The sequence below is a fragment of the Corynebacterium sp. H78 genome (assembly GCF_037572275.1).
In the GTDB taxonomy this organism is placed as follows: domain Bacteria; phylum Actinomycetota; class Actinomycetes; order Mycobacteriales; family Mycobacteriaceae; genus Corynebacterium.
Window position 1 is genome coordinate 112,818 of record NZ_JBBHKX010000003.1, and the last position, 57,334, is coordinate 170,151.

Annotated in this window: 54 protein-coding genes, 3 tRNA genes, 2 pseudogenes and 1 riboswitch (2 of these 60 only partly in view); of the genes and pseudogenes, 34 read left to right on the plus strand and 25 right to left on the minus strand. The window is 56.5% G+C overall.

Annotated features, from left to right (window positions below; translation table 11 throughout):
• Together WG934_RS07015 and WG934_RS07020 are read right to left on the minus strand one after the other, a co-directional pair.
• Positions 1–34, minus strand: partial view of a hypothetical protein gene (locus tag WG934_RS07015; protein ID WP_339989386.1) — the 5' portion only. Its footprint begins 1,637 nt before the window's first position; the window shows 34 of its 1,671 coding nt (coding positions 1–34); it begins with the start codon at positions 32–34; its stop codon lies off the left edge, out of view.
• Positions 13–366 (minus strand): hypothetical protein, encoded by a 354-nt coding sequence (locus WG934_RS07020; protein ID WP_339989388.1) that lies wholly within the window; start codon positions 364–366, stop codon positions 13–15. Before WG934_RS07020 ends, WG934_RS07015 begins: the two co-directional genes overlap by 22 nt.
• A gap of 632 nt (positions 367–998) precedes the next feature.
• Here WG934_RS07020 and WG934_RS07025 point away from each other — a divergent pair.
• From WG934_RS07025 to WG934_RS07035, 3 genes are all read left to right on the plus strand, one after another.
• A complete protein-coding gene (locus WG934_RS07025; RefSeq protein WP_339989391.1) occupies positions 999–1,535 on the plus strand; it encodes a hypothetical protein in 537 nt (178 codons plus the stop codon).
• Positions 1,536–1,705: 170 nt separating this feature from the next.
• Entirely contained in the window at positions 1,706–1,864 is a 159-nt protein-coding gene (locus WG934_RS07030; RefSeq protein ID WP_339979231.1) for a hypothetical protein, read from the plus strand.
• A gap of 77 nt (positions 1,865–1,941) precedes the next feature.
• Entirely contained in the window at positions 1,942–2,343 is a 402-nt protein-coding gene (locus tag WG934_RS07035; RefSeq protein ID WP_339989393.1) for a VOC family protein, read from the plus strand.
• Between the two features lie 46 nt (positions 2,344–2,389).
• On the opposite strand, the gene WG934_RS07040 is transcribed toward WG934_RS07035, so the two are convergent.
• Positions 2,390–3,265: a VOC family protein gene (locus tag WG934_RS07040; protein WP_339989396.1), complete on the minus strand. Its 876-nt coding sequence runs from the start codon at positions 3,263–3,265 to the stop codon at positions 2,390–2,392.
• Positions 3,262–4,278, minus strand: coding sequence for a zinc-dependent alcohol dehydrogenase family protein (locus WG934_RS07045; RefSeq protein ID WP_339989398.1), 1,017 nt, complete (start codon positions 4,276–4,278; stop codon positions 3,262–3,264). The genes WG934_RS07040 and WG934_RS07045 overlap by 4 nt, the downstream gene beginning before the upstream one ends.
• Positions 4,279–4,446: 168 nt before the next feature.
• Between WG934_RS07045 and WG934_RS07050 the strand changes: the two are divergent.
• Positions 4,447–5,367 (plus strand): annotated as a pseudogene (locus tag WG934_RS07050) (class C sortase); the annotation flags it as partial.
• Positions 5,368–5,808: 441 nt separating this feature from the next.
• On the opposite strand, the gene WG934_RS07055 reads toward WG934_RS07050, so the two are convergent.
• Together WG934_RS07055 and WG934_RS07060 are read right to left on the minus strand one after the other, a co-directional pair.
• Complete coding sequence (locus WG934_RS07055; protein WP_339989401.1) at positions 5,809–6,663, minus strand: GDSL-type esterase/lipase family protein; 855 nt, start codon at positions 6,661–6,663, stop codon at positions 5,809–5,811.
• Between the two features lie 132 nt (positions 6,664–6,795).
• Positions 6,796–7,368, minus strand: coding sequence for a PPA1309 family protein (locus WG934_RS07060; RefSeq protein ID WP_339989403.1), 573 nt, complete (start codon positions 7,366–7,368; stop codon positions 6,796–6,798).
• A gap of 187 nt (positions 7,369–7,555) precedes the next feature.
• On the opposite strand from WG934_RS07060, the gene WG934_RS07065 reads away from it, so the two are divergent.
• The 4 genes from WG934_RS07065 (at position 7,556) to WG934_RS07080 (ending at position 13,634) form a co-directional block, all read left to right on the plus strand.
• Positions 7,556–10,558 carry a UPF0182 family protein gene (locus WG934_RS07065; protein ID WP_445228215.1) on the plus strand — a complete coding sequence of 1,001 codons (3,003 nt, stop codon included), beginning with the start codon at positions 7,556–7,558 and terminating at the stop codon, positions 10,556–10,558.
• Positions 10,559–10,810: 252 nt separating this feature from the next.
• A tRNA-Met gene (locus WG934_RS07070) sits at positions 10,811–10,887 on the plus strand.
• Positions 10,888–11,604: 717 nt separating this feature from the next.
• Positions 11,605–12,537: a hypothetical protein gene (locus tag WG934_RS07075; protein WP_339989408.1), complete on the plus strand. Its 933-nt coding sequence runs from the start codon at positions 11,605–11,607 to the stop codon at positions 12,535–12,537.
• A 188-nt stretch (positions 12,538–12,725) separates the two neighbouring features.
• Positions 12,726–13,634 carry a trypsin gene (locus WG934_RS07080; RefSeq protein ID WP_339989410.1) on the plus strand — a complete coding sequence of 303 codons (909 nt, stop codon included), beginning with the start codon at positions 12,726–12,728 and terminating at the stop codon, positions 13,632–13,634.
• A gap of 9 nt (positions 13,635–13,643) precedes the next feature.
• On the opposite strand, the gene hisN is transcribed toward WG934_RS07080, so the two are convergent.
• The gene (gene hisN, locus WG934_RS07085) at positions 13,644–14,432 is read right to left on the minus strand and encodes a histidinol-phosphatase (protein WP_339989413.1); all 789 of its coding nucleotides are present in this window, start codon (positions 14,430–14,432) and stop codon (positions 13,644–13,646) included.
• Positions 14,433–14,436: 4 nt separating this feature from the next.
• Positions 14,437–15,285, minus strand: coding sequence for an inositol monophosphatase family protein (locus tag WG934_RS07090; RefSeq protein WP_445228216.1), 849 nt, complete (start codon positions 15,283–15,285; stop codon positions 14,437–14,439).
• A 69-nt stretch (positions 15,286–15,354) separates the two neighbouring features.
• Here WG934_RS07090 and prfB point away from each other — a divergent pair, with 69 nt between their 5' ends.
• The 5 genes from prfB to WG934_RS07115 all read left to right on the plus strand — a co-directional run bounded on the left by prfB (position 15,355) and on the right by WG934_RS07115 (position 20,369).
• Positions 15,355–16,497 (plus strand): peptide chain release factor 2, encoded by a 1,143-nt coding sequence (gene prfB / locus WG934_RS07095; RefSeq protein WP_339989415.1) that lies wholly within the window; start codon positions 15,355–15,357, stop codon positions 16,495–16,497.
• Positions 16,498–16,556: 59 nt separating this feature from the next.
• Positions 16,557–17,246: a cell division ATP-binding protein FtsE gene (gene ftsE, locus WG934_RS07100; protein ID WP_339979264.1), complete on the plus strand. Its 690-nt coding sequence runs from the start codon at positions 16,557–16,559 to the stop codon at positions 17,244–17,246.
• A gap of 30 nt (positions 17,247–17,276) precedes the next feature.
• Complete coding sequence (gene ftsX, locus WG934_RS07105) at positions 17,277–18,179, plus strand: permease-like cell division protein FtsX (RefSeq protein ID WP_339979266.1); 903 nt, start codon at positions 17,277–17,279, stop codon at positions 18,177–18,179.
• Between the two features lie 72 nt (positions 18,180–18,251).
• Positions 18,252–19,169: a polyphosphate kinase 2 gene (gene ppk2 / locus WG934_RS07110; RefSeq protein ID WP_339979268.1), complete on the plus strand. Its 918-nt coding sequence runs from the start codon at positions 18,252–18,254 to the stop codon at positions 19,167–19,169.
• Between the two features lie 84 nt (positions 19,170–19,253).
• Positions 19,254–20,369 (plus strand): enoyl-CoA hydratase/isomerase family protein, encoded by a 1,116-nt coding sequence (locus tag WG934_RS07115; protein WP_339979270.1) that lies wholly within the window; start codon positions 19,254–19,256, stop codon positions 20,367–20,369.
• A gap of 37 nt (positions 20,370–20,406) precedes the next feature.
• On the opposite strand, the gene WG934_RS07120 is transcribed toward WG934_RS07115, so the two are convergent.
• Entirely contained in the window at positions 20,407–21,288 is an 882-nt protein-coding gene (locus WG934_RS07120; protein WP_339989418.1) for a YwiC-like family protein, read from the minus strand.
• A 179-nt stretch (positions 21,289–21,467) separates the two neighbouring features.
• Positions 21,468–21,667: riboswitch (FMN riboswitch) on the plus strand.
• Between the two features lie 19 nt (positions 21,668–21,686).
• On the opposite strand from WG934_RS07120, the gene pnuC reads away from it, so the two are divergent.
• Positions 21,687–22,433, plus strand: coding sequence for a nicotinamide riboside transporter PnuC (gene pnuC, locus WG934_RS07125; protein ID WP_339989627.1), 747 nt, complete (start codon positions 21,687–21,689; stop codon positions 22,431–22,433).
• Here the strand turns inward: pnuC and WG934_RS07130 are convergent.
• A pseudogene (locus WG934_RS07130) lies at positions 22,376–22,888 on the minus strand (nucleosidase); the annotation flags it as partial. The gene pnuC and the pseudogene WG934_RS07130 overlap by 58 nt on opposite strands.
• A gap of 43 nt (positions 22,889–22,931) precedes the next feature.
• On the opposite strand from WG934_RS07130, the gene WG934_RS07135 reads away from it, so the two are divergent.
• On the plus strand, positions 22,932–23,639 hold the full coding sequence (locus tag WG934_RS07135) for a hypothetical protein (RefSeq protein WP_339989420.1): 708 nt from the start codon (positions 22,932–22,934) through the stop codon (positions 23,637–23,639).
• 56 nt (positions 23,640–23,695) lie between these two features.
• Here the strand turns inward: WG934_RS07135 and WG934_RS07140 are convergent, their stop codons facing one another.
• Positions 23,696–24,028: an ArsR/SmtB family transcription factor gene (locus tag WG934_RS07140; protein WP_339989423.1), complete on the minus strand. Its 333-nt coding sequence runs from the start codon at positions 24,026–24,028 to the stop codon at positions 23,696–23,698.
• A 147-nt stretch (positions 24,029–24,175) separates the two neighbouring features.
• Between WG934_RS07140 and arsB the strand changes: the two genes are divergently transcribed.
• The gene (arsB, locus tag WG934_RS07145; protein WP_339979643.1) at positions 24,176–25,222 is read left to right on the plus strand and encodes an ACR3 family arsenite efflux transporter; all 1,047 of its coding nucleotides are present in this window, start codon (positions 24,176–24,178) and stop codon (positions 25,220–25,222) included.
• Here the strand turns inward: arsB and WG934_RS07150 are convergent.
• The 3 genes from WG934_RS07150 to WG934_RS07160 all read right to left on the minus strand — a co-directional run bounded on the left by WG934_RS07150 (position 25,219) and on the right by WG934_RS07160 (position 28,784).
• Positions 25,219–26,865 carry a peptide chain release factor 3 gene (locus WG934_RS07150; protein WP_339979283.1) on the minus strand — a complete coding sequence of 549 codons (1,647 nt, stop codon included), beginning with the start codon at positions 26,863–26,865 and terminating at the stop codon, positions 25,219–25,221. The two genes, arsB and WG934_RS07150, sit on opposite strands and share 4 nt — an antisense overlap.
• Before the next feature lie 74 nt (positions 26,866–26,939).
• Positions 26,940–27,875 carry an SDR family NAD(P)-dependent oxidoreductase gene (locus tag WG934_RS07155; protein WP_339989425.1) on the minus strand — a complete coding sequence of 312 codons (936 nt, stop codon included), beginning with the start codon at positions 27,873–27,875 and terminating at the stop codon, positions 26,940–26,942.
• 9 nt (positions 27,876–27,884) lie between these two features.
• On the minus strand, positions 27,885–28,784 hold the full coding sequence (locus WG934_RS07160; protein WP_339989428.1) for an HAD-IIB family hydrolase: 900 nt from the start codon (positions 28,782–28,784) through the stop codon (positions 27,885–27,887).
• A gap of 243 nt (positions 28,785–29,027) precedes the next feature.
• Here WG934_RS07160 and WG934_RS07165 point away from each other — a divergent pair, with 243 nt between their 5' ends.
• The gene (locus WG934_RS07165) at positions 29,028–30,479 is read left to right on the plus strand and encodes a glyceraldehyde-3-phosphate dehydrogenase (protein ID WP_339989430.1); all 1,452 of its coding nucleotides are present in this window, start codon (positions 29,028–29,030) and stop codon (positions 30,477–30,479) included.
• A 134-nt stretch (positions 30,480–30,613) separates the two neighbouring features.
• Here WG934_RS07165 and pth read toward each other — a convergent pair whose 3' ends face one another.
• The 6 genes from pth to WG934_RS07195 form a co-directional block, all read right to left on the minus strand.
• On the minus strand, positions 30,614–31,234 hold the full coding sequence (gene pth, locus WG934_RS07170) for an aminoacyl-tRNA hydrolase (RefSeq protein WP_339989432.1): 621 nt from the start codon (positions 31,232–31,234) through the stop codon (positions 30,614–30,616).
• Positions 31,235–31,388: 154 nt separating this feature from the next.
• Positions 31,389–32,021: a 50S ribosomal protein L25/general stress protein Ctc gene (locus WG934_RS07175; protein WP_339989435.1), complete on the minus strand. Its 633-nt coding sequence runs from the start codon at positions 32,019–32,021 to the stop codon at positions 31,389–31,391.
• A gap of 13 nt (positions 32,022–32,034) precedes the next feature.
• Entirely contained in the window at positions 32,035–32,184 is a 150-nt protein-coding gene (locus WG934_RS07180; RefSeq protein ID WP_339989437.1) for a hypothetical protein, read from the minus strand.
• Positions 32,185–32,444: 260 nt separating this feature from the next.
• On the minus strand, positions 32,445–33,422 hold the full coding sequence (locus WG934_RS07185; RefSeq protein WP_339979300.1) for a ribose-phosphate diphosphokinase: 978 nt from the start codon (positions 33,420–33,422) through the stop codon (positions 32,445–32,447).
• Positions 33,423–33,430: 8 nt separating this feature from the next.
• Positions 33,431–34,900, minus strand: a complete 1,470-nt coding sequence (gene glmU / locus WG934_RS07190; RefSeq protein ID WP_339979303.1) for a bifunctional UDP-N-acetylglucosamine diphosphorylase/glucosamine-1-phosphate N-acetyltransferase GlmU — start codon at positions 34,898–34,900, stop codon at positions 33,431–33,433.
• 86 nt (positions 34,901–34,986) lie between these two features.
• Positions 34,987–35,057: transfer RNA gene (locus WG934_RS07195), tRNA-Gln, on the minus strand.
• 58 nt (positions 35,058–35,115) lie between these two features.
• Here WG934_RS07195 and WG934_RS07200 point away from each other — a divergent pair.
• The 9 genes from WG934_RS07200 to WG934_RS07240 all read left to right on the plus strand — a co-directional run bounded on the left by WG934_RS07200 (position 35,116) and on the right by WG934_RS07240 (position 45,877).
• Positions 35,116–35,814, plus strand: coding sequence for a TetR/AcrR family transcriptional regulator (locus WG934_RS07200; RefSeq protein ID WP_339989440.1), 699 nt, complete (start codon positions 35,116–35,118; stop codon positions 35,812–35,814).
• Positions 35,815–35,885: 71 nt separating this feature from the next.
• Complete coding sequence (gene mfd, locus WG934_RS07205) at positions 35,886–39,503, plus strand: transcription-repair coupling factor (RefSeq protein WP_339989442.1); 3,618 nt, start codon at positions 35,886–35,888, stop codon at positions 39,501–39,503.
• 29 nt (positions 39,504–39,532) lie between these two features.
• Positions 39,533–40,690 carry a MazG nucleotide pyrophosphohydrolase domain-containing protein gene (locus WG934_RS07210; RefSeq protein WP_339989445.1) on the plus strand — a complete coding sequence of 386 codons (1,158 nt, stop codon included), beginning with the start codon at positions 39,533–39,535 and terminating at the stop codon, positions 40,688–40,690.
• A gap of 194 nt (positions 40,691–40,884) precedes the next feature.
• Positions 40,885–41,727: a lytic transglycosylase domain-containing protein gene (locus WG934_RS07215; protein ID WP_445228217.1), complete on the plus strand. Its 843-nt coding sequence runs from the start codon at positions 40,885–40,887 to the stop codon at positions 41,725–41,727.
• Between the two features lie 123 nt (positions 41,728–41,850).
• Positions 41,851–43,125 (plus strand): phosphopyruvate hydratase, encoded by a 1,275-nt coding sequence (gene eno / locus WG934_RS07220; protein WP_339979314.1) that lies wholly within the window; start codon positions 41,851–41,853, stop codon positions 43,123–43,125.
• A gap of 159 nt (positions 43,126–43,284) precedes the next feature.
• Complete coding sequence (locus WG934_RS07225) at positions 43,285–43,908, plus strand: FtsB family cell division protein (protein WP_339989448.1); 624 nt, start codon at positions 43,285–43,287, stop codon at positions 43,906–43,908.
• A gap of 144 nt (positions 43,909–44,052) precedes the next feature.
• Positions 44,053–44,700 (plus strand): DUF501 domain-containing protein, encoded by a 648-nt coding sequence (locus WG934_RS07230; RefSeq protein WP_445228218.1) that lies wholly within the window; start codon positions 44,053–44,055, stop codon positions 44,698–44,700.
• Entirely contained in the window at positions 44,693–45,688 is a 996-nt protein-coding gene (locus tag WG934_RS07235; RefSeq protein ID WP_339989452.1) for a Ppx/GppA phosphatase family protein, read from the plus strand. The genes WG934_RS07230 and WG934_RS07235 overlap by 8 nt, the downstream gene beginning before the upstream one ends.
• Before the next feature lie 115 nt (positions 45,689–45,803).
• Positions 45,804–45,877 (plus strand) — tRNA-Leu (locus tag WG934_RS07240).
• Positions 45,878–46,242: 365 nt separating this feature from the next.
• Here WG934_RS07240 and WG934_RS07245 read toward each other — a convergent pair.
• A complete protein-coding gene (locus WG934_RS07245; RefSeq protein ID WP_339989455.1) occupies positions 46,243–47,859 on the minus strand; it encodes a succinic semialdehyde dehydrogenase in 1,617 nt (538 codons plus the stop codon).
• Between the two features lie 72 nt (positions 47,860–47,931).
• Positions 47,932–48,255, minus strand: a complete 324-nt coding sequence (locus tag WG934_RS07250) for a hypothetical protein (RefSeq protein ID WP_339979323.1) — start codon at positions 48,253–48,255, stop codon at positions 47,932–47,934.
• 362 nt (positions 48,256–48,617) lie between these two features.
• On the opposite strand from WG934_RS07250, the gene WG934_RS07255 reads away from it, so the two are divergent.
• From WG934_RS07255 to WG934_RS07265, 3 genes are all read left to right on the plus strand, one after another.
• A complete protein-coding gene (locus tag WG934_RS07255; protein WP_339979326.1) occupies positions 48,618–49,448 on the plus strand; it encodes a Bax inhibitor-1/YccA family protein in 831 nt (276 codons plus the stop codon).
• Positions 49,449–49,755: 307 nt separating this feature from the next.
• Positions 49,756–51,231 carry an NAD(P)/FAD-dependent oxidoreductase gene (locus WG934_RS07260; protein ID WP_339989458.1) on the plus strand — a complete coding sequence of 492 codons (1,476 nt, stop codon included), beginning with the start codon at positions 49,756–49,758 and terminating at the stop codon, positions 51,229–51,231.
• Positions 51,232–51,265: 34 nt separating this feature from the next.
• Positions 51,266–51,442: a hypothetical protein gene (locus tag WG934_RS07265; RefSeq protein ID WP_339979332.1), complete on the plus strand. Its 177-nt coding sequence runs from the start codon at positions 51,266–51,268 to the stop codon at positions 51,440–51,442.
• Between the two features lie 160 nt (positions 51,443–51,602).
• On the opposite strand, the gene greA is transcribed toward WG934_RS07265, so the two are convergent.
• Positions 51,603–52,109, minus strand: coding sequence for a transcription elongation factor GreA (gene greA / locus WG934_RS07270; RefSeq protein ID WP_339979335.1), 507 nt, complete (start codon positions 52,107–52,109; stop codon positions 51,603–51,605).
• Positions 52,110–52,264: 155 nt separating this feature from the next.
• On the minus strand, positions 52,265–52,708 hold the full coding sequence (locus tag WG934_RS07275) for a DUF4307 domain-containing protein (RefSeq protein ID WP_339989460.1): 444 nt from the start codon (positions 52,706–52,708) through the stop codon (positions 52,265–52,267).
• A gap of 151 nt (positions 52,709–52,859) precedes the next feature.
• On the opposite strand from WG934_RS07275, the gene mca reads away from it, so the two are divergent.
• From mca to WG934_RS07300, 5 genes are all read left to right on the plus strand, one after another.
• Positions 52,860–53,723: a mycothiol conjugate amidase Mca gene (gene mca / locus WG934_RS07280; RefSeq protein WP_339989461.1), complete on the plus strand. Its 864-nt coding sequence runs from the start codon at positions 52,860–52,862 to the stop codon at positions 53,721–53,723.
• 103 nt (positions 53,724–53,826) lie between these two features.
• The gene (locus WG934_RS07285) at positions 53,827–54,108 is read left to right on the plus strand and encodes a hypothetical protein (RefSeq protein ID WP_339989463.1); all 282 of its coding nucleotides are present in this window, start codon (positions 53,827–53,829) and stop codon (positions 54,106–54,108) included.
• Between the two features lie 239 nt (positions 54,109–54,347).
• Positions 54,348–55,430 (plus strand): 3-deoxy-7-phosphoheptulonate synthase, encoded by a 1,083-nt coding sequence (locus WG934_RS07290; RefSeq protein ID WP_339989465.1) that lies wholly within the window; start codon positions 54,348–54,350, stop codon positions 55,428–55,430.
• A gap of 71 nt (positions 55,431–55,501) precedes the next feature.
• Positions 55,502–56,287 carry an isoprenyl transferase gene (locus tag WG934_RS07295; protein ID WP_339989466.1) on the plus strand — a complete coding sequence of 262 codons (786 nt, stop codon included), beginning with the start codon at positions 55,502–55,504 and terminating at the stop codon, positions 56,285–56,287.
• Positions 56,288–56,380: 93 nt separating this feature from the next.
• Entirely contained in the window at positions 56,381–56,923 is a 543-nt protein-coding gene (locus WG934_RS07300; protein WP_339989467.1) for a flavodoxin domain-containing protein, read from the plus strand.
• A 15-nt stretch (positions 56,924–56,938) separates the two neighbouring features.
• Here the strand turns inward: WG934_RS07300 and coaA are convergent, their stop codons facing one another.
• Positions 56,939–57,334, minus strand: the 3' portion of a protein-coding gene (gene coaA / locus WG934_RS07305; protein WP_339979349.1) for a type I pantothenate kinase. 531 nt of this gene lie beyond the right edge of the window; only the last 396 of its 927 coding nucleotides appear in the window; its start codon lies off the right edge, out of view; its stop codon occupies positions 56,939–56,941.

Here is a 57,334-nt window from a genome sequence, read left to right on the forward strand (position 1 = left end):
CGTCGGTGACGATCAGCGACTTGATCGTAGGCACGCCAACGCCTCCTCGACCCGCGAGACCAGCGTCCCCTGAGACTCCACAGCCGTGGTCAGCCCAGCCAGCTTCCGGCCCACCGCAGCAACCGCGTCGGAGTCCACGACACGACCGGTATTGCCGAGCTTCACCATCTGGTTGTGGTTGTTGCCGATCTTCTGATTCTGAAAGCTCAGCGACCGGTACGCCGCGGCCAACTCGGTGACTGCATCGACCAGCTCACCCAGCACGTCCGCATCGACAGAAACCGTCGTCGGACGACGCGCGGCCACAGCCTTCGACAGACGTTGCTCGACGGCCCCCAGCGACGGCGAGGCGAGAGCCTCATCCACCACCTCGATGGCGCTACGGATCGCGTCCGAACGGCTGCCCCCAAGTGCCGCACGCACCCGCCCCAGGGCAGCCACATGCGCCGACGCGAGCCTCACCGTCACCATCTCGGTGGAGCCGCCGTCCTTCGCGCTTCGCACTCCGGCCGCCGAGTCGACGACTCCGTGACGGGCACCAAGCCCGTGACCTCGGCCAGCCGTCCAAGAGCCTGCTCGTGAACCGCAGGGGCGATGCCGGGGGGCAGCGAACGAGGGGGGGGAGAGCACGGCGATACGGTCGCCGGTGCAAGGCTTGGGGGTTGAATGAGCATGGCTCATTCAACCATGGCGACTACTGGTACCGGCTCGGCACCTCGGCGCGAGCTGTGACAGCCCCGCACGATCGCCTCAGGCCGCCAGTGGAGGCGTCATCAGCGGGAAGAGCCGGTCTAGGCTTGGGCAAAGAGATAACCCCGGAGACTTGCAAGCAGAGGCCTTCCGGGGTCTTCAAGAGCAATCTTAGCACAGGGGGCTGGGTGGTGTTCTCGCAGGAGCGGGTGGTAGCTGTGCTGTCCTCCGAGCGGTTTCGGCCCTACCTCGATGCGTGCGAGGGCGATCCTGAGGCAGCCCTGCACCTGTATGAGTGGAACCTGGCGATGACGGGGGCCATGTACGAGTTGATCGGCATGTGTGAGATCGCGCTGCGCAACACGATGGAGAGCCAACTCGCTGTCCTGCACCAGGACTCGTCCATGGAGTGGTTCGATGACCCCGGCCATCTGCTTCAGCACCGCGCCCACGCCGACATCGCCACGGCGAGACAACGAGCTACCCGAGGCGGCCGGTCGGAGACGCGGGGGAGAGTCGTGGCTGAGTTGACGTTTGGGTTCTGGCGTTACTTGCTGGCCAGTCGCTACGAAGCAACGCTGTGGACGCCGGCTCTTCGTCACGGATTCCCCAACCTGCAGCCGCAGAGTCGCCAGAAGGTTGATCGTGTGGTCGCGTCCATGCATGCCCTGCGCAACCGTCTTGCTCACCATGAGCCCATTCATGGGCGCAATCTGGCGAGGGATGTCGAGGACTGTCTCAAGCTCTTGGGGTGGATCGACACGGATGTGCAGGCGTGGGCGTCCAGTGTTGAGCGCGCGGGAGCGGTGCTGGCGTCGCGCCCTGACCAGGGGCTTCTAGGCTGATTGCTCACGCCGCAACCACCCAATGACCGGCCAGCACCAGGTGCTGGCCAACCACCAATAGTTCGACACGTGCCCCCTCAGCTCCACTGAAAGCGGAAAACCCCCTACCTGTTAGTGCAGGTCAGGGGGATTTTTCTTTGGAGTTTGAGAGTTCTCGTACTATTCAATCTATGAAACTCGTGCCGTATCTCATTTCCATTCTGCTCGTAGGTCTAGGCGCGTTTGTCGTCTACCTTGGCGAACAAGATGATTCTCCAGGCCTGGGCGGGATTGGGCTGATCATCATGGTGGTGGCCGCTATCATCGCGATTCGGCAGATGCGAAAGTAGACCGCATTCCGTGCCGACAACTCCACCCCGCCACCACACCTATTGCACCTGCACAAACACAGGTCTACTTTTAGGACATGATCAACGCGACGCCATACATTGGCTTCACTGGCCAGGCCGAAGAAGCACTGAACTTCTACGCATCCGTTTTCGGCGGCACCCCAAACACCCTCCCATGGTCCAACATGGGCTCCGACAATCCGGGCATCATGCACGGCCACCTCGTCACCGACGCAGGCTGGGATCTCATGGCTGCAGACAACCCAGAGCATTCTGACGACGACACCCAACAGCGCGTCACCATCTGCGTATGGGGAGATGACACAGACGCGATGGTCGAGCAGTTCAATGCCCTCGCAGAAGGCGGCACCGTCACCATGCCACTCGAACCTCAAGCATGGGGCGCGATGTTCGGCGGTTTGAAGGATCGCTTCGGCGTCGACTGGGGCTTCAACGTGGAGCCTAAGAAGGCCGACTAGGTTCGCGAACCACTAGGCTCACGAGCCATCAGAAGCGACCGAACCACTAGAAGTCGTCAATAACGATCTTCTTCATACCCATCAGCCGGGAGTACGCTCCCGGCTTTTGCATGAGCTCTCCCAGATTTGCGGGCACAATCTGCCAGCTCACCCCGAATTCGTCCTTGCACCAGCCACATGCTTCAGCTTCAGGTACCGCCGACAGCGCAGCCCACAAGCGATCGAGCTCTTCCTGCCCATCGGCTTCGACCAGCAAGGACACGCCCTCGCTGAACGAAAACTCATGGTCACGGCCGCCATCAATCGCTGAGAACCACTGCCCGGCGAGCTGAAAATCGCTGTACATCACAGCGCCCGGCACGTCCGGGTTGGGGAGCGTGGCACCACGGGATCCGTCGAAAAGCTTGATGTACTTGGCACTCGCTGCCTCAGCCTGCGGAGCCTCGCCAACAAACAGCAGCTGCGGAGTCACGAACGGCCGCGGATCACCCGCCGGATCGGTCAGACAGAGCTGCCAGTTCACGCCGAACCGATCAGCCAGCCAACCGTAACGAGCCATGAACGGGTATTCGCCAAGCGGCATGAGCACGTGCCCGCCATCGACAAGCTGTTCCCACGCTCGCTCCAGCTGTGCCTTCGCATCCGGCAGCACACTGGGGTCGAAGTTCAGAACAAAGCTTATCGACGGATTCGGCGCAAAATGTTCGTCCGCATTAATCAGCGACAATCGTGTGCCAGCAATGTCGATATCGATGGTCAGCGTCTGGCCTGCGAATTCTTCTTGGAAAGGCAGCAAGCCAGTTTCGGGGTAGCGCACGGTCTGCACGATCGTGGTGTCGGGAAATACTGATGTGTAGAAAGCTGCTGCTTCGTCGGCAGTGCGGTTGAACCAAATGCTCGGGATGATTTTCTGGGAGGTCATGGCTGCACCAATACCTTGATGGCCTCGCGTTGATCCATGGCGCGGTAGCCTTCGGCGATGTCGTCGAGAGGCACGGTCTTGGTGAACACCTTGCCGGGTTCAATCTTGCGATCCATGATCAGCTGAATCAGCTCTGGCAAGTATTTACGCACTGGTGCCGGCCCGCCCATCAAGTGAACTTCGCTGGCGAACAGGGAATCTCCAGGAATTGCGACATCGTGTGAGACACCGACGAAGCCGACGTGTCCGCCTGGGCGGCATGCCTTGATCGCCTGCATCATCGACTCCTGCGTTCCCACAGCCTCGATGACCGAATGTGCGCCGAGACCATCGGTGAGTTCCTTGATTTTTGCGACGCCGTCATCCCCACGCTCTTCGACAATGTCGGTGGCACCGAACTCTCGGGCCAGTGCCTGTCGGTCAGCGTGTCGACTCATCGCAATAATTCGATCGGCACCCATCTGCTTCGCAGAAAGGACAGCCAACAGACCAACAGCTCCATCACCGACGACAACCACGGTCTTGCCTGGACCAGCTTGAGCTTCATCCGCTGCGAACCAGCCGGTGCCCAGCACGTCCGAGGCCGCCAGTAGGGAAGGGATGAGGTCGGCATCTGGTTGGGACGGCGTTGCGACGAGAGTGCCGTCGGCAAGCGGAACTCGCAGGTACTCGGCTTGCGCCTTGCCGACGAAACCGCCGTTGACGCATCGTGAGTGGTAACCGGCGGTGCAGATGTCACAGGTGTTGTCGGATAGACAGAACGAACCAATGACGAAATCGCCTACTTTGACGGTGCGGACTTCGCTGCCGATTTCTTCGACGATGCCGACGTACTCGTGGCCCATCTGGCGTGGTTCTGAAATATCATCGTGACCGCGATACGGCCACAGGTCGGAGCCGCACACGCAGGTTGCGACAATCTTGATAACAGCGTCGGTGGAATCCTTGCTGGTCGGTTTATCGATCTCCGCAACGCGAATATCGCCCGGCCCGTGAATGAAGGTCGCTTTCATAGTTTCCACTATGTCACTGATGGTTCGAGCTGTGTCGAAATACATGGCGTTCACCACATTTTGCCTGCTCACGTAACGTTCACAATCCCGCTGAGCGATAGACTAGCCAAGGGGTAAACCTCATTATGGCGTTCCCCGAATTTCTGCTTTTGTGCTGGGAGAGTAAGTATGGCGAATCGTTCGGCTACGAAGCGTAAGGGCGCAGCGTCAGCAGCTGGCCAGCCTGATGCGCAGTCCGCTGGAAAGTCGGAGGTCAAGCGCAAGCGCAGGGGCGTTCTGCTCCCAGTGTTGTTGATCTTGGTGGGGCTGGGAGTGTTGTTGTACCCGGTCGTCGCAACGCAATGGAACAACATGGGACAGCTCAAAGCTGCCGAGGAGTACTCCAAGTTGGAGAAAGATATTCCTCAGGAAGTGAAGGACACTGCGTGGGAAGAAGCGCATGTCTACAACGACACGAAGAATACGGGTCCGATTATGGATGCGTGGTCGTCTCGTGCTGCCACGGATAATCCCGAGTATCAGCGCTATGAGCAGCAGCTCAACCAGGCAAATGCCATGGGCCGCATCATTATTCCTAGTATCAATTCTGATCTGCCTATCTATCACGGCACTTCAGACGCGGTTTTGCAGCGCGGTGTTGGCCACCTTTTCGGCACAGATTTGCCGGTAGGCGGCATTGGTAAGCACTCCGTGTTGTCCGGCCATACTGGATTGTCGAATGCAACGTTGTGGGACAACTTGGTCAAGGTCAAGGAAGGCGATGCCTTCTATATTGCCGTTGCTGGCCACAAACTGAAGTACGAAGTTCATTCGATTCGCGTGGTAACTCCCGACCAGACAGAAGTTCTCGAACCTGTCGAAGGGGAGGACCTGGTCACTTTGGTCACGTGTACTCCGTATGGAATCAACACGCACCGCCTCATTGTTCGTGGTCATCAAGTTCCTATGGATCCATCCGACGAACAGTTCTTCGACGATTCCGGCCTGAACTGGCAGTGGTGGATGTGGGCAATTCTTGCCGCCACCATTCTGATTCTCGCTCTGTTGTTCTGGTGGGTTCGCCGGATGATGCGTGGTGGAAAGCCTTCGGAGACTACAAAGGACACACTTGACGACGTCGACAATGACGCTGCAGAGTCCTCTAACGAAGATGTTGCTGCTGGTGACGATGCTGGCATGAACTCTGGTGACACTGCAGAGACTGGTGCAGGTCAGAGCGTAACGTCAACTGTGAATCGCGATGATCAGCCGGCGCGAGAAGCAAAGCCACCGAGCGAATCCCAGCGCAATCCCGGTCCCAGGGGGAATGGGATGAAGCGTTCCGCCTGGGATGATTGGCGCTAGGCATGCCGGTTAGATTGTGATTGCGTAGCCCCATAGAACGAAAATGAGCCACACTCAATCGCGAGTGGTGCTCATATTGCGTCGCCACCTACGGTTGAGGCGCACATGCGAAAAGCCACGTCGATTCGACCTTTCGACGTGGCTTTTAGTCCGGTAAGTAGTACGAACCGGGCTTCGGAGAATTACTTAGAAGCTGCCCCAGTAAACGTTAGCGATAACGTCGGAGAAGACAGTAGAACCGCGGTGGGTCAGGTGGTTAGTCATATTGTACGACGCGACATCAGAGTCCAAGATTGCGGAAACCATACGCTCTCCGTCGCGACCACACATTGCCATGTTGATATTGGCGATGTCCTTCATGTTGACGAAGCCTGCGCCAGTTTCGTTCGCAGCACGCTGCTGACGAGCCTGGGTTGCCATCTCGATCTGGTGCAGCGGAGCAGCTGGGATCTGAGGAGCGAAGCCGTAGGCGTTGATTGGGCACGCGTAGTGGCCATCAAGCGCGGAGCGAGAGGTGAACTCTGGGTAACCCACGACCATGATGCGAGCGGAAGGAATGCGCTGCTGTACCTTGCGGATAGCGCCGGTCATTGCGGCATTGAAACCCTCATCCTGAAGTGCGCCTGGCGCCCAGAATGCCTGCATGGAGTCGTTTGCGCCAACGAAGAAGGTGACCAGCTTAGTCTCGTGGTTGATGGCGTTGCGAGCAAGTGCGTCATCGACCTGAGCATTCAAGTTCTTCACTGGATCGGTTGGGACGTATGCGGTGGTGCCGTTACAAGTGAAGTCGTGAATCTGAAGGTTGAGCTTATGACCAACCTGGCGAGAAACGTTGGTGTTGCCCTGAGGACAACCGGTCCAGGAGCCTTCCAGGGTGTTGTCCTCTGGGCCTGGGTTAGCAGGGAAGGAGTCGCCGAATGCAACGTAATTTGGGGTGAACGGGGTCCAAGCCTGCGCGATGCCACCGGTCAGGATAGTGGTTGCTGCGGTTGCTGCGGCAGCGGTGATGGCAGCAACGCGACGAGACATAGTCTTCTTCATGTTTTGGGGCTCCATGGTCGAATAGAGAACTGGGCAGACACCTAAGAAACGCTCAGGGGTGTCTTTATCACTCTGTTATAGAACAGGTTTTTCCCGAGGTTGTCAACCCGGTTACGGGCGTAAGTAATTTGGTTATGAAAATGTTGATGCGAGTGCAGCGATAACGCCGTCGGCAATTCCCTCTCCGGAATGGAGGCGAATCTCGTCATCGGCGAAGGGACCCCACTCGTCTAGTTCAGCGTCTGTGGGGCGGGGTTGAATGAGTGTCAGTGATGGTCCGTCGGCCAGTACTCCCGAGAAAAGTCGAGCTGGCCGGGCGATTCCTTGGCCGGAGGTGGACTGCAATTCATCGAGTCGAATGTTGTCTAGTGCACCTTCGTCTTCCGGGGCGACGATGAGGATCTCCTGAGCCAAAACGGCGCCGACTACACCCTCGGGCCATGTCGTTCGTGCAATAAAGTCGGCAAGCTCCGGGCTACCCCCGTCAATCCCCTCCGGAAGTGTTTCCTGTGTGACTAGAGTGACTGGTGAGTCGTCGAGAAGCGAAGGATCCAGGCTTTCCGCAACAAGTTCAGTCGGAACCAACGCAAACAAAGATGGGCGAGCATCCCAGCCCTCGGCGTGAACAAACTCCACGGCCTCGCGTACGGCTCGATTCAAAGCCTGCTGAGTGAACGGGCCGAAGCTAGAAGCGTCAAAAGTCATAGCGGAAAACTCCGAACTGTAGGTAGGAAGTGGCACGAGAGAAACCTATATAGATAGGTATATGCCGACGAGAAGAATCTAATGCGTTCGCTACGGGCGAAGGTCATAACCCAATCTGGCTGTTCTATTGCGCACGTTCTTCTTTAGAGTAGAGGTCAACAACAATTCGTGACATCAAGGAGTGCCGTTGTCTGTCAATATGGCCAGACCACGACGAACCGGATCCGGAAAACCAGGATGGCTCGCCAGTACCGTAATGGTGCTCGCTGTCCTGGCCATGCTGGTTCCGATCATGGTCAATATTTATACCGATTTTCAATGGTTCGGTGAAGTCGGCTTCCGCGGGGTGTTTGCCACAACCTGGATAACCCGACTGATTCTATTCATTGTGGTTGGGCTGATAGTCGCGGGGCTGGTATGGCTAGCAATGTGGCTAGCCTGGCGCGGGCGACCGGACAATATTGGCCCAATTGACCCGGAATCGCCACCGGCAATGTACCGAAAGCTTGCCGAATCCAGCGTGAAGCCGGTCATGGTCGGTATCCCGGCTGTATTCGGTGTTCTTGGCGGTTTGATTGGGCAGGCAAACTGGCGTGAAGCCCAGTTGTTCCTTAATCGACAGAGCTTCGGTCATGCGGATCCGCAGTATGGCAAGGACCTTGGCTTCTACGCCTTCGAGCTGCCGTTCTGGAACTTCATCGTCGATACTTTGGTGATGTCGGTCGTCATCGCGTTCCTCATGTCACTGCTGACGCACTACCTACTGGGCGGTATCCGTGCAGGTAACCCGACAACTGGGGAAAAGACCCGCGTCCAAAACGTCACGCGCGCCCAGCTTGCTTCGTGGGCCGGTGTCTTCATGCTGCTTAAAGCAGTGTCGTATTGGCTGGACCGTTATGAACTGCTGAATGCACGTCACGCTACATTCACCGGTGGTTCGTACACTGACATCAATGCTTTGTTGCCAGCAAAGATTGTCTTGCTGGTCATTTCTATTGTCGTCGCTGCGGCATTCTTTGCAGCCATTTTCTTGCGTAATCTTTCCATCCCAGCAATGGCCACAGTGCTGATGCTCGTTTCTGCAGCTGTGATCGGCGTTGCGTGGCCAATGGCTGTCGAACAGTTCAGTGTGTCGCCTAACCGTGCTTCGAAGGAACGCGAGTACATCGCTCGAAATATCGAGTCGACTCGTTATCACTACGGACTTACCGACGACAAGGTCACCATCGACCGCAACTGGGGAGCCCCAATGGCAGATGGTGAAGACGAAAAGGCCGCAGAACAGGGCGCGGACTCAATTGCCAAGGACAAGGCAACGCTGTCTAATATCCGTATCCTCGATCCGGAAGTACTGCCACGAACCTTTACTCAGCAGCGTCAGCTGAAGAACTTTTACGGCTTCCCGGACACCCTGGCTATCGATAGGTATGAAGTAGACGGCGAAATGAAGGACTTCGTCGTAGCTGCTCGTGAACTGAACCCGCAAACTTTGCAGGGCAACCAGACTGACTGGATTAACCGCCACACTGTGTACACACACGGCAATGGCTTCATCGCGGCTCCTGCAAACAAAGTGGATGAAGTTGCTGCAGAGTCCGGCTCGTCGCGAGGCGGGTACCCCCTGTACACCGTGGCCGACCTGTTCGAGTCCGAGGATCCGAACGGCATGAATTTGAATCTCAAGCAGCCACGTATCTACTACGGTCCGGTGATCGCCAACACTCCAGCTGATTACGCCATCGTTGGAGGTAACGGCGATGGTAAGGACTTCGAATACGATGCCGATGGTCGCAACTTCACCTATGACGGTGCCGGTGGTGTTGGAGTTGGCAACTTCTTCTCGCGGGCAATGTTCGCGGCTCGTTACCAGGAAATGAACATCCTGCTGACGGACCGTATCGGTGACGACACCAAGATCATCTATAACCGTGACCCTCGTGACCGTGTGCAAAAGGTTGCTCCATGGTTGACGACGGACACTCGCACGTACCCAGTTGTCATCGAAGGCCGACTGAAGTGGATCGTCGATGGCTACACCACGCTTGCGCAAATGCCATATTCCGAGCGCACCAGCTTGCAGGAGACGACTCAGGACTCAACGAATCCTGACGGAACTCCACGTCCGCTGCCGAACTCAGATGTCAGCTATATTCGTAACTCGGTCAAGGCGACCGTCGATGCGTACGACGGCACCGTGGAGCTTTACGAATACGATGAGAAGGACCCTGTGCTAAAAGCATGGCAGGGCGTATTCCCTGGCGTCGTAAAGCCGAAGTCTGAAATCTCGGCAGAGCTGCAGGAGCACTTGCGCTACCCAGAGGATCTATTCAAGGTGCAGCGTGAACTTATGGCGCGCTACCACGTTGAAGACCCAGGCGTGTTCTTTGCGAACGATGCATTCTGGTCTGTTCCTTCGGATCCAACAGCTCCAGAGTCGGAGGGGCTGTCGCAGCCGCCGTACTACGTCATCGCATCGGATCCAAAGACCGGGGAACCATCATTCCAGCTGATTTCCGCGTTCCGTGGTTTGGAGCGTGAGTTCCTATCCGCGCATATGTCGGCTTCATCGGACCCTGACACTTACGGACAGATCACCATTCGTGCGTTGCCAACGAATACGCAGGCGATGGGTCCTCGCCAGGCACAGGACACCATGATGTCCGCCGACCAGGTTGCACAAGACCGTACCTTGCTCGAGGGCACCAACGTTGTGACCAACGGCAACTTGCTCACACTGCCAGTGGGTAATGGCGAAATCCTGTACGTCGAACCTGTCTACACGCAACGTAAGGACCAGGAAACGGCATTCCCTAAGCTCCTGCGCGTCCTCGTGAGCTACCGCGGTGAGGTTGGCTATGGAGCCACCGTTGGTGAAGCTCTGGAGCAGGTAGGCATCGATCCTTCCGCGACTACCAAGGTTGCGGGCGAGGATGTCAAGCGTGACGACGGACCGAAGCCAGCAGAGGGAGATGCCCCTAAGGAAGGCGAAGCGGAGAATCCGCAGGCACCAGAAGATGGCGGGGACGGCAAGGTTGACACCGCTGCCCGCGACGAGGCTGCTGGTCGCATTTCGGACGCGCTAAAGAAGCTGGAAGAGGCGCAGAAGTCGGGAGACTACGCTGTGCAGGGTGAAGCCCTCGCAGAGCTCGATAAGGCCGCCGCTGACTACCAGAAGGCAAATGGCCAGTAACGGAATACGCGAGGATTAGGCAATTGTTGGTGAGAAACACCTAACGACTGCTGACTGTGACAGGCCAGTTACGTGCGATGACCAGGGGATTGGTCAAAGCGTGTACTGGCCTGTTAAGGTTTAAACTCGTTGGCAACGACGACCGATGCAGAGTTAATGCTGTTGAGGAAACGTCGTAAAGCTGACAGTTGCTGTAGAACACGGTGATTTGGAATCTGTATGGTTCCAGTGTTACAGTATTCAAGCAGTCGGCGCGGGGTGGAGCAGCTCGGTAGCTCGCTGGGCTCATAACCCAGAGGTCGCAAGTTCGAATCTTGTCCCCGCCACCAATTTTCTGAAGCCCCTGATTCGCTTTCGTGAATCAGGGGCTTCTGCGTCGTTCGGCGGAAATTCTTGCCGTTTGTCGGACGACGTGAGTGACATGGGTGCAAGTCGGGACTGCACTGGTCGGCTGGGAGGTAATGGTCTGTGGGGAAGTTCCCAGCGCCCTCTAGTTGCGAGTGCGGTAGAGCTCAGTTGCGACCTTAACTTCAATGCAAATTCTATTTATGCTGGCATGCCTCCTCTGGGAGGGGTCTTAGGCAGGATGTGGCGCAATCGGCTCGCCATCTTTTCCATAAAGTATTGGATGCTTTGTCGCCATCTTAGGGACATGAAACATGGTTTGAAATTTTCAGAAGTCCCGTCGGTGGCGGGGAGTTACTTCAATCTGCACAATTGGTTAATAATTTGTGAATACCGAGGATACTGTTTCGCTCATTAAATGTTGATTACCCCCGAAAGGAATATTGGGAAATATAAGCAGTTAATCGATATCTGCAGGTGGTGGAACAGTTTTTATTAATCGCGTTAAGGATAATCCATTCTCGGCCGGTGCTCGGGCTGCTTCTCAGTTATATTTTTGCTGAGGGCTAGATCAGAGTGAATGGTCTACGGGTGTCGAATAGTGATCGTCGCAATCTATGGTGTGCTCACTTTTCGAGAGCTTCGTCCGTGAAAATTCGTGTGAGCCCGAATTCAAACCAATTCATTAAGGACGGTTCATTATGAAGAAGCTTTCTTCAGTTGTAGCAGCGGGCGCTCTCGCTGTAGGTATGTTTGCTGGTGCTAGCGCGTCTTTCGCTGCTCCAGGTGAAAATGTAGGAAACGGTAACCAGAACAACGAGGCTCCTGCTGCAGACGCAGGTAATGGACAGGCAGCAAAGCCTGAAAAGACCGAAGGCCAGAACGACGGCAAGGACAATTCTGGCAAGAAGCCAAACGAGGAAGACGCTAAGGACCCGCAGCAGGGTGCAAATTGTGGCGAAGGTGAAAACACCGGCAACCCATGGTGCACGCCTGATGCCGAGGAACCAACCGAGGAACCTACGGAAGAGCCAACCGAGGAACCAACCGAGGAACCTACGGAAGAGCCAACCGAGGAACCAACCGAGGAACCTACGGAAGAGCCAACCGAGGAACCTACGGAAGAGCCAACCGAGGAACCATCGGAGTCCGAAGAACCTACCGAGTCTGAGGAACCATCGGAGTCCGAAGAGCCAACCGAGTCTGAGAAACCATCGGAGTCCGAAGAGCCAACCGAGTCTGAGAAACCATCGGAGTCCGAAGAGCCAACCGAGTCTGAGGAACCATCGGAGTCCGAAAAGCCAAAGCCTGAATGTGACGACAAGGACGAGAAGGACAAGGGTGACGACAAGTGTGACGACAAGGACAAGGGTAAGGATGTCGACAAGCAGCCTTCCCCAGTCAAGGTCGTTGAGGTCAAGCCGGCTCCAGGCAAGGGTGACGCTGCTAAGCCAGTCGTAAAGACGATTGTTGTTAAGAAGGAAGCTGCTCCGGCAACTGCTAAGAAGGTTACGGTCGCTAAGCAGGACACCCTGCCAGTAACCGGCGTTGAGGTTGCAGGTATCGCTGCTGCAGCTGTTGCAATGATGGGGGCAGGCGCAGTCGCAATGCGCGCATCTCGTCGCGATTCCTAAGACGAATGCCCCTGTTAGGGCTGACCGTCTAGTTTAAGGTGGCTACCTCCCTTGTCCGACGCACTTCAGCGTATGGGCAGGGGAGGATTGTTATTTGCAACTCCGCTGAGCTTGCTTATTCTGGCTTGCTTCGACAACAATTGTGGTTCGTTAGAAGTTCGGTGAAGTTGACAGCGCAGGAGGATGCAATGCGGGTTTCCGAGTTTAGTTCGATTGGTCGCAAGACCTCACTGCTACTAGCAAGCTGCGCAATCGCCCTCACGGCAGCCGTGGGATTTGCACCTGCTGCAGTGGCAGACCCCAATCCTGCACCATCTGACACTCAAAACCAGGACACGATGTATCCGCATCCTGTCCGCGATGACTTGGTGTCAAAGATCATGGCGCTCTCTCCCGGCAATGTTCATAACCGTATTGCAGGCAGCTTCTTTGATTCGCCAACTGCGCCACCAGCAGCTACAGAGCTCGCTAACCAAGGACGTGTCCTTGTTGGCCCAGGTACACCGCTGCTTGTTGGCTATGGAGAAGCAGAGCAAGTCTGCACCGTCACCGTTACAGGTCGGGACAATCAAGACCGCCTCGTCGGCATCACGGCAGGGCACTGCGGTCGACCTGGTACTGCAGTTCGCTCCATGGACGCGATCGAAGTTGGCCCATTTGGCACCATCGAGCGTGTAAATGATGAACTCGATTACTCCGTCATCGTTTTCGATGACCGTGCCGAACTCACTGCCGACTACAACAACGCACGCATTTCACAGACTGGACCACTGCCAGCCCCAGGATCCGAACTGTGCAAGCTTGGTATCGCCACAGGCAAAACATGTGGCCCAGCGTGGACTTCTATCGACGTCGCCAATCCGAAGCCAGCGAATATCGAAGCCCAGGTGTGCGCGAGCCAAGGTGACTCCGGCGCCCCTGTGTTCCAAGGCGAAACTCTCGTCGGAATGATCCGTGGTGCCCGTCTCCAGCCAGCATGCGTCACCCCACTTCAGGGCGCACTCTTCGCTCCAACCTTGGTGACATCCATTGATGCCATCTTCGCTGACATCAACGCCAACCCGGGTGCAGGTCAAGGACTACGCATTACGACGTAGCCACCCAAGCTACCTCGTAAGCTTGCTCAACACGACGTCGTGAAGCAGACCGTTCGTGGCCACGGCGTCGCCACCATGGGGGCCAGCTTCGCCGGCAAGTGACGTGAATGTGCCACCAGCCTCGCGGATTACGATGTCGAGAGCAGCGAGATCCCACAGCGAAACCTCAGGCTCGGCTGCCACGTCCACGGCACCCTCTGCGACCAGGCAATACGAGAAGAAGTCGCCGTATGCGCGCAAGCGCCACGCCTCATCTGTCAATGCAATGAAGTTCTCGCGGAGGCCGCGCTCCTGCCAACCGCTGAGCGACGAATTCGAAATCGAGCAATCCGCCACCTGCTCGACACCCGAGACGTGAATCTGCTTTGGCTTGTCCTGACCAATCGAGGTCTTCCACGCGCCTTCACCCACGGAAGCCCACCACCGGCGCCCAAGTGCAGGGGCAGAAATGACACCAACGACCGGCTTACCGTCTTCCAGAAGAGCAATCAACGTAGCCCACACGGGTACGTTGCGCACAAAGTTCTTGGTGCCATCGATCGGGTCGATAACCCACTGACGACCGTCGAAAATAGCGTCGCCACCGAACTCTTCGCCCAAGACTTCATCATCAGGGCGTTCGGTGCCAAGAATGTCCCGGAGCTGACGTTCACACTCGATGTCCGCATCCGACACAGGCGAAAGATCTGGTTTTGAATCCACCTTCAAATCAGCGGCCTCGAAACGAGACATAGTTAAGGCATCAGCGGTATCGGCCAACTTCAAAGCAAGAGCGAGGTCATCAGCGAAATTTGTCATGGCCTCAGTCTACGGTAGGGCTGTCACCCAGGATTGATGCCAACTCGGCCACGCTGCTCTGTGAACCGGCCACGCGCCAACGGCCCGCGAGCGTGCCCACGCCACCCGCGCCACACACGAGGGCATAACCCGGCAACCAATCCCATGGAGCGACATCGCGCTGAAACCATGCCCCCAGGCGACCATCTGCGACACCGGCCAAATCGATCGACGCTGACCCCATCACCCGCCACGTCGCAAAGCGGGACGTCGCGTCGGCCCAGCGGCGAGCGCAATCGATGTCCTCGGGGGTGTGTGAGTCAGGATCGATAGCAGTGGAATGCAAGTAGGTTCCAGCACACACTGTGTTCAATGTCGCATCGTGAATGGTCAGCTCCGTGCGGGTGCCATCCGCCTCCACGCGAGTGGTGGGCAAATCAGGGCCACCGACCCATGTTTCTCCCGTCGCCGGACGGCTGACGGCACCAAGGATAACTCGCTCTGGCTTCTCTGGATCGCCTTCCACAAGCGCGATGGCACTGCACCAGTAGTCAGATCCGGTAGTGAAATTGTAGGTGCCATCGACTGGGTCGATAACCCATGTTAAACCAGATTCGGAATACTTGGCCGAGCCTTCTTCGCCCAAAATCCCATCTTGCGGGCGCAAGCTGGACAATGATTCGACGACAAGCTTCTCGGCGGTGCGGTCAGCTTCGGTCACGACATCGGAGATGGAAGTCTTGAATTCGGTTTCCAGCCCGTCAGCTCGCATGCGGGCAGCTAGAGACGCTGCACGACGCACAACTGCTGTAGCTAAATCAGCTTGTTCGGCCAAGGAATAGGATTCAGACTTGTTCTCCGTCATACGTTCCATTGTGCCGAAAACTGCAGAACCTGCACGGTCTGTGTAGTTATTAAGGTGCAGGGCGCTACAGTGGATGCCGTGAATGCCCCCGTTAATCCCGACGTGAATGCTGACCTGGCCAACCTCGATTCCATTCTGACCACTATTGAAAAGGTCGTGGATCTGGAGGAACTCGCTACTCGTGCTCGCGAGTTGGAAGATCAAGCTGCGGATCCGTCGTTGTGGGACGACCCTGATCATGCACAGCAGGTCACTAGTGACTTGTCGGCAACACAGGCGAAGATCAAGAAGATCACCGCGTTGCGCGAACGTCTCGACGACCTGCCGGTGATGTACGAGCTTGCCAATGAAGAAGCAGGTGAGAGTGCTGATGCCGGCGCTGAGGCGCGTGAGCTGGCCGACGAAGAACGCGCTGAAATTCGGACTGCAATCGAGTCGTTGGAAGTGCAGACGATGTTGTCCGGTGAATACGACGAGCGCGAAGCCGTCATAAACATTCGCTCCGGTGCTGGTGGCGTTGACGCTGCAGACTGGGCAGAAATGCTGATGCGCATGTACATCCGCTGGGCAGAAAAAGCCGGACACAAGGTAGATGTGTACGACATTTCCTACGCAGAAGAAGCCGGCATTAAGTCGGCAACCTTCGTTGTACACGGTGAATACACCTACGGAACTTTGTCGGTAGAGCAGGGCACGCATCGCCTGGTGCGTCTGTCGCCGTTTGACAACCAGAACCGTCGTCAGACTTCGTTTGCAGAGGTCGAGGTGCTACCGGTTGTGGAAACGACAGATAAGATCGAGATTCCTGAGACCGATATCAAGATGGATGTGTTCCGATCGTCCGGTCCTGGCGGTCAGTCCGTGAACACGACGGACTCTGCAGTGCGTATTACTCACGTGCCGACGGGAATCGTCGTCACGTGTCAGAACGAAAAGTCCCAGCACCAGAACAAGGCTTCTGCGCTGCGTGTCCTGCAGGCGAAGTTGTTGGAGCGCAAGCGCCAAGAGGAAAAGGCTGAAATGGACGCGCTCGGCGCGGGCGGAAATGCGTCGTGGGGTAACCAGATGCGCTCGTACGTGTTGCATCCGTATCAAATGGTGAAGGATTTGCGGAATAGCTTTGAGGTGAATAACCCTCAAGCTGTGTTGGACGGCGACATTGATGGCTTCTTGGAGGCCGGAATTCGTTGGCGAATGGCACAGCAAACTGGGGGAGAGTAGCGGTGGCGCTGCCCGCCAAACTGTGATCCGTGTTGCCTGTGTGACTAGAGTGGCTAGATGTGATCACATTCGACCGGGTAACAAAGACCTATTCCACGTCTACGCGACCGGCTCTCGACGACGTCTCTGTCACTATCGACAAAGGTGAATTCGTCTTCCTCATTGGGCCGTCTGGATCAGGAAAGTCCACTTTCCTGCGTTTGATGGTGCGTGAAGAAAAGCCAGATTCCGGCAAGCTATTGGTGGCTGGCAAGGACCTCGCCGCCATGCCTAATCGGCAAGTGCCAAAATTGCGTCAGCGCATCGGCTATGTTTTCCAGGATTTCCGACTTCTGCCCAAGAAGACGGTCTACGAGAACGTGGCATTCGCGCAGCAGGTGATCGGCAAGAGCAAGGACAAGATCGCCAAGTCTGTCCCAGAAACCCTCGAAATGGTGGGGCTTGAAGGCAAGGCGAATCGCTACCCACATGAGCTCTCCGGTGGTGAACAGCAGCGTGTGGCTATTGCGCGCGCATTTGTGAACCGTCCGCTGGTTCTGCTTGCCGACGAGCCAACAGGCAACCTCGACCCTGATACCTCTGCGGACATTATGTTGCTGCTTGACCGCATCAATCGTCTGGGTACGACCGTCATTATGTCGACCCACGATAGCGGCGCAGTCGATGCAATGCGCCGTCGTGTGTTGGAACTGTCCCTCGGCAAATTGGTCCGTGATGACGCCACTGGCGTCTACGGACTTGGCCGCTAGTAGAAGAAGAAAAGGAGGGACGTCAACATCATGAAAACTCGTCTCGTGCTTGGCGAAGCATTTTCCAGCCTTGGCCGAAATCTCACGATGACCATTGCGATGATCATCACCACTGCCATTTCTCTCGCGTTGCTTGCGACCGGAATTCTGGTCACTGACATGACCAACCGGACGAAGGACATGTACCTTGATCGCGTCGAGGTGCAGGTAGAGCTGAGCGATACCGTTTCATCGGACGATCTGAGCTGTACTTCGCCGGAATGTGCCGAGGTAAAGACGAAGCTGGAAAGCACGGACGGCATTGAGTCCGTGACGTTCCGCAATCGTCAACAAAACTTCGAGCACTTCACCAAGATGTTTGAGAAAACCGATCCTGAGCTAGTCGCGAGCGCGACTCCAGAATCACTGCCAGCGGTGCTGCTGGTACGTCTCGACGATCCGACGGACACCTCTCCGCTTGATCAGGTTCGAGACATGCCGCAAGTGCAGTACGTCACGGATCAGCGTGACGACGTTAATAACGCTGCAAAGAACCTTGACTCCGTTCGAAACGCAGCGTTCTTGATCGCCGGTGTGCAGGCACTGGCCGCAGTCTTCTTGATTGCAAACATGGTGCAGATCGCTGCATACTCTCGTCGCACGGAAGTCGACATCATGCGGATGGTGGGTGCGACCCGTTGGTTCACGCAAGCACCATTTGTGCTGGAAGCAGTTATTGCTTCGTTCCTTGGTGGCGTACTCGGTGTGGCTGGCCTGTTTGCGGGCAAGGCTGCAGTCGTCGATCCAGCAATGCAGGATATTTACCGCGCTCAACTCGTAGCGCCGGTCACGAATGCCGACATTTGGATGGTGGCGCCGATCATTATCCTGATCGGCATGGTGTTCGCGGGTCTCACTGCGCAAATCACCTTGCGCTATTACACCCGTAAATAACCTTCACTTAGGCGGTATTTACCGCCAAACCCGATTGTCAAAGGGTAGGCGCTGGCAGGTAGTATTTTTACCATGACCAAGGATGACAGCCAGCGCCCACCGAAGCTCGACAAAGTCGCCTATGAAAAGGAGCTCAAAAGGCTCCAGGCTGAACTCGTCGAAATGCAGCAGTGGGTCGTAGAAACCGGTGCTCGCGTTGTAATCGTGATGGAAGGTCGTGACGCAGCCGGTAAGGGCTCCGCGATCAAGCGCATCACCCAGTACTTGAACCCACGTACTTGTCGTATTGAGGCGCTTCCTGCGCCAACGACTCGTGAACAGGGTCAGTGGTACTTCCAGCGTTATGTTGAGCGTCTGCCAACCGCTGGTGAAATCGTCATTTTTGACCGCTCCTGGTACAACCGAGCTGGCGTCGAACGCGTCATGGGCTTCTGTACCTCTCAGGAGTACCGTCGCTTCCTGCACCAGGCCCCAATTTTCGAGCGCCTGCTTGTTGAAGACGGCATCATCTTGCGCAAGTACTGGTTCTCAGTATCGGACGAAGAGCAGGTTAAGCGCTTCTCGTCTCGTCGTGAAGATCCTTTGCGTCGCTGGAAACTGTCTCCAATGGACCTCGAATCCATTACTCGCTGGGAGGACTACTCTCGCGCGAAGGATGAGATGTTCATTCACACCGACATCCCATCGGCACCCTGGTTCACGGTCGAGTCGGAGGACAAGAAGCGTTCGCGCATCAATGTCATCAATCACCTGCTGAACACCATTCCTTACGAGCACATCGAATGGAACGTGCCAGAAATTCCGCAGCGACCAGAATCCGAGTCGAACTATGAGCGTCCACCACGCACGGAGTTCCGTTACGTACCGGATGTGGCAGCGAAATTGGAAAAGCAGGCGACGAGCAAGAAGCCTGCAAAGAAGACTGACAAAAAGTCCGAGAAAAAGACTGACAAGAAGTCTGACAAGAAGAGCAAGTCTTCCAAGAAGTAGCTACACGGAAGTAAATCCTTTTTGCCTGCGAGGATTTCTGTAATCCCAACCACAAATAGTTAGTGGTGTGTAACACTGTGAGGCATGACTCAGATTTCTGATAACTCACAGCAGTCCGCCTCTGTCGTGGCACAGGTTTCCGGCGTCTCCGGACGGTTGCTCCTCAACCGCCCGAAGGCGCTTAACTCTTTGGACCTGGAGATGGTCCACGAAATTACGTCCGCCATGAACGAATGGCGTGACGACGACGTCGTGAAGCAGATTGTCCTGTATTCGGATCACCCGAAGGCATTCTGTGCAGGCGGCGATGTGCGTACGATCCGTCAGCAGATTCTCGATGAGCAGTTCGATGAGTGCGAGAAGTTCTTCATCGACGAGTACGTCATGAACGCCGGTATCGCGGAGTTTGGCGAGTCGAAGCCGTACGTAGCCATCATTGATGGCATTGCTATGGGCGGTGGCCTGGGTGTGTCGCTGCATGGTACCCACCGCATTATCACTGAGCGAGCAAGCGCAGCTATGCCGGAGACTGCTATCGGTTTCGTTCCTGATGTGGGTATTACTCACTTCTCGCAGCATGTGAAGACGCAGGATGGCGATTCCTCAAAGGCTATCGCGCGTTTCACGGGCCTTACCGGCTACCGACTGAATGCAGCTGACCTGTTGTACGCAGGGTGGGGCACGCACTTCGTTGCACACGGTGATCTGGAGGATTTCCAGGAGCTTCTCGACGCCGAGGGCATCGATGCAGCACTGGCAAAGTTCGCGAAGAGCGACGCTGAGGCAGCAGAGATTCTTGGCGAGTCCAAGATCAAGGCAATGCGTCCATGCATCGAAGCGATCTTCGGGTTCAATACTTGGGCTGAGATGGAATCGGCGCTGGCAAATGCTGCCAGTGGTGCAGGAGATGCTGCAAAGGAGTGCTCGCCGGAGCACGTGGAGGAGTTCCAGAAGCTGCTGTCTTCAGGTGCGGTTCTGTCGAACGTTGCCGCAGTGGAGCTTTACGCTGCAAACGCTGGCGATATCACCGTCCGCGAGGCTCTGGACAATGAGCTGAAGCTGGGCGAGTACATGCGTCGTCATCCAAACTTCGTTGAAGGTGTCCGCGCAGTGCTTGTGGATAAGGATCGCAATGCTGCGTTCGTTCCTGAGTCCACCGCCGATGTTGATGTCGAAGCACTTCGCGCAACGTTGAAGTAGTGCTGCGCGTGGCCGCGTTGCTCAAAAGCAACGGCGGTCAGAGCAATGCCGCCGCAACCACGAGGACAGTAATGACTGCCTCGATAAGCCCGACCGTTTTCGGACGCCATGGCTGGTTGCGGCGTTCGCCTGTGTACGGCATAAGGTACGACCGGGCGACCAAAACTACCGCGACGACAATTGCAAACCAGTGGACGAGCCCCATTGCCGTTCCAATGATCGAGGCAATGAGTACTCCAACGTGATAGGTCACCGAGCCGATCAACCAGTTGCGATGGCCACGTTCGCGGATGAGGGTTTTCACGTATGGGACCGTGCCTACAAAGAACGCCACGTACACGGCGAACGCAACCCAGGCTGCGTGATGTCCGAAGCCGCCGCTGCTTGCCGACGCAACAACTGGCGTCATCAGACATGCCGCAATCACCGTTGAGACTCCGGAAAGGAGTGAACGGGGGCGACGCTTCCACGCTTCGTGCACTGCTATGGCGACCAGTGGTAAGAATGCTGGAATCCAGCGGATAAGGGTCCAATCGGCGATGAGAGCCACAATGCCGGCAAGGGCAGTAAGTGCTCCGTATGCGAACACTGGAGGCCGGTTAGTGTCGCGAAAGCGGGATCGAATCCAGATTCCTGCTGCGAAGAAGGTGAAATAGCCGAACCACCACGTAAGCAATACGGCAACAGCAGTCCAACTCGGGGACAGTAGAACGCCAGTGAGAGCCGGCACCGTAACCATGAACCAGGCTCCGTGCTGGTCTGGCACCCAACCCTTGGCTCGCTTGGTGCGACGTTTTGTGGGGGAGGCCTTGGTATGGGGCTTATTTTTGCGTGGCCTTTGGGCGTGGGGTGTCTTGTTACCAAGTTGCTCGTTGTCAGAAGCCTTTGTGCCTGAGTGGTTCGCTGCAACTTTTCCCATGATTACTACAGTAGCTTGAGTCGCCTTAAATGCGTATTCAACATACCTAATATGTGTGCTGGTGTACGTAGTCGGCGGTTTTTACAGGGGCAGCCGAGATCGCGCTCATGGTTTCACTGGTCGTGGCCAATTCCCGCGAAAAGTACCCAGCGTCCACAGCAGGAGTGCTACCGTAAAGCACACATTCTCAGGGCGGGGCGAAATTCCCCACCGGCGGTGACGTTCATGGCCAGCGATCTACGATCGCGTGGTCGTACCAACATGCAGTCTTGCAGTTGGTCAGTGAAATAAGTCCGCGAGCGCTTCCGGGCACGGAAGGTCAGCAGATTTGGTTGGAATCCAAAACCGACGGTCATAGTCCGGATGGAAGAGAAGGAGATTTTCTCGTGGATTTTTTCATGCACAATTTCTTGACTGCACAAGTCACTATCGCTGGCGCGCCGATCCTTATCAGGGAAATCATCGGCAACGTTTTCGGCCTCGGTTCCGCCTACTTCGGAATGAAACGAATGGTGTGGGCATGGCCAATCGGCATCATCGGCAACATTTTGTTGTTTACTGTCTTCCTCGGCGGTGTTTTCCATACTCCGCAAAACCTTGACCTTTATGGGCAAGCAGGACGACAAGTGATGTTCATGGCTGTCAGCCTGTATGGCTGGTGGAAGTGGGGACAGACTCGTCGTAACGCAAGCGCGCAGAACGTAAGCGGAGAAGCCGTCGATCCACGGTGGGCGACCACGCAGGAGCGCATCGGGTTACTCCTCGTCGCAGTTGTCGGAACGATCGCGTGTGCCAAAGTTTTCCAGGCGTTGGGCTCGTGGGGTCCATGGGCTGACGCGTGGATCTTCATCGGATCGATGCTGGCAACGTGGGGTATGGCGCGCGGAATCAACGAATTCTGGTTGATCTGGATTGCCGTCGATATTGTTGGCGTGCCGCTGCTTTTCGCCGGTGGCTATTACCCATCCGCAGTGCTCTACCTTGTTTACGGCGTGTTTGTGTCTTGGGGATTTGTTACTTGGGTGCGACTCAAGAAATCAGACATCACCCTTGAACATTCCTCGACACCATCTGCCCACAGTTTTCCGGCATCTCGGCCGGCGGAGTCTGACACGAGTTTGATGAGCGAAACCGGCACATCATAACGGCGCGCCACCCACGCAATGGCGTATCCCTCCATGTCAACGAGATCCGCCCGCTTCGCCAGCTTGCGACGCATCGCCGGATCTTCCAAAAAGACGTCGCCGGTAGCTAACCGTAGGCAGTCCTCGTCATCGTTCAGTTGAATCGGTGGGTATGCAGTATCTCCGGTGATTCTGCGTATCGACGAATGCGAGAAATCATGCAGCTCAACATGGCCAACACGATGTACGCCAGACACGTTCTTTAACGCGCCTGCCGTGCCAATGTTGATAATTTCGCGGGGCAGTGGCCCACGGGCGAGAACGTCGGTAAGCGCAAAAGTAGCTCGAATGCGGCCGATGCCGGTCAGTAGGATAGGCCAATCGCTGTCGAGATGTTCAGCTTCCTCTTGAGCCGCAACAACAAGTAGTGGTGCCTCGGGGTCGATCGGTGACAGAAGCTCGGGCAGCGTAATCATAGTTATAGACTAGCCCGACCCGAAGTTGATTAGGATAGGCCACGTGACGTTCCGACCAGATAACTCCCGTACTAATCGTGCTTCTCAGGCAGAGGAGCGCGCGCGAATGCTCGTGCAAGAAGTGCTGGACCGTGAAGAGCGAGTCCGCAACAAGCTTGCCTCGCCCGAGGTTGACCCATGGGCGATGAGGTTCATCGTGGACGATTCGATCCAGCAGGGTCCTATTGCCGCGTGGCGCGAAGCTGCTGGTCGCGCGCGCCGAATCATGCGTCGTTTCGACATTCAGGCGGGCTACCGCGAGAAGTTGCGCGACGTGGAAAAGCGCATTGATTCCATGCTGTACCTCGCCGAGTCTTTGGAGGAGGCATGGGATGATGCCGCGGCGTCGTCGAAAGCGCTTTCCGACGCAGAGTCGAAGAATGTTGAAGCATTCGAAAAGGAGCGCGAGCGCCAGAACAATATTGCTGAGGTGAAGCGTCAGCGGGACGAAAAGCGCCGAGAGTTCCGTCGTAAAGCGGAACATATGGCAAATGATGCCTTGGGGAAGACGCGCGAAGCCGGCGGTGAAGTGTTGCGCAGGTCAATTGACGTTGGGCGCGAGGCTCTAGAGAAGCTTCCGAATATTTTTGGTGCCAGTGGCGTCGCGGGTAGTGGTTTTCCGGGATTCGTCAAGAAGGATGAGGAGCCAAGGGAGGTTCGTAAGGCGACGGCGCGGGATTTGCGCAAGGAGCCGCCACTGCCGGAGGACTAGGCAGGTAGAGAGCCCGTGTTCGGAGTGGTGTTTTCGGAGCTAGAGCGGGCTCGGTGTTATCTCTCAACTTGCTGTTGAACGAGCTCCAGGAACTCCGGATTAAAAGACGTGGCAATGCTGAAAAAGCTCCATTTGCCACGCTTTTCTCGATTCAGGACACCGGCATCGACAAGCTTTCCTAAATGATGCGAGACGGTCGACTGGCTCATGTTGAAGGCTTCTGGAAATGCGCAGGCGCAGACCGCGTCGTCCGATGCATGAATGTAGAGGGCGAGTTGCAGGCGGGTTTTATCCCCCAGTGCCTTAAAGATCTCCACGATGGGAGTAATCGCAGCGGAGTCCTGGACTATTACGGATCGCGTGCAGGTCTCATCGTCGTGGGTATTCATGTCTTTACTGTACGTCGCCGGTGAAAAACACGTGGTCATTTAGATGTATCGACAAGTATCGATACATGGAGTAAGTTGACCACCATGAACACTGCTGAAAAGACAGCTGACCACAGTGTCGAACGGCACGACACAGCCGCCTCGAAAATGTCATTCCTCGATCGTTGGCTCGCCGTGTGGATCCTCCTCGCGATGGGGCTAGGCCTTGTGCTGGGTCGACTCTTGCCTGGGATCAATGATGCGCTCAGTGCGATGGAGATCGGTAGCATTTCGATCCCGATCGCCATCGGCCTGCTGGTCATGATGTATCCGCCACTAGCAAAAGTACGTTATGACAAGACTGCCGAAATCACCGCTGACCGTAAACTCATGGCCATTTCACTTGTGCTGAATTGGCTCATCGGCCCCGCTCTGATGTTCGCTCTCGCCTGGACATTCCTGCCCGATAGCCCCGAGCTGCGCACTGGCTTGATCATTGTCGGTCTCGCACGCTGCATCGCGATGGTTCTGGTTTGGAACGACCTCGCTTGCGGAGACAGTGAAACTGCCGCCGTCCTCGTCGCCATCAATGCTGTGTTCCAAGTACTTCTCTATGGCGTGCTTGGTTGGTTCTACCTGCAAGTTCTTCCAGGGTGGCTTGGCTTGCCGACGACCTCCGCCAATTTCTCATTCTGGTCCATCGTCGGCAGTGTCGCCGTGTTCCTCGGTATTCCACTGCTTGCCGGAGCCCTATCCCGCATCATCGGTGAGAAGACCAAGGGTCGAGAATGGTACGAGGGCACATTCTTGCCAAAGATTTCGCCACTAGCCCTGATCGGTCTGCTGTACACGATCGTGCTCCTGTTCAGCCTCCAGGGAGAAGCGATTACCAAGAATCCGGGCACCGTCGTCCGTGCTGCTGTGCCACTGTTGGGCTACTTCGTCATCATGTTCGTTGTCGCTCTGTTCGCGTCCAAGGCAGTCGGCCTTAACTACGCGAAATCTGCGTCGGTAGCGTTCACGGCTGCAGGCAACAACTTCGAGTTGGCAATCGCAGTCGCCGTCGGCACGTTCGGTGCAACATCAATGCAAGCGCTGGCTGGAACCATTGGCCCGCTGATCGAAGTTCCCGTACTAGTGGGGCTTGTATACGTCAGCTTGTGGCTGGCACCAAAGTTGTTCCGAGACGATTCCTCGGTGCCAGCGCGACGCTAGTCGGCAACCAGTGTTTCAAGGGTGAACTCTGGATGCTCCTTCTCAATGAAGGACAGCTTCCACTTGTCACCGAACAAGGCGATGATAGCCCCGTCGGAGCGAGTGAAGATTTCTACACCACGCTGCTTCGCCAACTCTGGGGCTGTCTTTTCGTCAGTACGACGCGCAACTGAGTATGGAATTGGATCCGTGACGGTCTCCACGTTGTATTCGACTTCCATACGACCCTGCATGACCTCGAACTGCATCGGGCCGACAGCAGCCATGACGGGTGCTGCGTCACCACGAGCGTCGTTACGCAGAATTTGGACCACGCCTTCGGCATCAAGCTGATCGATTGCCTTACGGAACTGCTTGTACTTGCCGAGGCTCTTCGCCCGCAGCGTTCGGAAATGCTCCGGCGCGAACTGGGGCATTGGCTTGAACTGGACCTTTGGGCCAGCGTAGATAGTGTCGCCTGGGGCAAGAGAACCAGCGTTGACGAGGCCCACGATGTCGCCAGGGTAGGCAGTCTCGACCGTCGAACGGGTACGGCCAAACACCGTCAACGCGTACTTCGTAGAGAAGGAACGGCCCGACTGCGCATGCGTCACCTGCATGCCACGTTCAAACTCGCCAGACACAACGCGCATAAACGCCAACTTGTCTCGGTGATGCGCGTCCATTCCGGCCTGCACCTTGAAAATGACGCCAGCAAACGGATCGGTAGGCTCACGCTTCTCGACGATCGCCGTCTGGCCAGATCCCGCCGCAGCAGCGACTGCGTTCGGGTCAGATTCGCGAGCAGCAGGAGCCGGCGCAAGCTCGCAAAGAGTATCCAGAATCTGGTGGACACCCCAGTTCAGCATGGCCGAGGCGAAAATCACTGGTGAGGTATCGCCGGCGAGATACATTTCCTGGTCGTGATCCGCGCCGTCGGCGGATAGCAACTCCGACTCTTCCGCGGCGGTTTCCCACGCGTCACCCTGCTCAGCTGCAGCTTCGTCAGGAGTAAGGTGCGTTTCCGATGCGATGGTGGATCCACCAGCGGTGCGTTCGAAGCGAATGAACTCGATTGCTTCGCCATCTTCGCCACGGTGTAGCAAGCCACGGAAGTCACCAGCGTCGCCGACTGGCCAGAACAGGGGAGTTGGCTGCAACTCAATTTCCTCATAGATCTCGTCCATGAGCTCGAGTGGAGCCTTGCCGGGGCGGTCCCACTTGTTAATCACCGTGACAATAGGAATGCCATTTGCCTTACAGACTTTAAACAGCTTCAACGTCTGGGGTTCGAGGCCCTTCGCGCCGTCGACAAGCATGACAGCAGCATCGACAGCAGTGAGAACTCGGTAGGTATCCTCCGAGAAATCCGCGTGACCTGGGGTATCCACCAGGTTGATCATGAAAGGCTCGCCCTCATGGTCCTCCGGGGCATACTCGAACTGCAGCGCGGACGATGCGATAGAAATACCGCGATCCTTTTCCATTTCCATCCAGTCAGAAACGGTTGCTTTACGCCCGGCCTTGCCGTGGACAGCACCTGCCTCGGAAATTACGTGTGCGTGCAGCGCCAGCGCTTCGGTCAACGTGGATTTACCAGCGTCCGGGTGGGCGATAACAGCGAATGTGCGGCGGCGTGTGGCTTCCTCGGCAAGGGTGGTCATGGTCAACAAGAGTAGTAGGTGGCCAGGATCGATCCCAATTTGGCCAACTCTAGCAACAGGGACCGTTGAGCTCCCTAGTGTTCGCGCAGTTGCAAGTAGCGTTCCGTCATGTCGTAGAGCTTTTCCGTTGAAGAATCGTCGTACGCAATCTTGCGGATCTTTCCCGGAGTGCGACGGTCGTTGTAGAACAGCCCTGACTTCCACGCGATGTCTGGTGTGCCATCGATGAAGTAGGCCAAATTCTCACCACCCTTTGCGACGTCGCTCATTACCTTGCGAGCCGGCGAATGATAACCGAGTGCGAGAAGCCCGCGAGTGCCGGACGCAAAGTTTGTGGCAATCACTCCAGGATGAAATGCCACCGCATTCAGACCTTGGCTGTGAAAGCGTCGATGCAGCTCGTGAGTGAACATCACCTGCGCCAACTTGGAGTTTCCGTAGGCGCGCCGGGAACTGAAGCGACTGAGCGATTGCGTGTCTTTAAACGAGAATCGGCTCAGGTACTGGGCAGCTACTGACGAGGTGTTGACGACAGTGGCGTTGGCGCTGATCAGTTTGTCGAGAAGCAAAGTTGTCAGCAAGAACGGCGCTGCGTAGTTCACCTGCCATGTGAGCTCGTAGCCGTCCTTCGTGATCAGCGGGCCATCGAAGTATCCGCCAGCGTTGTTCGCGAGGACATCAATGTGCGGATGGTTGTCTTTGAGTGTTTGCGCCAGAGCTCGAACTTCACTGAGGTCAGAGAAATCAGCGGTGTAGTACTTCGCATTAATCTGCTGTGCGACAGACCGGGTTTTCTCTGGGTTACGACCTACGAGAACTAGCTCGGTGGGAGAGTCATCGTACTGATGAGCAGCATGCAGAGTGAAAGCTGCCGACTTTCCAATGCCATCGCTTGCGCCTGTGATGACAATCGTTCGTGCCTTCGGCCTCGCTTTGGGCAGCCCTTCGGTCGTTGCTTCAGGCGTTGCCTTTTGAGTTGCTTCTGGGGTCTCTTCTTCGGGCCGTGACATACGCCTAGGCTACGACTCTAAGAATTGCCTCAGGATTGTCACTACACCATTCTGGGTGTTCGCTGGAGCGTGGTTCGTTGCCCGTTCGGCAATCAGGGGGTGCGCATTTGCCATTGCGTAGGACTTCCCAGAAAAGTCAAGAAGTTCCAGGTCATTCAGGTAATCGACGAAGCAGACCGTGTCTTCTTGGCTAACCCCGAGCGCTTCCTGTAAATCGCGCAGTGCTGTGCCCTTGTTCACTTTCGGATCGATCAGGTCCACCCACCGTGCACCCGACACCACTGGTCGTAAACCTGCTACCCGAGCTCCCAGGAACGGTGCTACACCGAGATCTTCCACATCACCGAATGCATAAATAGCAAGCTTTACGACGTTGTCATTCGCCAATACCGTCTCCAGGTCGTCGACGAGCGCTAGCTCGGCGTAATACTTGTTCGCTTCGTTGAAAAAGGACGTGAGCCGATCGGTGGTAGCTGGATCAGTGGCGGGGTAGCGCTCAATGTATGCGCTCTTGTGTCCACACACGACGAGGCCAAGCACTGGCTCATCGTTATTGGCACTCTGAAGATTGAAATCGTTGACCGCTGTGGCCGTGGCCCGAACAGCATCGCGGGTTAAGACGGTCGCAGAGACCACGTTGCCTTGATGGACGACGAAATTGCCGTTCTCGCAAATGAAGGAAATGCGGTCGGAAATGCTGGCAAACTGCGTCGCCAAGCGAGCGAACTGTCGCCCCGATGCAGGAGCGAAGAACACGCCCCGATCCAAAAGTTCAGAGATGGTTGGCCAGAAGGAATCTGGAATGTTGCCGTCGCCGTCGAGAAGTGTTCCATCCATATCGGTGACTACCAGACGTGGCAAGGAAACGGGAGAGGGATCTGTGGGCGGGACGGCAGGTGCGGAATGCATGCTGTCAAGTTTAGGCCACAGTCTAATAATCATTACCCCCGAAACTTACGCCTGGGTTAGCTCGAGAACACGAGAAAGCAATTCCTAGGTAAATTTGAACGTGGACTCATAATCTCAGCTGACAGGCCACGAAACAGTCACGAGACAGTTTTGCCTACACGGCATAGTTGGGCCGAATTGACGCTTGGTTACCCATGATTCCCTTGTTCTGAATTATCTGATTCTGAATCCTCAGGAGGACAAATGCCGGAGTCGGCCTCGAATAACCACAACGACTGGAACGAACGTATCGAGATTGCGGAGAAGATGATCCCGCTGCTCGGTCAGCTCCGTCGTAACAAGAACGTGGTTACCTCTATTTTCGGTCGTCGACTGGAGAATGTCACCGAGATTGACATTGTGAAGTCGCATCGATTCGCTCGCCGCATCATTGATCAGGAGCTGCCACTGACGCAGACCCTGCCAATCCTCGAGCGACTGGTCGAGATGGACTTGGGCACCTCGTCGATCGACCTCGGTACCCTCGCGACTCGCTACGAAGAGCAGGGAGGCGACCTGCAGGAGTTCCTGAACAAGGAGCTCGCAGACGTTATCGGCACCGGCAACGACACTCCAAAGACGGACGTAGTTCTGTACGGTTTCGGCCGCATCGGCCGCCTGTTGGCTCGCATCCTGCTGTCTCGTGAAGCACTGTTCAACGGTCCACGCTTGCGCGCAATCGTCGTACGTAGCAAGGGGGACATCGACATTGAGAAGCGTGCATCCCTGCTCCGCCGTGACTCCGTACACGGCGCATTCGACGGCACGATCACCGTCGATAAGGAAAAGAACATCATCTGGGCTAACGGCACCCCAATTCAGATGATTTACGCTGGTGACCCATCGGCGATTGACTACACCGAGTACGGCATCGACAATGCAATCGTCGTTGACAACACCGGTGCATGGCGTGACCGCGATGGTCTGTCGCAGCACTTGAAGTCGAAGGGTGTTGCTCGCGTTCTGCTGACCGCTCCAGGCAAGGGCGACATCAAGAACATTGTTTACGGAATCAACCACAAGGACATCGAAGACTCCGACAAGATTCTGTCGGCTGCTTCTTGTACCACCAACGGCATTACTCCAGTGCTGAAGGTTCTGAACGACAAGTGGGGCGTCAACCACGGTCACGTCGAGACGGTTCACTCCTTCACCAACGACCAGAACCTGATCGACAACTTCCACAAGGGTGATCGTCGTGGTCGCGCAGCAACCCTCAACATGGTGCTGACCTCCACGGGTGCTGCAAAGGCTGTTGCGAAGGCACTGCCAGAGTTCGAAGGCAAGCTGACCGGTAACGCAATTCGCGTACCAACCCCAGATGTCTCGATGGCTGTTCTGAACCTGACCATGGAGAACGACGTCACCCGCGACGAAGTCAACGACTACCTGCGCGACGTTTCTCTGCGTTCTGTTCTGCGCCAGCAGATCAACTACATCCACTCGCCAGAGGTTGTTTCGACCGACTTCGTTGGTTCCACCCACGCTGGCATCGTCGATGGTTTGGCTACCATCGCCAACGGCAAGCAGCTGGTTCTTTACGTCTGGTACGACAACGAGTTCGGTTACTCGAACCAGGTCATTCGTATCGTTGAGGAAATCGCAGGCGCACGCCCAGTCGTGTACCCGAAGCGAAAGCACCTCGACGAGCTGTAAGAGGTTGTCGGCGATGCCACCCAGCAGCCGCAGGGCGGTTGGAGGGCGGTTGCTAGACAGCGTTGGATAGCGAAAGCTGCTCCTTTCCCATTATTTGGGGAGGGAGCAGCTTTTCGGCTTCGAAGTGCCCTCAGCTATTTCCCATGCACGTGGTTCTGCGCCACCTCAAGACCATGCTTGGCGATAAGCTCCACGGCATCGGCAGCGTCCTGAATAATGAAGGGCAGTTCCTTGCGTTCGGTCGTCGAAAAGCTGCGGAGCACATAATCCGCCGGATCCTGTCGGCCCGGTGGGCGGCCGATACCGACGCGCACGCGCAGGTAATCTTTGGTGCCCAGGGATTTCGTGGTGGAGCGCAATCCGTTGTGGCCGCCCTCGCCACCGCCACGCTTGAGACGAATGCTGCCGGGCTCGACATCAAGTTCGTCGTGAACAACGATGACATTCGTCGGAGCGACGTTGAAGAACTTCGTCAGCGCCGCAATCGGACCTCCCGACAGATTCATAAAACACCGGCATTTAGCCAAAATGACCTGTCGTTCCGACCCATCCGGGTTGCTCCACCGGGTCTGCACAATCTCTGCATTTGATCGCTTGTGCACGCTAAACGTCGATGCCATCGGAACCGTCCGCGACGCGAGCTCATCCAACACCATATGGCCGACGTTATGCCGAGTGTCCGCATATTTCGGTCCAGGGTTGCCAAGGCCAACTACCAAAATCGGATCCGTGTTTGAGCTTTGCGACGAATTCATACCTATCATCTTGGCACACCCAGTCGGGAGTGAGTCTTTGAGGCGAACTGATGAGAAACGACCCCGAAAACCACAAAACGCGCCACAACCCGACAATCGGGAAGTGGCGCGTTTCTAGAGCACGCAACTAGCGTGCTAAGCGACTAGCGAAGAATTACTCTTCACCCTCAGCTGCTGGTGCTTCGCCCTCAGCTGCCTCGCCTTCTTCGGTTTCTTCGTCCTCAGCTGGCTGCTCCTCTGGCTCAACAACGTTGAAGATGAGCAGTTCAGCGTCGTCAGCAAGCTCGAGGCCTTCTGGCAGCTTGACGCCACCAGCGTGAACCTGGGTGCCAACCTCTGCGCCCTCGAGATCGACGACGATCTCTTCTGGAATGGAGAGTACTGGTGCAACAACGAGGATGGTCTCTGCGTCCTGCATGAGCAGTGCGCCTGGAGCAACTTCACCGGAGTGAACAACTGGGACCTCAACCTCGACCTTTTCGCCGCGGTGAATAGCCAGCAGGTCAGCGTGGTCAACGTCGAGGGTCAGCGCGTTCTGGTCAACTGCCTTAACCATGGACAGCTGGGACTCGCCCTCAACGTCCAGGTCGATGACAGCGTTGATGCCGTAGTTACGCAGAACTGCGTGGAACTCGATGGAATCAACGAGAACGTGCATTGGGGCATCCAGGTCTGCACCGTAGATAACCACTGGGATGTCGCCTGCGCGACGTGCACGGCGAGCGGCACCCTTGCCGAACTCGGTGCGGTTGCGAGCTTCAAGCTTCACGATATTTGGCTTAGCCATAGTCTGAGGACTCCTAAACGTAAATGGTTGCGTTATCCGGGAGTCGAGCACGTGCCGCGTCCAGTGCATTATGTGCTTCACACAGTGCTTCACGACGATTGCCCTCAAGCAATCTCGCTACTGGTTGCTGCGTCGCGTCGATAACGGGGCCGATCAGGGCCACCCTCGCCGAGACTTACCGGGAAGATGCTACCGGTCTGCGGTCAGAAAAGGAAATCTCGGGTAGGGAAGGGCCCCAGGGGTTGAGGGACTGACCTTTGGCGTTGAGCGTCGGGAAATGCTGCCTGGAAATGGCAGACGCATGATCTGAGCCTTCACGCGTGGCGAGGTCACGTACCCTAGCCCAAAACACAGAAAGCCCCACACCGATCAGATGTCATCGGTGTGGGGCGGTAGAACGAAGCGACTACAGCAGTGTCGAAACTAGGCCTGGCCCTCAAACAAGGTGGTGACAGAACCGTTCTCGAAGATCTCGTGAATAGTCTGAGCCAACAGCGGAGCGATCGGCAGCACAGTCAGGTTGTCCCAGCCCTCGGTGCTCTGTGGCAGAGTGTCGGTGGTCAAGATCTCGCGCGCGCCACAAGCAGACAGGCGTTCACGAGCTGGGCCCGAGAAAACACCGTGGGTAGTGGCGATGATGACATCCTGCGCGCCAGCCTCACGAAGAACCTGGACTGCACCGGCGATAGTTCCACCAGTGTCGATCATGTCGTCGATAAGCAGGCAGGTCTTGCCGGAAACGTCGCCAACAACGCGGTTAGCAACAATCTCGTTTGCAACATCGACCGAACGAGTCTTGTGAATGAACGCCATTGGGACATCGCCCAGGGTGTTCGCCCACTTCTCGGAAGCCTTCACACGACCAGCATCAGGGGAGACCACAACCAGGTTTTCCAGGGTGTAGTTCGTCTTGATGTGATCAGCGAGGATTGGCATCGCATGCATGTGATCGACCGGACCGTCGAAGAAGCCCTGAATCTGATCGGTGTGCAGGTCGACCGAAACGATGCGGTCTGCGCCTGCTGCCTTCAGCAAATCTGCAACCAGGCGAGCGGAGATAGGCTCGCGGCCACGGTGCTTCTTGTCCTGACGTGCATAAGGGAAGAACGGCAGAATTGCGGTGATGCGCTTTGCCGAACCACGCTTCAGCGCGTCAATCATGATGAGCTGTTCCATCAGCCACTTGTTCAGTGGCGCTGGGTGAGCCTGCAGCACGAAAGCATCGGAACCACGTACGGACTCCTCGAAGCGAACGAAAATCTCACCGTTCGCGAAGTCGCGGGCGGTCATTGGGGTCAGTTCGACACCCAGCTCCTTGGCGACTGCCTCGCCCAACTCCGGGTGCGCGCGCCCGGAGAAAAGCATTAGGTTCTTCTGACTATCGATCCATTGGCCGGTCATAAGCTGCTCTAGCCTTCCTGGTCATTCTTCTCTTGTGCTGCTTTGGCGGCATTGGCAGCCGGGGTGCCCGGGCGCTTCTGCTCAACCCATCCCTCAATGTTGCGCTGACGGCCACCACTGACTGCAAGCGCTCCCGGAGGAACATTGTCTTTAATTACAGTACCCGCTCCCGAGTACGCTCCATCGCCAACCTCTACTGGTGCGATGAACATCGTGTCCGAACCGGTACGAACATGATTACCGATCTTGGTGCGGTGCTTGTTCACGCCGTCGTAATTGACGAAGACACTCGACGCGCCAATATTGGACTGTTCGCCAATTTCGGCATCGCCAACGTAGGTGAGGTGTGGCACCTTGGAACCGCGTCCGATCTGCGCATTCTTGGTTTCCACAAAGCCACCCAGCTTGCCATCCTCGCCGAGCTTCGTGTTCGGGCGGATGTACGTGAACGGTCCTACATTCGCATTAGCGCCGATCTCCGAATCAGAACCGTGCGCGCGAACGACAGTTGCACCTTCACCGATAACCATGTTGGTCAGCGTCGTATCCGGGCCAACCTCGGCGCCTTCCTTGACGACGGTCTTTCCATACAGCTGTGTTCCCGGGTAGATGGTGACATCGCGTTCGATAGCAACGTCAACATCGATCCACGTGGAAGCAGGGTCGATGATGGAAGCGCCATTGCGCATGTGCTTTTCACAGATGCGGCGGTTCAGTTCCTTGCCGAGAGCTGCCAGCTGGACACGGTCATTGGCACCAGCGACAACCATTGGGTCCGAAAGGCGGTGGCCGCGGACGGAACGGTTCGCCTCACGCGCGATGCCAATGACATCGGTCAAGTACAGCTCGCCCTGAGCGTTGTCAGTGTTGAGCTTTGTCAGTGCGTCGCGAAGTGTTGCTGCATCAAAGGCGTAGACACCGGAGTTGACTTCGGTGACCTGACGTTCGTCGTCGTTAGCATCTTTTTCTTCCACGATGCGCAGAACTTCGCCGTCAGAGTTGCGGATGATGCGACCGTAGCCAGTTGGGTTGTCCGCGGTGGAGGTGAGGACGGTGACAGCAGCGCGTGGCTTGCGGTTGTGCTCGGTAAGGAGCGCCTGAAGAGTTTCGGCGTCGAGGAGCGGGACATCCGAAGTGGTCACCAAAATGGTGCCTTCGAACTCTGCCAGGTCAGCATTGGTGAATGCGCACTGTACCGCGTGGCCGGTGCCGTTCTGCTCGTCTTGGTGGGCGATGCCGACGCCTTCGGTGCGACCGGACTTTTCCACCCACTCGCCGATGGCGGTGATGACCTTTTCGCGCTGATGGCCAACGACCACAGCAATCTGTTCTGGATTGAGTCCGTGAGCAGCGTAGAGAGCATGCTCCAACATGGTGCGACCGCCGATGCCGTGCAGCATCTTTGGTGTAGCGGACTTCATACGGGTGCCTTGGCCTGCTGCCAAGATGACTACTGCGGTGGCTGAACCGTCAGTCATACGTTGCTACTCCTAGATCGGGTGCATCTCTTGCAACTGTGGTGCAACACAGACTCCGCGGGCCAAAAGCGCTAACCCTTCGGAAGCTCCCCCACCAGGACTCGAACCTAGAATGCTGGTACCAAAAACCAGAGTGTTGCCATTACACCATGGGGGACTGGCCTTCAGAAGGCCACTGGAACACGATACCAAGACTAACCGCTAGGCTCACAAATATGGGTAGTAACACCACTCGGCGTCGGATGACTCGGCTTCAGCGTCGCGCACAGCTGATAACTATCGGCCGTGCCGTTTTTGCAGCCAGGGGCATGGAATCGGCGGCGATGGAAGAAATAGCGGCGGCTGCAGGTGTGTCGAAGCCTGTTGTGTACGAACACTTCGGCAGTAAAGAAAATCTGTACAAGGCAGTCGTTGAAGAAGAAAAGGCTGCCCTGGAAGATGCCATCACCAGCGCCATTTCTTTGGGGCGATCGCGAGTTCGCATCGAGCAGGCTGTGCTGGCAATTCTGACTTACGTTGAAGAAAACCCAGAGGGTTTCACCATTCTCGCCCGCGACCCGGGCGCGAGCGGTGGCTATGCCACGTTGCTTGGCAATGCGACAGAATCGGTCAGCCCCATTCTTGGTGCAGCGTTTGAACGCGCTGGCTTTGACCGTCGTTTCGCAGTGCTCTACGCAAACTCACTTGTCGGCATGGTGTCGCAGACTGCGCAGTGGTGGATGGAGAGAAGGGATCAATTAGCTGAGCTGGACAAGGAAACAGTCGCTGCTCATATCGTGAACCTCTGTTGGAATGGCCTGGCTGGCATGGAGTCAGACCCAAAGCTGCTGGATGAAGTTGACGGCCCAATTGCAGCGCAGGGTGCGCGTTTGGGTGCTGGCGAAGAGGCAGATCCAGCGCATGGAGTGCGGTAGTTCTCACGGCTAGCCACGCAACTCACTGATGCTCAAAGCGCACTCTGATCACACGCGTTAAGCTTTAGCCCATGTCTTCTTCCGCTCCAGGATCCACCACACAACCTGTGGCACCGTTGTCTGGTCTTGCACATCTCGTACGCACTGATCCTCAGCTGTCGGGAGTGCTCACTCGAATCGGGCAGGATGACCTGGCGCTTTCCGGCCTTGACCGCGTCCGTCCGCATCTCGTTGCTGCGATGGCAGCTAAGGCTCCGGTACTCGCGGTAACCGCGACTGGTCGTGAAGCAGAAGACCTCGCTGCTGAACTTCGTTCCATGTTGGGACACAAGGCCGCATACTTTCCTTCGTGGGAAACGCTTCCACATGAGCGGTTGTCGCCAGCGGTGGACACAGTAGCGCGACGTCGTGAAGTCTTGCACCATGTCCGCTCGGGTCAGGTTCGTGTTGTGGTCGCTGCGGTGCGATCCCTGGTGCAGCCGATTCTTGACGACACCCATGATCCCAACGCCGCCCCCATTCTGATCAAGGTCGATACTGACTGCGAGAACCTGCCAGAACGGCTGGTCGCACATGGCTATTCGCACGTCGATATGGTGGGTCGCCGTGGTCAGTTCGCCGTCCGTGGCGGCATCGTCGACATGTTCCCTGCGACAGCTGAACTACCTATTCGCGTCGAGTTCTGGGGCGATGAAGTCACCGACATTCGCGCCTTCTCCGTCGGCGATCAACGCACGATCGCCGAAGTCGACATCGCTGAAGTCGAGGTCTTTGCGTGTAGGGCACTGCTTCTCGACGATGACGTCGTCACGCAAGCACAGAAACTTGCAGCGCAGCGCTCCGGTGGAGTGCAAGAAATGCTGACGCGCATTGGAGAAGGGCAGTGGGTCGATGGGATGGAAGCTCTCATTCCGCTGCTGACCAAGCGCCCAATGCGCCCACTGCCCGAACTCATGCCCGATGGAACGCACACCGTGTTGTGTGGGCCCGAGCGTATTCGTTCGCGTGCTGCGGATCTCATCACTACTGGCGAAGAGTTCATGGCCGCTGCGTGGGAAACCGCAGCGATGGGTGGCTCCGCGCCTATTCCAACCGACGGGTTGGAAGCGACGGCATACCGGAGTCTCGACAGCGTGCGGATGGAACCGTGCTGGACGTTCTCGCCTCCAGGCATGTTGGAGGCCGGAGTCAGCGAAGACGACGTGTTGCCACTGACCTACGAGCCAGGCCCGGAACCACGCGGTGATCTCAAAGAAATCGGCGCCATGATGGCAAAAGTCCGAGCAGCAACCGTGGCGGGCGAACGCGTCGCATATGTGGCGGCGACGCCGGCGGGAGTTCGTCGTCAAGCAGAGAAGTTCCGGGAAGCTGGAATTGCGTGTCGAGTTGCCACCGGCCCGGAGGAGCCAGAACCAGCGCGCGTAACCGTCTACCAGGGTGTGCTGCATGGTGGTCTGGAATTCCCGCGTATGAAGGGCGGGGCGCTGACTCTTATTACGGAGTCGGACCTGACAGGTAACCGCGTCGCCGATATTGGTGCGGGACGACGCAAGCCAGCCAAGCGACGCAACCGAGTGGATCCGTTGGCTCTGCAGGCAGGCGACTATGTGGTGCACGATACGCATGGCATAGGTCGATTTGTGAAGTTGACCGAACGCACCATCGGTACCGGCGATGACCAGGCGCGACGGGAATATGTAGTGCTTGAATACGCGCCAAGCAAGCGTGGCGGTCCGGCCGATCAGCTGTATGTGCCGATGGAAAGCCTCGATCTGCTGTCGCGATATGTCGGTGGCGAGAAGCCGAGCCTATCCAAGATGGGTGGCTCTGACTGGAAGTCCACCAAACGCAAGGCGCGAGGTGCTGTTCGCGAAATCGCTGAAGAGCTGGTGAAGCTATATGCAGAACGGCAGGCCGCGCCGGGCCACGCCTTCGCGCCGGACTCTCCATGGCAACACGAAATGGAAGACAACTTCCCATTCACGGAGACGGAAGACCAGCTCACTGCCATCGACGAGATCAAATCGGACATGGAAAAGCCCGTGCCGATGGACCGGGTGCTCATCGGTGACGTGGGTTACGGCAAGACCGAAGTAGCTGTCCGAGCTGCGTTCAAGGCAGTGCAAGACGGCCGTCAGGTTGCAGTACTCGTGCCGACAACTTTGCTTGCCCAGCAGCACATTGCGACGTTCACGGAACGTATGGAGGGTTTCCCAGTCACGATTAAGGCGTTGTCGCGCTTCACCACGCCAAAGGAATCGAAGCAGGTTCTGGAAGGCCTGAAGGACGGCACAGTCGATATCGTGATCGGCACGCACCGTTTGCTGCAAACCGGTGTTTCCTGGAAGAACCTGGGTCTAGTCATCGTGGACGAGGAGCAGCGCTTTGGTGTGGAACACAAGGAGCACATCAAGGCACTTCGTCACCACGTTGACGTCTTGACCATGTCTGCAACCCCAATTCCGCGAACCCTGGAAATGTCGATCGCAGGTATTCGCGAAATGAGTCAGATTCTTACGCCGCCAGAAGACCGGCACCCAGTGTTGACCTACGTTGGTGCCCAGTCTGACAAGCAGATTGCGGCGGCGATTCGCCGAGAGTTGCTCCGCGATGGCCAGGTCTTCTACCTCCACAACAAAGTCAGCACCATCGACAAAGCTGCCCAGAACATTCGAAACTTGGTGCCAGAGGCGCGTGTCGTCGTTGCGCATGGGCAGATGGGCGAAGAGCAGTTGGAGCGCACCGTCAATGGTTTCTGGAACCGAGAATTCGATGTGCTCGTCTGTACGACGATCGTGGAAACTGGCCTCGACATCGCAAATGCGAACACCCTGATTGTTGAAAATGCCCACCATATGGGGCTCAGCCAGCTCCACCAGCTCCGTGGTCGCGTTGGTCGTTCACGCGAGCGCGCGTACGCATACTTCCTGTATCCGGCGGATCACACGCTCACCGAGACTTCCTACGATCGCTTAGCGACGATCGCGCAAAACAACGACCTCGGCGCGGGCATGGCCGTCGCAATGAAGGACCTGGAAATGCGTGGAGCCGGAAATGTGTTGGGCGCCGAGCAGTCTGGCCATATCGCCGGCGTTGGTTTCGACATGTATGTCCGCCTGGTTGGTGAAGCCGTACAAGCGCTCAAAGCGGTTGCAGATGGCACCACTGTCGATGCATCTGACCAGGAACCAAAAGAGGTTCGAATTGATCTTCCTGTCGATGCGAATATTCCAGCGGAATACGTTTCCGCCGAACGATTGCGGCTTGAGGCCTATCGCAAATTCGCGTCGGCACAGCAATTCGAAGACATTGACGTTGTCCTTGAAGAACTCGTCGATCGTTATGGCCAACCTCCAATAGAGGTGCAAAGGCTGGCAGTTATTTCACGATTGCGAATTATTTCTCGTGAATTCGGCGTGCATGAAGTTCAAGCGATGGGTCAACACATTAAGATTGGGCCTATGGAACTCGCTGATTCTAAGCAAGTTCGCCTAAAGCGTTTGCATCCGCAGTCAACATACCGAGCCGCAACACGCACTGTCTCAGTGGCGGTGCCGAAGGAAGGCCGGGGATTGCGGGCAAAACCTGTGCGCGATATTGCCCTGGTTCAGTGGGTTGCGGATTTCCTCACCGGAATGGCAGGAATACCCGTGATGGATATCTCGGGTGGCATAAAGCAGTCCGGCTAAACCGGCGTTGAATTAGGAAAGGGATTTACATGGCTGTCATCGAGCTCGACCCGCGGTTTCCAACGATTATTCCGCTGGACGCGGCGAGCCTGTTAACTGGCGACGTGAGCTACACCGAAGAAGTTCCCATTCGGGTTCGGTGGGCAATCGCCGACGGTGGCGGCCGTTCTGTCCCCGACGCAGAGGTATTGGTAACAACTAACCCCAACAACGAGGAAGTCCTGGCACGCCTTGAATCCGGTGACCGCCATATTCGAGTTGGCCTTGATGAAGCCCCAGATCCGCTTCCGGCAGCGGCTATCGAGAACGAGGCCGCTGCGCGTGCCTTCGTGTCCGATGGGCCAATGCCTCCACTGTCAGGCCAGCCGGCAGCTGGTGCGGTAGGCGCCGCGGAGGACACAGAGGACAACGAACTCGAAGGCGCAGGTCTGCCTGGTGGCATGTTTGCAGCTGCAGGATCGGGCAATACTGGCCAGGGAGGTCAAAGCGCCCAGCTAGCTGAGCCATCCCCAGCAACCGCGACCGAGGGAGCCGGAACTGCCAACACTGAAGTCGTGTATGCAGATTCGAAGCTGCCACGGGTCGAAGAAGCAGTTGACGTCATGGCTGCTGCCCGCGCGACCGGAGAATGGGAAGCCAGCCAAACCCACGCTAGCCTGCTGCCGTATCTCATTGAAGAAGCCTACGAATTCGTCGATGCTGTCAACGAAGGTGGCGACATTCGTGGTGAATTGTCAGATCTTCTGCTGCAGGTTCTGTTCCATGCAGAAATCGCTGAAGACTTTGATTTGAATGATGTAGCAGACGCTTTCGTCGAGAAGATGCGCACGCGTCAGCCTTATCTCTTTGACGGTTCTGTTCGAGACGGCGAGATGGTTCCCGTCGCAAAGCAGGAAGAGTCGTGGGCGATTGGTCGTGGCACCGCGAAGTCGGATCCGGCGGAGCAGTTGCCAGCACTCGCGTTGGCCGAGGAGACGATCCGCCGGGCACGTGGTTTGGGGATTCCAGATTCGGAAATTCCAGTCGAGCTCATGTGCCCAACGCCTGGTCTGGAATTGGAGTCCGGAGCGGAGGCACGTACTCGCTACGTGGCACGCACGTTCTTGGCGGAGCTGCGGGCGCGGGAAACCGGACCGGAGTTTGGTACGGACTCTGGCGATGCGGAGTTGTGGGGCACCGTTAACTAATTCTGAGGTGCTTGGGTGTTGGCAGGTCATGGCGCCGGCGGCACCGTTACTAGCCCCACTTCTTCATCAAGTTTTTAGGAAAGCGGTCCTTTAAGGGCCGCTTTCGTAGTTCGCGCTGAGAATTACTTGTGAGTCCACAGTTATGCTCCCAGCGCTTTCCCCTTTTCGCCTCCATATCCGTAGGATGGTCAATCGTGTTCCCAGAGCCTCACGATGCCAACTATGGCTACCAGCAACCCCGACGCGACGCGCGCGCCCAGCGCTCATCGCGCGGTTGCGGCTGCCTTGGCTTTACGACGCTCGCAGTCTTGCTGGTGATCGGTCTCGTTGGCGCGGCGAGCATGTTTGTGGGGCCCGTCAATGTTCCCTTTACGCGGCAGCCAATTCCAGATGATGTACCGCCAGCAGTCGCTGAGAAGCCGTTGCAGATTGACGTGCATGCTCCGGGACGAACTGCTGAACAGCTAACACAGTGGGCGCAGCCAATCAGTGAAAGTACTCGTATTCCGTTGGTCGCCCTGCGTGCGTATGCCAATGCAGAGTTGATTGCCACCGATTCGTATCCTCAGTGCAACCTGTCGTGGGGCACTCTGGCTGGTTTAGGACAGGTGGAAACTCGTCACGGTACTTACACCGGCGATTGGCTCAATCCAGCGCGTATCGACGCGGACGGTGTCGCCCGGCCAAGCATCGTTGGGCCACCTCTCGATGGCGAGGGCGGTTTCGCGAAGGTCGTCGATACGGATGGTGGCGTGCTCGATGGAGATACGGAATTCGACAGGGCAGTAGGCCCTTTGCAGTTCATTCCAGAGACCTGGCATCGTTATGGCGTTGACGCGTCCGGGGACGGGGTCCTTGACCCGCACAACATCGAAGATGCTGCCGCGACGTCAGCCAAGCTGCTGTGCGCTAATGACCGGGATCTGTCTACCCCTGAAGGTTGGACGGAGGCGATCCGCGCCTACAACCAGTCCGAGAAGTATGTACGCGATGTTCGCGATGCTGCAGCTAACTACGCCTTGAAGCAGCCTGCGTAGAGGAGCGAAGCACACGTAGGTAGGTTTGCTGAAACAAGTTGGGGTTATTGCCCACAGCGCGTCAGTCGAAAACGTGTCACAATTGTTTTATGTGCCGGAACCGTTCCGGCGGAAAGGTGACCTATGGCTGCAATCATCGAGTTGAACGCACGTGAAATCCTGGACTCCCGAGGTAACCCAACCGTAGAGGTTGAGGTCCTTCTTGAAGACGGCTCTATGGGCCGTGCTGCTGTCCCATCCGGCGCATCGACGGGTGTCCACGAGGCACACGAGCTTCGCGATGGTGGAGAGCGTTACTTGGGTAAGGGCGTCGAGAAGGCTGTTGCTGCAGTACTCGAGGAAATCGAAGATGCCATCCTGGGCATGGAAGCAGACGACCAGCGCCTGATTGACCAGACCATGATTGAGCTGGACGGCACTGAGAACAAGTCTCGCCTGGGTGCAAACGCACTGCTGGGTGTTTCCATGGCTGTCGCTCACGCAGCTGCAGAGTCCGCTGGTCTGCCACTGTTCCGCTACGTTGGTGGCCCGAACGCACACGTTCTGCCAGTACCAATGATGAACATCCTCAATGGTGGCGCACACGCTGACTCCGGCGTGGACGTACAGGAGTTCATGATTGCTCCAGTTGGTGCAGAAACTTTCCGCGAGGCACTTCGTATTGGTGCTGAGGTTTACCACGCACTGAAGAAGGTCATTAAGGACAAGGGCCTGTCCACCGGCCTGGGCGACGAGGGTGGTTTCGCACCTTCTGTTGAATCCACCAAGGCTGCTCTTGACCTGATCGTCGAGGCAATCGAGGCTGCTGGCTACAAGCTGGGCGAGGAAGTTGCTCTGGCACTGGACGTTGCTTCGTCCGAGTTCTTCAAGGATGGCAAGTACCACTTCGAGGGTGGCGAGCACACCGCTGAGGAAATGGCTGCTGTCTACGCTGACCTGGTCGATGCGTACAACATCGTTTCCATCGAGGATCCACTGCAGGAAGACGACTGGGATGGCTACGTCGAGCTGACCAAGCAGATCGGTGACAAGACTCAGATCGTGGGCGACGACTTCTTCGTTACCAACCCAGCTCGTCTGGCTGAGGGCATCGAGAAGAAGGCTGCTAACGCACTGCTGGTTAAGGTCAACCAGATCGGTACTCTGTCCGAGACCTTCGAGGCTGTAGCAATGGCACACAACGCCAACTACAAGACCATGATGTCGCACCGCTCCGGTGAGACCGAGGATGTCACCATCGCTGACCTGGCTGTTGGCCTGAACTGTGGTCAGATCAAGACTGGTGCACCTGCTCGTTCCGAGCGCGTGGCTAAGTACAACCAGCTGCTGCGCATCGAGGAGCTCCTTGGCTCCGCGGCTGTCTACGCTGGTCGTTCCGCGTTCCCACGTATGAAGTAACTCGAAAAGAAAACTCCAGCTGCGCCATGACAGTGAACGTGGCTGTGTAAAGAAGGCCGGTTTCCCTTAACAGGAGGCCGGTCTTTTTCATGTAATTCTTGGGGTTGGTGGGCCCTGTGTGACATCGGGGTGGCCTGCTCCTGCGGTATGGTTGCCTCTATGGGAAATACAGCACGGCGAGGCGCTCGATCGCGCCGGAACGGAACTGCAGGCAGTGATGCTGGTGCGGTGTCGTCGTCACGCGGTGCAGCGCGGTTGGCGCAAGGAATGGGGTCGCTGACCACTGGACAGACTCTCACCATGGGCCTTTTGTTGGTGTTTTTGGTGTTGACGCTGGCCATGCCGTTGCGAACCTATGCGCAACAACGCGCTGATCTGGCGGAAACTCGCGAGAATATCGCGCGTATGGAAGCCCGAGTCGCTGAGCTGGAAGCGGATAAAGAAAAGTACTCGGACCCGGCGTATATCAAGGAGCAGGCGCGTATTCGCCTTGGCTTGGTAGAAGAGGGCGAAACTCCATTCCGGTTGATTGATCCGCAGATCGGCGAAACCACGATCGATACGGTTCAGCCAGACGTTGAGATTCCTAACGGCAATTGGTACGAATTGCTGTGGAAGTCGATTTCGGTCATGCCAGAAATGCCTGAGCCGGTGAATCCAGGTAGGGAAGAAGCTACGAAGCCGGATCGCTTGCCGACGGTTCCAGAGGAAACCGCCATCCCCGAAGATGCAGCCAATGGAGCTGGGGACAACGCAGGCGATACAGGCGCAGAGGGCAACTAGGTGCCCGTTGCGCAATAGCACGACGACGTCTGGGTGCGGGCTATAGCGCGCAGCCTCCAGGTTATTAAGTAAGATTTCGCCTGTGTTCCGGTATGGCCGGGGGAAGTTACCCCAGTAAACGCCGGTGTGAAGAAAGGAATCGACATGACCGTTGACGCTGCAGATATCGAGGCAGTAGCTAGGCAGCTCAAGCGCGCACCTCGAGGCGTGATGGAGATTTCTTACCGCTGCCCAGATGGATTACCTGGTGTTGTCAAGACTCGTCCCCGACTAGACGATGGCACGCCTTTCCCAACGTTGTACTACTTGACGGATCCTCGTCTGACAGCTGAAGCTTCACGTCTCGAGGTCGAAGGTGTCATGAAGACGATGTCGGCGCGACTGAAAGAAGATGCTGCGCTGGCTGCGGACTACCAGGCTGCTCACGACCATTATCTGGCGGAGCGCAACGCTATCGAAGACTTGGGAACTGATTTCTCAGGTGGCGGCATGCCGGATCGCGTGAAGTGCTTGCATGTACTCATCGCGTATGCATTGGCTGAGGGGCCAGAACGGTTCCGACTAGGCACGGAGGCCGTGGCACTGGCTACGGACGGTACCGATCTACGTGGCACGGCAATCCCACAGGATTGGCCAACATGCGAGGAACTTGGCATTAACCGACTCGACGCTGCCTTCTATCCCGAGAAGGTCACTGACCGCGCCTCTGACGAAGAAGCAAATGCTGCTGCTGATGCTGCTGACCAGGCTGATACTGCAGCTGGCCAGGCCGAGGCAGGTGCGAATGACTAGGTTCGCGGCTGTCGATTGTGGCACTAACTCAATTCGGTTGCTCATCAGCGATATCCAGGATGCCGATGGCTTCTTGGAGATCACCGAGCTACACCGCGTCATGGAGATCGTCCGCCTCGGCGAAGGCGTCGACGCAACTGGCCGACTTAGTGACGCTGCTCTTGAGCGCGTTGAGGCTGCGCTGACTCGGTACGCCGAACTCATGGAGCGCGAAAAAGTCGAAGCGGTTCGTATGGTCGCAACCTCTGCTACCCGCGATGCGTCTAATCGCGAAGCGTTCTTCAGCATGACCCGGCGGGTGCTGCAGCAGTGGAACGTCGAAACCGAGGTTATCTCGGGTGCGGAGGAGGCTGCACTTAGCTTCCGTGGCGCAGTCGATGATCTAGACCCGGAACTCGAACCGTACTGTGTGATTGACGTCGGAGGTGGATCCACCGAGGTCATTATCGGAAACCACGATGGCGAAGTTGCCGGCGCTGCGTCGGTACCGATGGGCAGCGTACGCCTGACCGAACGTTTCTTGCACGACTCACCTCCTACGGAGGAGCAGGTGTCGGCTGCACGGGAGTACGTCGCAAAGCAGCTGCGTGAGGTGTCGGAACAGGTGCCAGTGGCAGCTGCACGCACCATTGTTGGTTGTGCGGGGACCTTTACGACGTTGTCAGCATTGGCACAGGGCCTGGAAACGTACGATCCGACGGCAATCCACTTGTCGACCTTGCATTTCGCCGCGCTGCGGGCGTTGAACTCGTCGGTGTTGCAGACGGATGCGCAGTCGTTGGCATCGAATCCAGTGATGCATCCTGGGCGTGCGGATGTTTTTGCTGGTGGCGTTACCATCGTCGATGGGTTGATTGACATGTTCACGGAGAGTGCCAATGCGAACAGTCGGGCAGATGATTCAACAGCGTTGACGTTCCATATCAGCGAAAAGGATATCTTGGACGGCATTGTTGCTGGTCTGGTTGACAAGCACATGCCTCACTAGGCAGCGAGGTTCATCGCGCGCATGGTTGCTTTACCGTGACCATGCCCCGGTTTCTTCGGAGCCAGGGGAATAGGTTAAGTTTAGAAAAGCTGTAGTGCGAATCGCTTCAGCAGAAGCCCCTATAGCCCAATCGGCAGAGGCAGTGGACTTAAAATCCATCAAGTCTGGGTTCGAATCCCAGTGGGGGCACAAAAGACCAGGTCAGAGCAGATGAGCTCCGGCCTGGTCTTACGTTTTCTGGTCAAAGTGTCCGAAAAGTGTCCACAAAGTGTCCAGGAGAGCGGTCACGAAAACGACCTAATAGTGCCGTCTGGCGTATCAAATCGGCTCGGTAGCTCCTGTGCAGCCCGTCCAAAAATGTGCCGACCTGGGCTTTTGTACAAATGGTCAGGGCTGCACAGGAGCTACCGAGCCGGTTGGAAATTTCAGGCGCACAATGGTGGCCGTGGGCGGTTATAGGCGGTCGCGACTGAGCAGCGTTACGGCTGACCAGCGTTACGCCTAACCACCGCCAAGCTCAACCGCTAGCCTGACCCACGCACCGCGCCCAAGCACTACGGCAACACGTTGAACTTCTTGCCCAACTGCAACGCAGTGTTAAACACCTTTGAGTAGGTTTCGCGCGACATGCTCGGCATCGCAATCGGCGTCACCCGCTGCACGGTCACCGTTTGTGGGTTCGTGTACTTCAACAAACCGCCCTCAGCTTGACGACGGCCCACTCCCGAATCCTTAAACCCACCCATTGGAGCATCGACGGAGGCGAAGCTGGCAGCAAAACCATCGTTTACGTTGACTGAACCAGCTTCGATGAGCGGAGCCAGGTCGCGGGCCCGTGAAGGTGACGTCCACAGCGAAGCGTTCAAGCCGTAGCGCGAATCGTTAGCTGCGGCGATGCCTTCCTCGGCATTTCGAACCTTATAAAGGACCACTACCGGGCCGAAAACCTCTTCGTTGAGGAGTGGTGTCCCCTCGGGGACGTCGCAAAGCACGGTCGGTTCGTAGAAGAGAGGTCCAAGATCCGGGCGTGCGCGACCACCCGCGAGGACAGTGGCACCGGCGGAAACCGCTTCGTCTACCATTTTCGCGACGATGTCGAACTGCCCCTGGGACTGCAGACAACCCATTTCGACTTCCCAGTCGTTGCCAGGGCCGAGACTCATGGCCTTGACGCGGTCTGCAAAAGCTGGAACGAATTCTTCCCAGACACTGTCGGCGACGTAGATGCGCTCGATGGACACGCACAGGTGGCCAGAGTTGGTAAAGCATGCAATGCGCGCGCCCTCGACAGCCTTGTCGATGTTCGCGTCTTCTGCCACGATCAGCGGGTTCTTGCCACCGAGTTCCGCAGAAAAGTCGATCAAACGCTCGCCACACTGAGCAGCCAACGAGCGGCCAGTCTCGGAGGAGCCGGTGAACATCACGTAGTCAGCCTTAGCGACGATGCCCTGACCAACCACGGAGCCAGGGCCGGGGATGACCTGGAAAAGGTCGTCGGGAAGACCAGCGCGGTACAGCAGATCGACAGCAAACAGCGCGGTGAACGGGGTGGTCGAGTCGGGCTTCAACACGACTGCGTTGCCTGCCATCAGCGCTGCGAGAGCATCCGAAACAGCCAAAGTCAGCGGGTAATTCCACGGTGCAATGACACCAACAACGCCCTTGGGGTGGTGGTACACCGTGGTCTGGCTCAGTACCGGAAGTGCGCCGTGAGCCTTCCGGGGCCGGAGTGCCTTCTCCGCGGTATTGCCGTAGTAACGGGCGGTAATCGCGGTGTGAATCAGCTCTTCATGAGCACTAGCGCGGTTCTTTCCCGTCTCGGCCTGCAGCAGATCCAGCATCTGCTTTTCATGGGTGAACAGGAGGTCGTGGAAGCGGTGCAACACTTCACGACGTTCCCGCGCCGACCTGTTCAGCCAAACCTGCTGCGCTGCGCGTGCCTTCTCAAAAGCCACGTCAACATCAGCGTCGGTGCCAACCGGAATCTCAGCGAGGAGATCGCCGGTAAAGGGTGCGCGAATTTCCCGAGTAGTGGACTTGTCTGCGACAGTTGCCCGGGCAAGCAGACGCTCGACAACATCCGGAGTCAGAGGATTGCGAAACACGGTCTCCGGGATGCCCGTGGTCGCGTCAGCTTCAACTTCTGTGTGGACATCGGTAGTTGCGTTCATGGCGGTGATGATACGCAACCACGCCCGCTTTCGTGGCAAAACATATATATTTAGCCGGCGAATTTTGTGTAGCTAGTTCGCCGACCAACCCAAGCGACGGTTGTAGTCCGGATCCAGTGGATCACGTTCGAATTCGAAAGGCTCGTGTCCATCGACATCGCCGTAACGACCTTCTGGGTCATAATCCGGATCATCGTCCGGATTCGTGTCCGGCTTTTCCTCCGCCAAGCGCTTATCCAGCGAATCGTGCGGATCAGCACCTCGCCACTCATCCGGCGGATCCATCACGTAGTTTTCGCCATCTGAGGAAATGACATCGCCATCCAGGCCCTCTGCGCCATCAAGCGTGGTTTCGTCGAAATCGCCAGTGGTGTCAGCATCGTAGTCGTCAGCCATGACCATCAGTCCTTCATCTATCTCGCGCCATACTTCGGCACGTCTCATTGTGCTTTACGACGACTCGTCGTAAAGCGAATTCTGCAAAACACTATCTACTTCGAAATAAGTACAAGTAGTTGCGGGAAATTCAGAGAAATAAAGATGAGAAATGGGTTGAGGCGGAAAATCCGCTGTGTATTCATCGTATCGCCAAGTAGCAGCGGGGAACAAGGCATGTGATGTGGCGTGTCCAGTTGCGCGAACTACGGTTTTAAGAAGAATCTAAGTTCTGGGAACAATCGGGGCAGCTCGCCCGTTGAACCCCGTGAAAGCCAAAACAAAAGTGGTCGCTGTTAGCAGTGGCCGAAAGGAAGGACAACGTGCGACAGAGTAGCAATCCCGCATTCAGTTCGTTGACGAAGACCGTTGCGCGCGGCCAGGCCGGGATGCACCAGTACGGTCAGAACCAGTACTCCCAGCAGGGTTACGGTGTTGATCCATATGCCGCACAGCAGCAGAACTACCGTCCGATGACGGTGGATGATGTTGTGTCGAAGACCGGAATCACGCTCGGCGTTATCGTGGCGTTCGCGGTTGTGAACTTTGGTATTGCTGCGTTTGTCAGCACCCAGATGTCTATGCTGCTGGCCATTGTCGGCGCTATCGGTGGTCTGGTTACTGTTTTGATCTCGACCTTCGGTAAGAAGTACGGATCGCCAGTTATTACGTTGCTGTACGCAGCGTTCGAAGGCCTGTTTGTCGGTGGCATTAGCTTCATGTTTGCCGGCTTCGAGGTAGCTGGTGCCAATGGTGTTGGCTTGATTATGCAGGCGGTTATCGCCACTATCGGTGTGTTTATCGGCATGCTGTGGGTCTACAAGTCGGGTGCTGTAAAGGTCACCCCGAAGTTCCAGCGATTCATGACTGCAGCGTTGGTCGGCGTGCTGGTACTTGCCCTGGGCAACTTGCTTCTGTCTGTCTTCGGCATTGGTTCGCCACTGCGTGACGGCGGCATGATTTCCATTATCTTCTCCCTGGTCTGCATTGGTCTGGCTGCGTTTAGCTTCTTGCTTGACTTTGATCAGGCTGACAAGCTGGTTCGCGCTGGCGCTCCTGCAAACTATGCATGGGGCGTAGCGCTGGGTCTCGCCGTTACGTTGGTCTGGCTGTACATCGAAATCCTGCGCCTGCTGTCCTACTTCAGGGACTAGTTGGAGTGTGTGCACTCGAGGCGATGCTGTGCTGAGCTGATACGTCGGTATTGGTGACGGCTCGAGTGCAGGAGCAGATCTAAACCCGGAGGGCTTACGCCTTCCGGGTTTTTTCGTGTCTATCAGTACTTATGGCCAGTAGTTCACCACCCTGAAAGGGTGTATGGGTAACAGTGTTTGCCCAGGTGATTGGCTGAAAGTGTGCCAATTGTTAATTCACATTGAAGATGTGGAGTTAGGGGCTTACGCTGGATTGTGTGCGTATGCCCCGGAGGGTATGAGCCGGGGTTTGAGAAAGGAGCCACACATGGCTGCGCTAGATGCAAAGAGAGTTGTCATTCTTGGAGCGGGCGTGAGCGGCCATACAGCCGCCCAGTATCTCACCCGTGAGTTCAAGGGTTCCCCCGTTGAAATTGTTGTCATTTCGCCCAATAAGCAGTGGAATTGGATTCCATCGAATATTTGGGTCGGCACCGGGGCTATGCCAGGTAAGAAGGTTGTCTTCGATCTTCCGCCTGTGTATCGGAAGATGGGTGCAGTATTCCATCAGGCAAAGGCAACCGAAATCCACCCTGAAGGTGATGGCGAGGGTACGAAGCCGTACGTCGTATTCGAGCGCACTGAGAAGGGCAAGGAAGGTCAGGTTGACCAGATTGACTATGACTACCTCATCAATGCCACTGGTCCGCAGTTGAACTTCGAAAAGACCCCTGGTCTTGGGCCGGACGGCTACTCTCTGTCTGTCTGTACCAAGGACCATGCGGTCGAAGCTGCTGAAGAACTGCAGAAGATCATTCGCGAGCTGAAGGCGACGGGGGAGAAGAAGACTCTCGTCGTCGGTATGGGTCACGGCACGTGCACCTGTGAAGGTGCAGCCTTTGAGTACGCGTTCAATGTCGATGACATGCTGCGTAAGAACGGTGTACGCGACAAGGCTGAATTGATCTACTTCACTAATGAGGTGACGTTGGGCGACTTCGGCGTCGGTGGGATGCAGTTCAAGGACAATGGTTACCTCACCGATTCTCGCCTGTGGACTGAATCCATCTTCCGTGAACGAGGAGTTCATGCGGTTGTTGGTGCCTGTGCCACCAAGATCGAAGAAGGCAAAATTCATTACGAGACTCTTGACGGCTCCGGCCACGAGTTGGACTTTGACTTCGCCATGCTGTTGCCTCCATTTTCCGGTGTTCCACTGAAGGGTGTTGGCCCGAAGGGCGAAGACATCGGAGAGAAGCTGTTTGCGCCGAACGGCATGATGAAGGTCGATGCCACCTATGGCAAGACCAATCCAGACGATTGGGTCGCTGCCGACTGGCCAGAGACTTACCAAAATCCGGCATACGACAACATTTGGGCAGTGGGTATCGCCTTCGCGCCACCACACCCAATTTCCATTCCGAATGCGTCGCCAAATGGTGTTCCAATTGCGCCAGCTCCACCACGCACCGGCATGCCATCAGGCACCATGGGCCGCATTGTTGCAGAGACGATTATCGATCGCATCAAGAATCCGGAGACAGCAGAACCACACCGTGCTTCGCTGACTCGCATGGGTGCAGCATGTGTGGCTTCGACCGGTGTTGGTTTGAAGGCTGGTTCCGCAGCATCGATGTTGATGCACCCAGTGGTGCCAAACTACGAGCTGTACCCAGAAACTGGTCGATCCAAGTTCACCACTGGTGACGTTGGTCTGTCCGGTCACTGGATCAAGCTGATGCTGCACTTCATGTTCATTTGGAAGGCACGCAGCCGCCCATTCTGGTTCCTGATCCCTGAGTAAACCGCACCATCCGATAAAGAGAGGAGTTCATCTCATGTCGAACGCATTCCAACCTACTGATGCACCTTCAATCGAGGTGCGGGACCGTATTTCTCGCGCGCCACTGCCAACTCAAGGTACTTTGCGACGTCGTCAGTCGATCCCAAATCAGATCTTCAAGGCTGCGAAGTTTAGTTATGGCATCATCCGGGTGTTGGCATCCGGACACTAGTCCAGCGTGAGCCGGGCACTAGCCCGGCCACCTAGCCTGCCTACCAAGCGTGGCAACTTGGTTCGCTGATGCGTGCCTACTGTTAGACCTCCAGAAATACAAAAGCACCCACCAATTCCCTAAGGGAAGCGGTGGGTGCTTTTGTGCTGAAGCTTGCGGACTAGTCGTCCATAGCTGGGTTGTAAGGCTCAGCCTTAATCAGGGTGACGGAAACCTCGTCTCCCGATGGGGAAACGTACGAACGCGTTTCGCCTTCCTTAGCGCCGATGATGGCCTTACCCAATGGGGAATCCGTGGAGTAGGTTTCCAAGTTTGGATTCGAGTTGTCTGCACCACGGGTACCGATGAGGAAGGTTTCCTTATCGTCCTCGTCGCCGTCGTAGTAAACGTGGACAACGGTGCCGACCAACGCGATGCCAGATTCCTGTGGGGTCTCACCAACGGTTGCACGCTGCAAGAGATCCTCGAGGTAGCGAATACGAGCTTCTTCCTGGCCCTGCTGCTCACGAGCGGCGTCGTAGCCTGCGTTCTCCTTGAGGTCTCCCTCTTCGCGACGCTCATTGATCTCAGCCGCGATGATTGGGCGGTTCTCGTAGAGAGCGTCCAGCTCAGCCTTCAACTTGCTGTACGACTCTTCGGTGAGCCACGGGTTGGTGGACTCCGTCATTGTGCCTCCTAGGGGAACTGTCATGCAGGGCCAACTCACGGTCGGACTAGTGCACTGCACAGTATTTACGAAAAATCGGCCCCAGTGGAGCCGTTAACGCAGACAGGATAGCACCGTGATGTTGGAAACAGTTAACCGCCCCGGCATAGGGCGTTTTATTTCGCGTCAGTATCCAAGAACTCTGGGAAATTAGTCGAGCAGCCGTACACATTTCCGGCGACTGCCTTCGCACGCGTTTCGATAGGTACGTCCATCCGAACAGTTTTTTCCTTGCTGCCAGGAACAACTACGTTACGACGGCCAACCTCAGCATGGTTGTAGTCGAGTGCATAAATAATGCAGTAGGAATCCTTCGCCGGATCTTCACGAGTGACATCGAGGGTAAAGATGAACACGTCATCCTCTCGGCCCTCTTCGCGAGCCCAACCAGCGGCCGATGCTGTGACCTCCGACGAGGTGCTGACTCGGTTCATCTGAACGAAGATGTATGCGCCACTGATGAGCAGCAAGCCAATGATGCCAATAACGATAAGCTTCCCTGAGGGAGTACGGGACTTGGCTGCATAACGAGACTGCGGGCGAGCGGATACCTCTGACATGTCACCCAGCCTATCTGAACGCGTCGGGAAGCAGGAAAGTGCCAACAGGTGAACAGACGTGGCGTTTTGGGTGGCCTGGGGCGAATGGGGTGTGAAGTCGTAAGATGTGTACGGATCAACAGTAATAGTGGCAGTTTCGACAGGAGGCGTCATGGCATTTCGACTCATGGCAGTACACGCGCACCCGGACGATGAGTCCAGCAAGGGAGCTGCGACGATGGCTCGGTATGCGTCGGAGGGTCATGACGTCATGGTTGTGACGTGTACAGGTGGTGAAGCTGGAAGCATTCTGAACCCGGCCATGGATCGCCCAGAGGTAGTGAACAACCTCTCGGAAGTGCGGGTCGCAGAAATGGCTGAAGCAGCACGCATTTTGGGGGTACAGCATCAGTGGTTGGGTTTTGTCGACTCGGGCCTTCCCGAAGGTTCACCGAAGCCGGTACTTCCGGACGGGTGCTTCGCTCGTGAGAATGTCGAAGTTGCGACCAAGCCACTGATCAAGGCGATTCGCAAATTCCGACCACACGTGCTCATTACGTATGACGAGAATGGTGGCTATCCGCACCCGGATCACATCATGACGCACATCATTTCGCTGCGCGCCTGGACCGATGCTGCATCTGACAAATACCCGGAGCTTGGTGAGCCGTGGGAAATTCAGAAGATGTACTACACCCACGGTTTTGTTCGTCGCCGGTTGCTGATGATGAATGACTACTACCTCAGCCGAGGCCTGTCATCGCCACTGGAAGAAGCGCTGAAGCGATGGGTTCGCGAAAAGGGCGACATTATGGAACGTGTCACCACGCAGGTGCCATGCGCAGACTTCTTCGACGCACGTGACGACGCACTGCGGGCGCACGCAACCCAGATCGATCCCAATGGGCCATTCTTCGCGGTCCCTACCGATATTCAGCGTCAGATTTGGCCAACCGAAGAGTTTGAGCTTGCTCGAACCCGCGTGCAGGTTGAGCTTCCTGAGGACGATTTGTTTGCTGGCTGCGTCGAAAAGTAGACAGCGACCGACGGTTGCAGCGAGGCCGGACTGATGATGGTTCGATTCGGCAAACAGGCTAAGCTTGCAATGTAGTTAGTCATTGAGATGGAAGGCAACAAACATGCTGGCAGGGAATTTGCCCCTGAATGTTGATGTCGTCAGCTTCCTGGCACAGAATCCTGTTGGGCCGAGGGGTGCGGACTTTGGCAAGGCATCACCGATCGGCCTGCTCATTATTGTGTTGTTGCTGGTCATTATTCTGTTGATCGGCTGGGATCTCACGCGCCGATTGAAGCGCATGCGTGCTCGCCGTGCCTTTGCAGAAGAACACGGTATGGATCCGTTTGATGTCGCTGCGATCGACAAAGCCATGGCAGCCCATCCCGAATTGCGGGATCAGTAGCCCATAGTTTAGAATCGCGGCCATGCGTAACTGGCGATTTTATTTTCACGGGGCTCCGGTAGTGACCTCGTGATGTAATCGATCCATTTCGCACACCGGAGCCAAGGCAGCAGCCCCCACCAGGGCAGCTGCCTTTTGTCGTATCCGGTGGCTTTGCCGGGGCGGCATCCAAGCTCAGGTGGAAGTCAGACACACAACCTGAATTGCACTTCACACACCAACTTTGAAAGAGGATCTCCATGACGCCCCCAACTTCCCTCGAAAGCCCAGCCTCGACATCAAATCGTCGGGTAGTTGCATTCCACGATCTGCCGTCGCCTGGCTCCCTGCTGAGCGACGTGCCAATGAATGATGAGTTAGAAGCGATGGTCGAGGAGTCCCGTCGCAAGATCGCTGACGTTATTGCTCGGGAAGATGACCGCCTACTGGTCGTCGTGGGACCATGCTCTGTGCACGATCCAGAGGCTGCGCTGGACTACGCACGTCGACTGAAGAAGCTGTCCGACTCACTGTCGGATGACTTGCTGATTGTTATGCGCGTCTACTTTGAAAAGCCACGCACCACGGTCGGCTGGAAGGGTCTGATTAACGACCCTGATTTGGATAGCTCGTACCACATCACCAAGGGCTTGACGATGGCGCGGAAGCTGCTCATCGACATCCTCAATGTGGGATTGCCTGTTGGTGCAGAGTTCCTTGAACCAAACAGCCCGCAGTACATCGCAGATGCAGTGTCGTGGGGAGCGATTGGTGCTCGGACCACGGAATCACAGGTACACCGCCAGTTGGCATCGGGCATGTCCATGCCAATCGGCTTCAAGAACGGCACGGACGGCAATGTCCAGGTCGCAGTGGACTCTTTGGTGTCTGCAGCGAACCCGCACTTCTTCTTTGGCATGAATGACGACGGCGGTGCAGCTGTCGTAGAAACCGCTGGCAATCAGAATTGCCACATCATTCTGCGTGGTGGCACCAACGGCCCGAACTGGGATGCTGACTCAGTCGCGGATGCGCGCCAGCGTTTGGATAAGGCAGGACGTCCACACAGCATCATGGTCGATGCGTCGCACGCAAATTCCGGAAAGTCGGAGATCCGACAGGCAGAAGTTGTTAGCGAGTTGGCATCGATTATCGCGCGAGGTGACAAGTCCATCACCGGCTTGATGATGGAGTCCTTCTTGGTTGCGGGCGCTCAGAAAATTACCAACGGCCACGAAGGATTGATGTACGGACAGTCCGTCACTGACGCCTGCATGGGCTGGGATGTTACTGAGGACCTGCTCCATGAACTCGCCGAAGCGGTTCGTACCCGACGTGGGTAAGACGCTCCTGCGACGCGGATAAAGGCCCGTGGATCAACAGCCCTGATCGTCCAACAGCTAAAGTTGTTAGTGTGAAGCCCATTGAATTGTCACGACTCCGACGGCTCGCGTACCCGATTTATGAGCATCGGCTAGCTCGCGAGCTCGTCGGCAAGCCACGCCCTCAGCATGTTGCGGTCATGGCGGATGGCAATCGTCGATGGGCAAGGGAAGCGGGATTCACGGATGTCTCTCATGGGCATCGCGTGGGGGCGCGCAAGATCGCGGAGTTTGTGGGCTGGTGCGCGGAGCAAGACATTGACTTGGTCACCATTTACTTGTTGTCCACGGAGAATTTGAACCGTGAGCCAGACGAGCTGACGTTGCTCTTCGACATCATCGGAGATGTTGTGGATGAGCTCGCCGAATCCACCAAGAATGTTCGGCTGCGCATGGTGGGGCACTTGGAGTTGCTTCCAGAGGAGATGGCGCAGCGCTTGCGTCACGACGAAGAATTGACGAAAAGCAACACCGGCGTCATGGTCAATATTGCGGTGGGCTACGGCGGACGTCAGGAAATTATCGATGCGGTGCAGACGATTGTCAGCAACGGTGTCGACGAGGGCATTCCGGCAGAAAAACTGGCGGAGCTGGTGACGATGGACTCCGTCGAAAAGCATTTGTACACCTCTGGCCAGCCGGATCCGGATTTGGTGATCCGAACGTCAGGCGAGCAGCGGCTCAGTGGGTTCTTGCTGTGGCAGTCGGCGTATTCGGAGATCTGGTTCACTGATACCTATTGGCCAGAATTCCGGCGTATTGACTTCATGCGTGCGTTGCGTGATTTTTCTCAACGTAACAGGCGATTTGGCAAGTAAGCAGGCACAATAGAGGTAGCGCTAGCCAGCAACCTAGGACGCGCTCGAAACTACTGCGCGAAGATCCTGGGGTGAGCAAGAAGAGGTATCGACGTGGCAACGGCAACCCCCATCATCGCTTTCGAATCAAAGTACGGCACTACCCGTCGCTACGCAGAAGCCCTTGCGGCTCGAGTTGGTGGCACGGCGGAGGAGTGCAAGAGTATTGACGATTCCGCATTTGCCGATCCCGCTAGGCCACTGATTGTTTTGTCGCCCTGCTACGCCAGTAAGTATGCGGGTGTGAAGTTCATCAAGGACCGCGCAAAGAAGTCACTTCTCGACGGCCGCCGGGTAGCAGCAGTTTCCGTGGGTATGACTTTGGTGGAAGAAGCTCGTGAGCAGGATATTTTGAGCGAGCAGTTGGAGGGTATCCCAGCGGAGATCACGACGTTCTATGTGCCAGGTAGGTTGAACTACTCGGAGTTGTCGTTCATCGACCGGAATGTCATGAAGATGATGATCTCGATGTTGAAGAAGAAGGCAGAGCCGTCGCTAAACGAGCAGGCAATGATCGAGTCGTACGGTTCAGATAACAACCTGTATAACGAGGCCGAGTTGGATGCCATCGTTGAATGGTTGAGCACAAACCAGTAATCCTCAGTTGATGCGCTACAGCTTGCGCATTCGAACTTTGCTGACGGTGTGGTCCGCAGACTTTGTCATTACCAGCGATGCACGAACGCGAGTCGGCAGAATATTCTCCATAAGGTTTGGCAAGTTGACTTGCTGCCAGATGCGACGTGCTTCCTTGGCAGCGGAGTCGTCGTCAAGTCCTGCGTAGTTGGAGAAGTGCGCACCCGGAGCACGGAACGCGGTGTGGCGCAGGCGCAGGAAGCGTTCGATGTACCAGCGCTCAATGTCAGCACGGCTGGCATCGACGTAGACGGAGAAGTCGAAGAGATCGGAAATCATCAGCATCGGGCCGGTCTGCAAAACATTCAGACCTTCGATAATGAGAATGTCTGGTTGATCGACAATCTCGTATTGATCGGGCACCCGGTCATA

Coding starts and splice junctions, on each gene's coding strand:
- glmU (WP_339979303.1), bottom strand. CDS start 34,900: ATGACTGACGGTTCAGCCACCGCAGTAGTCATCTTGGCAGCAGGCCAA.
- WG934_RS07115 (WP_339979270.1), top strand. CDS start 19,254: ATGACTCAGATTTCTGATAACTCACAGCAGTCCGCCTCTGTCGTGGCA.
- WG934_RS07250 (WP_339979323.1), bottom strand. CDS start 48,255: ATGGCTGACGACTACGATGCTGACACCACTGGCGATTTCGACGAAACC.
- WG934_RS07275 (WP_339989460.1), bottom strand. CDS start 52,708: ATGTCAGAGGTATCCGCTCGCCCGCAGTCTCGTTATGCAGCCAAGTCC.
- WG934_RS07265 (WP_339979332.1), top strand. CDS start 51,266: ATGTCGAACGCATTCCAACCTACTGATGCACCTTCAATCGAGGTGCGG.
- WG934_RS07200 (WP_339989440.1), top strand. CDS start 35,116: ATGGGTAGTAACACCACTCGGCGTCGGATGACTCGGCTTCAGCGTCGC.
- WG934_RS07150 (WP_339979283.1), bottom strand. CDS start 26,865: ATGACCACCCTTGCCGAGGAAGCCACACGCCGCCGCACATTCGCTGTT.
- arsB (WP_339979643.1), top strand. CDS start 24,176: ATGTCATTCCTCGATCGTTGGCTCGCCGTGTGGATCCTCCTCGCGATG.
- WG934_RS07210 (WP_339989445.1), top strand. CDS start 39,533: ATGGCTGTCATCGAGCTCGACCCGCGGTTTCCAACGATTATTCCGCTG.
- WG934_RS07035 (WP_339989393.1), top strand. CDS start 1,942: ATGATCAACGCGACGCCATACATTGGCTTCACTGGCCAGGCCGAAGAA.
- WG934_RS07285 (WP_339989463.1), top strand. CDS start 53,827: ATGCTGGCAGGGAATTTGCCCCTGAATGTTGATGTCGTCAGCTTCCTG.
- WG934_RS07040 (WP_339989396.1), bottom strand. CDS start 3,265: ATGACCTCCCAGAAAATCATCCCGAGCATTTGGTTCAACCGCACTGCC.
- ppk2 (WP_339979268.1), top strand. CDS start 18,252: ATGACCAAGGATGACAGCCAGCGCCCACCGAAGCTCGACAAAGTCGCC.
- WG934_RS07075 (WP_339989408.1), top strand. CDS start 11,605: ATGAAGAAGCTTTCTTCAGTTGTAGCAGCGGGCGCTCTCGCTGTAGGT.
- WG934_RS07055 (WP_339989401.1), bottom strand. CDS start 6,663: ATGAAGAAGACTATGTCTCGTCGCGTTGCTGCCATCACCGCTGCCGCA.
- ftsX (WP_339979266.1), top strand. CDS start 17,277: ATGAAAACTCGTCTCGTGCTTGGCGAAGCATTTTCCAGCCTTGGCCGA.
- hisN (WP_339989413.1), bottom strand. CDS start 14,432: ATGACAAATTTCGCTGATGACCTCGCTCTTGCTTTGAAGTTGGCCGAT.
- WG934_RS07260 (WP_339989458.1), top strand. CDS start 49,756: ATGGCTGCGCTAGATGCAAAGAGAGTTGTCATTCTTGGAGCGGGCGTG.
- WG934_RS07230 (WP_445228218.1), top strand. CDS start 44,053: ATGACCGTTGACGCTGCAGATATCGAGGCAGTAGCTAGGCAGCTCAAG.
- eno (WP_339979314.1), top strand. CDS start 41,851: ATGGCTGCAATCATCGAGTTGAACGCACGTGAAATCCTGGACTCCCGA.
- mfd (WP_339989442.1), top strand. CDS start 35,886: ATGTCTTCTTCCGCTCCAGGATCCACCACACAACCTGTGGCACCGTTG.
- WG934_RS07245 (WP_339989455.1), bottom strand. CDS start 47,859: ATGAACGCAACTACCGATGTCCACACAGAAGTTGAAGCTGACGCGACC.
- WG934_RS07045 (WP_339989398.1), bottom strand. CDS start 4,278: ATGAAAGCGACCTTCATTCACGGGCCGGGCGATATTCGCGTTGCGGAG.
- WG934_RS07030 (WP_339979231.1), top strand. CDS start 1,706: ATGAAACTCGTGCCGTATCTCATTTCCATTCTGCTCGTAGGTCTAGGC.
- WG934_RS07120 (WP_339989418.1), bottom strand. CDS start 21,288: ATGGGAAAAGTTGCAGCGAACCACTCAGGCACAAAGGCTTCTGACAAC.
- pnuC (WP_339989627.1), top strand. CDS start 21,687: ATGCACAATTTCTTGACTGCACAAGTCACTATCGCTGGCGCGCCGATC.
- WG934_RS07025 (WP_339989391.1), top strand. CDS start 999: ATGACGGGGGCCATGTACGAGTTGATCGGCATGTGTGAGATCGCGCTG.
- WG934_RS07155 (WP_339989425.1), bottom strand. CDS start 27,875: ATGTCACGGCCCGAAGAAGAGACCCCAGAAGCAACTCAAAAGGCAACG.
- mca (WP_339989461.1), top strand. CDS start 52,860: ATGGCATTTCGACTCATGGCAGTACACGCGCACCCGGACGATGAGTCC.
- WG934_RS07225 (WP_339989448.1), top strand. CDS start 43,285: ATGGGAAATACAGCACGGCGAGGCGCTCGATCGCGCCGGAACGGAACT.
- WG934_RS07060 (WP_339989403.1), bottom strand. CDS start 7,368: ATGACTTTTGACGCTTCTAGCTTCGGCCCGTTCACTCAGCAGGCTTTG.
- WG934_RS07160 (WP_339989428.1), bottom strand. CDS start 28,784: ATGCATTCCGCACCTGCCGTCCCGCCCACAGATCCCTCTCCCGTTTCC.
- WG934_RS07175 (WP_339989435.1), bottom strand. CDS start 32,021: ATGGCTAAGCCAAATATCGTGAAGCTTGAAGCTCGCAACCGCACCGAG.
- WG934_RS07290 (WP_339989465.1), top strand. CDS start 54,348: ATGACGCCCCCAACTTCCCTCGAAAGCCCAGCCTCGACATCAAATCGT.
- greA (WP_339979335.1), bottom strand. CDS start 52,109: ATGACGGAGTCCACCAACCCGTGGCTCACCGAAGAGTCGTACAGCAAG.
- pth (WP_339989432.1), bottom strand. CDS start 31,234: ATGAATTCGTCGCAAAGCTCAAACACGGATCCGATTTTGGTAGTTGGC.
- WG934_RS07080 (WP_339989410.1), top strand. CDS start 12,726: ATGCGGGTTTCCGAGTTTAGTTCGATTGGTCGCAAGACCTCACTGCTA.
- WG934_RS07140 (WP_339989423.1), bottom strand. CDS start 24,028: ATGAATACCCACGACGATGAGACCTGCACGCGATCCGTAATAGTCCAG.
- WG934_RS07165 (WP_339989430.1), top strand. CDS start 29,028: ATGCCGGAGTCGGCCTCGAATAACCACAACGACTGGAACGAACGTATC.
- WG934_RS07090 (WP_445228216.1), bottom strand. CDS start 15,285: ATGGAACGTATGACGGAGAACAAGTCTGAATCCTATTCCTTGGCCGAA.
- WG934_RS07235 (WP_339989452.1), top strand. CDS start 44,693: ATGACTAGGTTCGCGGCTGTCGATTGTGGCACTAACTCAATTCGGTTG.
- WG934_RS07185 (WP_339979300.1), bottom strand. CDS start 33,422: ATGACCGGCCAATGGATCGATAGTCAGAAGAACCTAATGCTTTTCTCC.